Origin of the sequence: Alienimonas chondri, assembly GCF_013036045.1 — a bacterium.
In the GTDB taxonomy this organism is placed as follows: Bacteria; Planctomycetota; Planctomycetia; order Planctomycetales; family Planctomycetaceae; genus Alienimonas; species Alienimonas chondri.
The window spans coordinates 1-57,671 of record NZ_WTPX01000010.1 but is presented as its reverse complement, the minus strand read 5'-3'; the positions used below and the strand labels follow the sequence as shown (position 1 = coordinate 57,671).

Here is a 57,671-nt window from a genome sequence, read left to right as displayed (position 1 = left end):
GGGTCGGTCGGTTCCTTCTCGCCCAGCGGATCGGTCCCGCCGATCACCCGGCCGGAGGCCAGTCCGCCGCCGCCGACCATACACGAAAACCCCTTGGGCCAGTGATCGCGACCGTCGAGAGGGTTGATCCGCGGCGTGCGGCCGAACTCCGTCATCACGAGCACGACGGTGCTCTCCAACAGATCGCGGTCGGCGAGATCGCCCAACAGCGCCGCGAGGGCCGGGTCGAGCGTTTCCGCTTGCGTCGCCATCCCGCCGAAGTTGTCGGCGTGGGTGTCGAAGCCGTTCAGCGTGACCTCCACCGCCCGCACGCCGGTCTCGATCAGCCGGCGGGCGACGAGGCAGCCGCGGCCGAAACGGGTGTCGCCGTAGGCCGCTTTGAGGACGTCCGGTTCGTCTTCAATCTCAAACGCTTTGACCTGCGGCGAGTCCATCATCGTGACCGCTTCATCAGTCGCCTCCGCGTGTCGCGTTCGCCGCAACTGACCGGGACGACCGGCCGAGAAGGACTGCGAGAGCACGTCCAGCCCCGCGAGTCGACGAGCGCGGCGACCGGGCTGGGCGACGTCCCGCAGATTCGCCGGGGGACCGCCGGGGTTGTGCACCTGAAAGGCGTCCAGCCCCGGACCGAGATAGCCGCCGCGCGGCGGCCACTGGCCCGGGTTCAACGCGACGTGGGCGGGAATCGCCAACCCCTCCGCCGGCTTCGCCGAGGCCGCGACCGCTCCGGCGGCCGGGTGCCGCACGGTCGGGTCGGGTCGATACCCGGTTTTGAGGAAATAGGTGGCCCGCTCGTGATCGCCCTCCGCGCTGGTCATCGACCGGATGAGGTTCAGCTTGTGCGCATGCTCGGCGGTGCGTTCGAACAGGTCGGCGAACTGCGTCCCCTTCAGCGAGGTGGCGATCGCCTTCGTCGGCCCGCCGATCGGCGAACCGGGGTGCGGATCGAACGACTCCAACTGACTCATCCCGCCCTGCATCCACAGGACGAGCAGGCTCTTCTCGCGTTCCTCGCCGCGCCGATCGGCCGCGCGGGCGGGAAGCGGCGGGAGTGCGAACGACAGTCCCAGCGACGCCGCGGCCGCGAGGACGGAGCGACGACCGAGGCGAGCGTCGGTCGAATGGGTGGGCGGAGCGATCAATGATTCCATGAGAACTCCGGCGCGTTGAACAGGGTCCAGTAAACGTCTTCGATCGGATAGCCGGCCTCGCCGGGCGTCGGTTCGTAATAACGGACGAGCGCCGCGGTCTCCGCGGGCGCCGGGCGGCGGGAGAGCACGCAGAGGAAGGCCGCTTCGACCTGCCGCGGCGGCGGGCCGGCGAACCACGTCAGCCGCGACGGTGCCCCGAAGGGCTGGGCCTTCGACAGTTCCCGCGGGAGGTTGCCGTTCATTCGCAGCAGCGCCTGGGGCACCGTGCCGGGTTCGCGGGTCAGTTCCTCCTCGCCCGGGTCCCCGTAGTCTCGAACGAAATCGACGGACCGCGTGAATCGAATCGCCCGCACGAACAACGGGCTGTCCGCGTCCAACGTCCGCACGCTGCCGGCCTGCGTCATCGCCCCGATCATCTGTTCCGGCCGCAGCCGGGTGAGCGGGAACAGCGCGTTGGCTCGGGCCATCGCTTCGTACTCGTCCTCGTTCGCCTCCGGAGCGGCGGACGACAGCCGGAAAGCCCGCGACCGCGTGATGACGCGAATCAAATGCTTCAAGCGATACTCCCCGGGACCGGTGAACGTCGCGGAGAGCCGGTCCAGCAGATCGCCGTCCTCGCCGGGCGCGAGCGGCTCCGGGTCGGGCAGATCGTCGACCGGTTCGCTCCACGCGCGACCGAACAGCAGCCCCCACACCCGATTGGCCGTCGCCCGGCCGAACCGGCGATTGTCCGCATGCGTGACCCACTCGGCGAGGGCCGCCCGACGACGTTCGGAGTCGGCGGCGAAGGTCTCCGGTAAGCGATCCGGGGCGAAGGGGACGGCCGGCATCACGACGCGATCCTCCAGCGTCTCCCGGTCCTGCACGGTGAACTCCAGCGGTTCGCCGTCCTTCTTCACGTGATCCCGGACGCCCGTCAGGCCGTACTGCGTGCGACCGTAGAACGCCGCGAGTCCCTCGAAGTCGTCCTGCGACCACTCCGCGAAGGGATGATCGTGGCACTGGGCACAGTCGATCCGCTGCCCCAGAAACGCCCGCACCGTGCGGCCGGCGAGGGCTTCACGGTCCAAGACGTCGTTCTCGATCTCCGCCGTGACGAAGTTCACCTCCGGCTTCGCGGTCCACATCCCGTCTCCGCCGATCATGCGGCGGACGGTCTCGTCCCAGGGGGCGTCCTGGTGCAGTCGATTCGCGAGCCACGCTTTGAACCGGTCGCGTCGAAAGAGGATCAAATTCCCCTCGTGCACGCCGACCAGCGCCCGGGCCAAGCGTTCCGCCCAATAATCGGCAAATCGCCGCTCGCTGAGCATCCGATCCGTCCAGCGATCGAGTCGATCCGGGCCGGCGTCCGCTTCGAACGCGCGGATCTCCTCCAAGGACGGGATCGTGCCGTGCAGCGCCAGCGACAGCCGTCGCAGCACGATCAAGTCGTCCGCCTCGGGGGCCGGCGTGACGTCTTCCTCTTCCCATCGGGTTTCGAAGAACGCATCGATCGCCGCCGCATCGACAGGATGTCGCACTCTCGGCGTGCCCGGCGATCGGTCGAGCCGCGCGGAGGCGAACGTCACCGCCGACACCACCCCCACGGCGACGAGGCCGAACCAACGACGCGAGGGGCGGAAGAACGACACGGAGACGTCCGAATTAAGAACGGAGCGACGGCTGCCCCATCGTACCCCTTGGGGGCCGTCGAGGTTTCGGCAACGCGATTTCCATGGGATTCGCTGCAACGCCGGCAATCTTGGACGGGTATCGTCCGAGGTACGTCCGAACTTTCGATCGGTGTCCCATGACGGCCCTGCTCGCTCCGCCGATCGACTCAACTCCGGCGCAGGTCGTACCGCCGTCGGAGCGGGTGGGCTGGGGTCGCCGCATTTGGAGCGCGACGACGGCGGCGGTCCGGGCGACGGTGGGCGTGCTCAGCTTCGGAGGATTGTTGGCCGCGGTCGCGGCCGTCCCGGGCGGGCCGTTGTTGGCGCTGGGGTGGATGTTGGAGGCGGAAGGCCGGGCGGCGAACGGCGTGCGAGTCGATCCTGAGGGACGAGCCCGCGCGGACATGCGGCCCCCGCTCGGCCGCTTGCTGCGGGCCGCGGCGATTCTGGCGGGCGTCGCGGCGATCGTGTGGATCGCCGCGCAGCCAATTCGCATTCTCGCCGGCGTGGCGTCGGACGCGGCGGTCATCGCCCCCGGTTCCGCCGCGGCGGGCGGATGGCAGATTGCGACGGGAGTCGTCGCCGTCGCCGTCGCGGTGCACCTCATCTTGTGGATGTACGCGGGGGGACGAACCGGGTGGTTCCGGCCGCTCCGCAATCTTTTACGGACGCTGCGTTCGCCGGGGGAAGCAGCGGATCGGCTCGGCGCCAAGTGCGGCTGGCTCTGGTCGGAGCTCGCGCCGTTGCGCTCGGTTTGGCTGGGCGTGCGAGGATTTCTCGTCGCCGGCGGGTGGCTGTTGCTGCCGACGGTCTTGCTGGCCGTCCAAGGGGACGGCGGCGGGCGGGCGCTGGTCCGCATCCTGGGGGCGTTCTGGCTGGCGGCTGTGCTCCCGTTGGTGCCGGCGGCTCAGGCGAATCTCGTCGTCGCCCGACACGCGGGGGCGTGGCGGAGCCTATGGGCCGGTCTCAACCCGCGTGCGGCCTGGCGAACGTGGCGTCGCCGACCGGCGCGGTGGACCGGCGTGCTGGCGGCCGTGGTCGTCGGTTCGCTGCCGCTGTATTCGCTGGCGGTGGTCGAACTGCCCTCCGACGCCGGCTGGCTGCTGACGCCGGCCTGCATCGCCGGGATTCTGCCGAGCCGGCTGCTCGCGGGATGGACGCGGCGGGGAATCGACCCGACCGGTCCCCGGCCCCGGTGGTGGTGGACGTATCCGTGGCTGGCCCTGGGCTGGGCGATCTCGCTGGCTTACGCGGGCATGCTCTTCCTGACGCAGTTCACCAGCGCCGACGGCCCGATCGCCACGCTGCGACAGCCGGGATTTTTCACGCCCAAGCCGTTCTGACACGGCAGCGGACTCGGAGGGCTGACGCCCCCCGCTCGCCAAAAGAGGTCCGCTATCGCCGGTTGAGGCGGCGGAGTTGTCCGACCAATTCGCCGTAACCGAGCGGCGCGGGCGGCAGCCGGACCGGGTCCGCGGTGGCTCGCAGTTGGCGGCCGACCTCGTCCTCCAGTCCCTCCAGCCACTCCGGCGGCTCGGGGCCGCTCGGTCGGCTGCGTTCACGGAGCCGATCCACCTCGCCGCGCAGCTCCGCGAACCAGGCACGGGCGGGACGGCCGTGGCCCCCCTTCAGGCTGGGCTTCACCAGTGCGTACAGCCGCTCTCGGATCAGAGGGCCGACGAGGCGTTCCTCAAGCTTGTCGCGGACGCCCGGGAGGCGCACGCCGTAGTGCTCCTCGCGTTCGGCCAATCGGGCGAGATGCATTTCGCCCCGCCGGCGGTTGTCCCGACGCATCATCCGCAGCCAGCGGTCCGCGAGATCCAGTTCCCCGGTGCGCGCCAACGCTCGAAACATCACCGCCCGCGGGACGCGGTGCCATTCGTCGCGGTCGTAGTCGACTTCGACCCGCAGGAAGTCCAGCAGGCAGTAGAACCGTTCGCCGTAATCGCTGCGCGTGGTGAGGGAGTTGTATTCGATCCAGCGATCGACCTTCTCCACCACGATCTGCAGGATGAGCGTGAGCAGCTTCTCCGCCTTGGGACGTTCGATACGGGCGTCGAGCAGGTCGTTCACCAGCTCGCTCGGCTTCAGCGGATCCGGGTTCCGCACGAGCGTATCGAGATACGGCCCGACGCCGGTGTGCAGCACCATGCGGACATGCCCCAGCGTCAAATTGCGGGCATGCAGCAGTTCGCCGCCGTATTTCGTGATGAAGTCCTTGAGATCCCGACGCAGCCCCGGGTTGCGGAGGTTCTCCGCGACGCTGAGCCGCAGCGTTTTGCTGTGGCCGATCCACAAGGCGCGGAACGGTCGCAGCAATCGCGCGAGCGTGCGGATACGGGATTCCAAAGGACTTTCGTAGAGGCTCCGGCGGCCGACCTCGCGCGGGTCGAGCGGCATGCGGCCGAAGTTCGGCGGGGTCGGCCGGTCGGGCGGCGCCGTCGAACGGACGGCCGCGGCCGTGGCCGCGCTGAGCGCCCGACGGAACAGGCGATCGAACTCCGTCACCACCGGGCCGCCGACCCGACTGCCGCGCTCGGCGTGCAGCACCGCGGCGAGCAGCCGGTGGGTTTGCGAGATCAGTCCCAATCGCGGCAGCTCGACCGCGAGGTGATCCAGCAGCCGCCAATCCGCACGACTCTGGGCCGCGGCGACCGGGTCGCCCCCTCGATCCGGCGGCACGTACAGCAGCCGACGCCGACGCAGCTTGGCGGCGAAGGCGGCGAAGGTGCGGCGGGCGCCGACCCGGTCACGACGCTGCACGGCGACGAGCAGGCGATGGGCCGCGGTATCGAACTCCGTGGGATCCTCCTCCGGCTCGCCGATTCGCGCGCGGGCCAGCCGGGTCGTCAGCGAAAGTTCCGCCGCCGCTCCGATCAGGCGATGTACCAGGCGATGCCGGATCTGCAGGCGTTCGTCCCGCAGCATGTTTTCGATTTCGTCGCCGGTGGCCTCGCCCACGGGTCGTTCGTGGATCAGCGCGGCGGCGGAGGTCAGTTCGTCACGCAGCCGGGTGAGTTCTCCGGTCCAGTGCTTCAGAACCTCCGTGTACGGATCCGCTTCGTCGTCCTCAGGCGGCTCTTCCCCTTCGAACAACGCCGGGGCGGGCACGGCGGCGATCGCATCGCGCCAGAGGGCCGCGACCGCTTCCCGATAGCGGATCGGCACGTCCCAGCCGCGGACCAACTCCGGCAGCAGTTCGTCCAGGTCGGCCGGCGGGCCGCCGCCGTCCAACAGGTCGCCCTCGACGCCATCGTCGGAGCTGTCCTCAAAGGTGACGCCCTCGTAGGCGGCGGCGAACTCGTCGCCGTCCTCTTCGTCCTCTCCCTCCTCCGGCCCGCCGCCCAGCAGCTCCCGACCGCCCTTGCGGGGGGCGGCGAGGTCGGCGTCCGGCAGTTCGAGGGCGAGGTGATCGGTGTTCGGTTCCAGCCGTTCGAAGAACTTCGCCGCGGGATCGGCCGCGTTTCCGTCCCCCGCTGCGGCAAGCTGCCCAAGCAGGCTGCGGCGGAGGAGGTGGAACACCGTGTTCCCCTCCGGCCCGGCGCCGAACTGCTCCGTCTCGCCGACCCAGTAATAAAGAAGACCGGCGGCCGCGGCGGGTTGATCGGTGCGCAGCAGCAGATCCGCGGCGCGGGCCAACGAGGCGCCGCGATCGAGTTCGTCCAGCCGCTGCGCCCAGAAGCCGAGACCGGCGTCGGCCCCGCCGGCGGCGTGCCATTCGCCGAGGACGCCCGCCACCCGGGCGGCGCTTTCGACCGCCGCCGCTCCCTGCACCGCGGGCAGGCCGTCGACGGTGGTCGTGGCGAAACGATCCCACCAGTCGGCGAAGCGCTCCAGACGGGAGGCGAACCCCACGCCGGCCCCCGCCTCGCCGCGTTGTCCCGCTTCCGGGGCGGGATCGTCCGCGGAGACGCCCCGGGCGGCGGATTCAATCCGCACCTCCCCGCCCAGTCGCAGGGTCTCCCCGACCAGTTCGATCAGCGTCTCGAGCCGCGGATCCGGCAGGCTGTCTTCCCGCGCCCGGAACAACGGGTACTGCCCCTGATAGCCGATCACGGTCCACGGATCGGGCAACAAGCCGCAGTCGACGCCCCGGCGGATCAGACCCGCGGCGGCGTCCCAACGGTCCGCCGCGTCCCGCAGGCGACCGGCGGTGTCCTTGGCCGCGGCGAACCCTTCGGCGAGCGCACATTCGATCCCCGCTTCGAGACGACCGGCGGCGCTCGGGTTGGCGGCGGCTTCTTCCCGAGCCGCATCCGGCTGATCGAGTCGCGCGTACTGCGTGGCGACGGCGCGGCCCTGCGCCTGCCGCGCGGTGAGGTCCGACAGGCTGAGGTTCAGATATTGGCGGACATGGCCAAACGGCTGGCGGGTGCGTCTCGTGACCTCCGCGAGTCGCTCCGCCCGTTCGCCGGACTGGGAATCAATCAGCCAGTCGTAGAACCGATCCCGCAGCGCGGCGATCCGGGGAAGCAGCGTCATCAGCGAGGAAGCCGAATCGTGCGCATGCGGGTCTCGGCCGGAGACCGCCGCCGCCATCAACACGGTGCCGGCGAGCGCCGCGGAGCCGTCGAAGAGCCGCTCGGCCGGCGTGCCGTCGCCGTCCTGCTCGACCCACTGCAAGATCGCCGTCAGCACGGGTCGACGCAGGACGAACCGGGTGTAGTCGCCGGCGGAAGAGTCGTCCTCGCCGTCATCGTCGCTGAGCCGGGACAGCCCCGCGGACCGGTGGCTCTCGGGGTCCCATTCGCCGAACAGGTAGTTCGTGCGTTTGAAGACGGGGTGACGGTCGTCGTACGTCCTCAGATCGAGGGCCAGCTCGACCATGCGATCCGGGTGGTACTCCGCCTCGTCCAGCATGTCGGCCGGCGTCTTGCGGAGCAGCGCCAGCGTGGCGTCCAGCACCTCCGCGGCCGGCCCCGGAGCGCTGCCGACCTCCGGCCGCCAGAGCGGGACGGGGCGGTGCCGCTCGTGCGGATGCACTTCGCTGCGGATGCCCCCTTCCAGCACGGGAATCGGGCGATGGCCGACGTAGTCGTTCAGTCGCAGAACCGCGGCCCGGACGGCGCCGGGGCCGTCGGCCGACTCGCCGCCCGCTTCGCCCACCTGCAGCAACGCATCCGCCGCCGCGGCGAGGAACAGCGGGGCGGACAGATCCGACTCCGTAAGGTCCGGCAGCAGATCGCGGTGGTAGCGCCGATAGTCGCCCGGCAGGTTCGCCAGCCCCTTCAGCACCGCCCGGGCCTGGGTGGCGTCGGCGAACGCGGAGCGTTCCGCGGCGAGGCTCTCCAACCGCTCCGACAGCGTCGACAGCACGCGGGGATACAGGGGAACCGCTCCGGAGCCGGCGCTCAGCGCCGTCGCGAGTTCGCAGAATCCCGTCGCCAGCGGGCCGTCGTTCCCGCCGGAGGAGAAGTTCAACGTCCCCAGAATGCGGTCGCAGGCTTCGGTCGCGGTCGGCGCCGTGGAAGGCGGAGCCGCGAGGGGGTCGGCATTCGGGGTCGGGTTCGTCACCCTGGCATTAGCGCAGGCGGAGCGGGCTTTTCAACCCGGCCCCGGTCACTCCCATCGACGCGCTCCGTAGATGTCGATGACGGCGGCGGTCGTGCCGGTGAGGTTGCGTCGGTGGAAACGGGTCGCAGCGGCAAGGTTTGATGCGGCTTGGCGAGGCTGTAATGGACGGCCGGGGGCCGTAGACTCCCGCGCCGATGCCCGTCCCTTCCCCGTCCCCGCCGCCGGTCGATTCGAGCAGCGCCGGGCCGGCGGTCCGCACGCTCGGCGTGGTCGGCGTCGGCCTGATCGGCGGATCGATCGCCGCCGCCGCGTTGAAACGGGGCGCCGCGAAGCAGGTCATTGGATTCGGCCGGGATCGGGCCCGGCTCGAAGCGGCCCGCGAGGCGGGGCTGCTCACCCGCACCGCGGTCGATCCGGCGGAGGCGTCGTCGGTCGATCTGCTGGTCGTGTGCACGCCCGTCGGCCGCATCGCGGCGGACATCGCCCGGTACGCTCCGCATCTCAGGTCGGAAGCCTGCATCACCGACGCGGGCAGCGTGAAACAGAGCATCGTGGACGACCTGCCGGACGAACCGCGGTTCGTGCCCGCCCATCCGCTCGCCGGCTCGGAGAAATCCGGCTGGGAGCATGCCGACGCCGACCTCTTCGAGGGTCGCGTGACGGTGGTTTGCCGCACCCCCAGCCGCGAGCGAACCGCGACCGTCGCCGGTTTTTGGCAGGCATTGGGGAGCCGCGTCGAAGTCTTGGACGCCTGCGACCACGACGCCCGGCTCGCCCGCACCTCGCATCTGCCGCACGCGATGGCCGCGGCGCTCTGCCTCGCCGTGGACGCGGACTCGCGCGAGAACCACGGCGACGGCCGACTGACCAGCACCGGCTTCGCCGATACCACCCGCGTCGCCGCCGGCGATCCGGGGCTGTGGGCGGACATCTTTCACGCAAATGCGTTTCCCGTCCGCGACGCGATCGACCGTCTGACCGATCGGTTGGGCGAACTTCGGTCCGCCCTTACCGCTCGGGATCGTGACGCCATCGAAACTTGGCTCGCCGACGCCGCAAATCGGCGGGCGGAGCTGATCGGGGCCAGTTTGACCCATCCCGGCAGAACGTCCGCCGGCCAGCCGTTTGCCGGCGACCTGAAAGGAACGAATTGATGTTGTGGGAAGTCGAAATTCGCCCGGCCGCCGGTCGCCGCGATGCGGAGGCCGAACGGGCCGCGGAGCTGGCGCGGGGCCTCGGATTGTCCGTCGAACCGACGGCGTCCGCCCGCTCGTTCCTCATCGAGGGCGACCTGACCCGGGAGCAGATCGAACGGGACGCCGTGCCGTTGCTGTGCGATTCCGTCATCGAGACCGCAGAAGTCACAGCGTGTAACGCCGAGGCCCCGCGGAGCGCCCCCGCGATCGGAGACGGCGAACTTCTCAACGTCCTGTTCCTGCCGGGCGTGACGGACAACGTCGCCCGCAGCGCCAAGGGGGCGCTGCAACGGCTGAACGTGCCGGCGACGAACGTGGCCAGCGTCCGCAAGTACTGGGTGGCGCCGGGCGCCGACCCGGCGGCGCTCGACCGCCTGTGCCGACGGGTGTTGGCGAACGACAGCATCGAGCATGTCGTCCGCGGTCAGCTGACGCTCGACACCCTCGCCCTCGGCAAGCCGTATCGCTTCGAAAAAATCGTCGTCCCGCTGCGGGGGATGGACGACGAGGCGATGTTGCGGCTCTCGAAGGAGGGGCAGCTCAGCCTGTCTCTGGCCGAGATGCAGACGGTCCGCGACCACTTCGCCGAAGTCGGCCGCGACCCGACGGACTGCGAACTCGAAAGCGTCGCCCAGACATGGAGCGAGCACTGCTCCCACAAAACGCTCGCCGGTCCGATCCGCTACGAGGGGCCGGACGGGACGGTCGAATTCGGCAACATGCTGAAGGAGACGATCTTCGCCGCGACGGTCGCGATCCGGGCGAATCTCGGCGACGACGACTGGTGCCGCAGCGTGTTCTCGGACAACGCCGGCGTCGTGCACTTCGAGGGCGAGGGCGACGACGAGCAGTGCGTCTGCATCAAGGTCGAAACGCACAACCACCCCAGCGCCATCGAACCCTACGGCGGGGCGAACACCGGCATCGGCGGCGTGATCCGCGACCCGCTCGGCACCGGTCTCGGCGCGAAACCACTGTGCAGCACGGACGTGTTCTGCTTCGCCTCGCCAACGACCCCGGCCGATTCGCTGCCCCCGGGCGTGCTGCATCCGGCGACGGTGATGTCGGGCGTCGTCGCCGGCGTGCGGGACTACGGCAACCGCATGGGCATTCCCACCGTCAACGGCGCGGTCTGCTTCGACGATCGCTACCTCGGCAATCCGCTGGTGTTCTGCGGGAACGTCGCCCTGATTCCCGCGGACAAAGTGGCGAAGAAGGTTTCGCCCGGCGATCGCATCGTCGCCCTCGGCGGAGCGACCGGACGGGACGGCATCCACGGGGCGACCTTCTCCTCCGTCGATCTGCATGAGGAAAGCGAATCCGTCAGCGGCGGCGCCGTGCAGATCGGCGACGCCGTCACCGAGAAGATGGTCGCCGACGTGCTGCTGCAAGCCCGCGACCGCGGGTTGTACTCCGCCGTCACGGACTGCGGCGCCGGCGGTTTCTCGTCGGCGGTCGGGGAGATGGGCGAGGAAACGGGGGCGGAGGTGCATCTCGATCGCGCCCCGCTGAAGTACCCGGGTCTGTCGCCGATGGAGATCTGGATCAGCGAGGCCCAGGAACGCATGGTGTTCGCCGTGCCGCCGGAGAACGTCGCGGCGTTCGTCGCGCTCGCCGAATCCGAGGGCGTGGGCGTGGCCGAACTGGGCGAGTTCACGGGCACGGGACGGCTCGTGCTGAAGTACGAGGGACACACCGTCGCCGATATGGCGATGGCCTTCCTGCACGACGGCCGCCCCCACATCGTCCGCGCCGCGACGTACGCCCCGGCGACCGTCGAACCGCTGGCTCTGCCGGACAAGTCGGATTGGACCGACGAACTGCTGGCGATCCTCGCGGCGCCGAACGTCGCGAGCAAGGAGTTCATCATTCGGCAGTACGACCAAGAGGTGCAGGCGCACAGCGTGGTCAAACCGCTGGTCGGCGAGGCGGAAGACGGCCCCGGCGACGCCGCGGTGATTCGGCCGCTGCACGCGTCGAACCGCGGGCTGGCAGTGGGTTGCGGGATCAACCCGCGGCTGGGCGATCTCGACACCGCCCGCATGGCGGAGTCCGCGTTGGACGAAGCGGTTCGCAACGTCGTCGCCGTCGGCGCCGATCCGAGCCGGATCGCCGTCCTCGACAACTTCTGCTGGGGCAACACGGAGCGTCCGGAGACCCTCGGGTCGCTCGTTCGCAGCGCCGTCGCGCTGCAGGACTACGCCGTCGCCCTCGGCACGCCGTTCGTCAGCGGAAAGGATTCGCTCTACAACGAATTCGCCTACAGCGACGAGAGCGGCGAACGGCAGACCGTCGCCATTCCGCCGACGCTGCTCGTCACCGCCATGGGGCAGGTGCCCGACAGCGGCCGGGCCGTGACGATGGATCTGAAACAGGCCGGCAATGCGTTGTACCTCGTCGGCGAAACGCGAGACGAGTTGGGCGGTTCGCACCTCGGACTCGTCCTCTTCCAGACCGGCGGCACGCCGCCGACCGTCGATGCCGAAGCCGCCCCCGCCGTCTTCGCCGCCGTGCATCGGGCGATCGCCGAAGGCTGCGTGAGAGCCTGCCACGACCTCAGCGAAGGCGGGCTCGCGGTCGCCGCGGCCGAGATGGCCTTCGCCGGAGCCTTGGGGGCGGAACTTTCCGTCGAGCACGTCCCGGACGGCGGCGACCGGCTCTCCGACGCCGCGGCCCTGTTCAGCGAATCGAACACGCGGTTCCTTCTCGAAGCGCCCGCCGAACTCACCGCGACGCTGGAGCGGCACCTGACCGGCGTCCCGTACGTGAAGATCGGCTCCGTGACGGACGGCGATCGACTCGTCATCCGCGGCTCCGACGGCTCGCCCCTGATCGACGCTTCCCTGGCCGACCTGAAGGCCGCTTGGCAATCCACTTTCGCCGGATACTGAATCGATGTCCGACAAACCCCGCGTATTCGTCACCCGCACGATCCCCAAAGCCGGTCTCGACCGTCTGCGGGAGGTTTGCGAGGTGGAAGTCTGGCCGAAGCCGAAGCCGCCCCGTCGCGACACCCTGCTGGACAAGGCGCGTGGGTGCGCCGGTCTGGTGACGATGCTGTCCGACAAGGTGGACGAAACGGTGCTGACCGCGGCGGGCGACGATCTGAAAGTCGTCGCGAACTACGCTGTCGGCTACAACAACATCGACGTCGCCGCCTGTCGGGAGCATGGCGTCGCGGTGGGCAACACCCCGGACGTGCTGACGGACGCCACCGCGGACGTCGCCGTACTGCTGATGCTCGCGGCGGCCCGCAGCTTCACCCCCGCCGCCGCCAGCGTGCGGGACGGCGGTTGGAAGACCTGGGCGCCAATGGATCACCTCGGCATGGAACTCGCCGGCAAGACCGTGGGCGTGATCGGCCTCGGCCGGATCGGCCGCGCGTTCGCGGACCGCTGTCACGGCGGATGGGGCATGAAGGTGCTCTACACGGCGAATTCGCCCAAGCCGGACGCCGATCGCGACCTCGGCGCCAAGCATGTCGAGTTGCCGGAACTGCTGGCGAACAGTGATTTCATCTCCCTGCACTGCCCGCTGACGGAGGCGACCGCGGGGCTGATCGACGCGAATGCGTTACACCAGATGAAGACGACCGCCGTGCTGGTCAATACGGCTCGCGGTGAGGTCATCGATCAGGACGCTCTGCACACGGCGCTGTCCGGGGGGAAGATTTTCGCCGCGGGGCTGGACGTCACGACGCCCGAGCCGCTGCCGACGGACTCGCCGCTGCTGGAACTGCCGAACTGCGTCGTCCTTCCCCACATCGGCAGCGCCACGGTGCACGCCCGCAGCGGCATGGCCCTGATGGCAGCAGACAACGTGCTCGCCGGTCTCCGCGGCGATCCTCTGCCCCACGGCGTGTGACGTCCGCGACGAAGACCGTTCGCCCGCACCGCCCCACCCCCAGACCGGTCCGCACCGCGGACCCGACGTGATGTCCGACCTCGATCGAATCGCCCACACCGCCGCGGCCGCGGCTCGCTCGGCGGGCGCGGTGCTGCAATCGTTTCGCGGTCGATTCGAGATCGAAGAGAAGGGTCCGCAGGATCTCGTCACCGACGCCGATCTTGCCGCGCAGGATGCGGTGGTGAAGGCGATCGCGGACGCCTTCCCCGGACACGATCTGTTCGGCGAGGAGGGACTGCGGGAGGAACGGGGCGGCGACTATCGCTGGACGATCGATCCGCTCGACGGCACGGGGAACTATGTCCACGGCTTTCCGTTCTACGCCGTCTCGATCGGCGTGGAGCGACTGACCGATGACGGCCCGGTTCCCGCGGTCGGGGCGGTCTTCGATCCCAGCCGCGACGAACTATTCCTCGCCACGGCAGGCGGCGAGGCGATGCTGAACGACCGCCCGATGAAGGCCTCCGCCTGCACGACGCTGCCGCGGGCCTTCCTGATGAGCAGCATCCCCCGCGACAGTCCCCCCGACGACCCCGCCGTCCGCCGATTCACCCACATGCTGAATCGCTGCGAAACCGTTCAGCGGAGCGGATCGGCGGCGTTGAATCTCGCCTACGTCGCCTGCGGTCGGCTGGACGGCTACTGGAGCACGAGCTTGAAACCTTGGGACCAAGCCGGCGGCGCCGTGCTGGTCGAGGCGGCGGGCGGCGTAATGCGGGCGATCGACGGCGGCCCCTTCCGCATCGCCGAGCCGAACTTGCTGGCCTGCTCGTCCGCCGCACTGGCCGACGCCACGGCCGCGGAGTTGGCGAACGCCTAAAGCGCCTGCCAAACGAGCGTCGCCGTGCCGACCGCCGCACAATACGCGGCGAACCAGTGGAGCCGGTCGTTCGACACCGCCTTCTTCAAGAGCGAGATCGCACCGACCCCGACCGCAAAAGAGACGGCCGCGCCGACCAGCAGCGGACCCACCGGCAGTTCGGACACGCTGACGCCCGTCTCGAAGACCGATTTGGCCTCTAAGAGGCCGGCTCCGGCGATCGCGGGAATCCCGATCATCAGGCTGAACCGCAGCGCGTCCGCGCGGGCGACGCCGCTCATCAGCCCGCCGGCGATCGTGCTGCCGCTCCGCGAAATCCCTGGAAGCAGGGCGAGCGATTGAAAGAGGCCGATCGCCACGGCCGCCGGCAGACTGACGCCTCCGTCCGATGGGTTGGAAGGGTCCTCCGTCGTCGACAGATCGTTTGGCCGGTTCGCCAATGCCTGGCCCGCGAGGAGTAAAGCCGCCGTCACCAGCAGGCAGATGCCCGCGAAGTCCGGCCGATCAAACGCTTCCTGCAGTAAGTCTTTGATCGGCGAGAACGCCACCGCGACGAGGGGCAACGTCGCGATGACGACCGCGGCGACGTATCGCGGACTCGTCGCGACGGACCAGAGATCCCTTCGATAGGCCCAGAGGATGGAGCCCAGCGTCCCCAGGTGCAGCACGACGACCAACAGGCGATTCGCCTCCGGATCGATCTCCCGCCCCGTCGCTGCGTCCATCACGGCGCTCAGGATGACGAGGTGGCCGCTGGAGGAGATCGGCAGAAACTCGGCCACCCCCTGCACCGTTCCCAGAACGATCGCTTCGAGATAGTGCGACGGCGACGACACGGCGGGGCTTCAGAGGAAAGGGTCGACGCAGCCTACGCCCCGCGGGATCGGACCGGACGTCAGTTTCGCGTGAGACTCTCGTTCAGATGCGATCAAGCACCGTCACCCACCGCACGATCGCGTCGATCGCCTCGTCCGACAGATCAGCGTCGCTCTCCTCGCCCTCGGTCTTCACCTCGATATAGGCGAACGGATAGCCGGCCTCGCGCATCGCCTCGCGGGATTCTTCCGGCGGTTCGCCGATCAACAGCGGCACAATCGCCTGATCCGGCTCGTTCGGGGCGAGCTGCGCGGGCGCCACGTCTGTCACCAAACCTCGATAGTCGCTCTTCGCCGTGAGAACGATGCGCCAAGCGGTCTGTCCCTGCCCCCCGGTGCCGTACAGAGCCGTGCGGACCGGTTCGACGGCATACCGTTCTCGCATCTGCTCCAGCGCCGCGGCGAAGAACGGCAGGTCGCCGGGCTGGAACCCATCCGGATTCTCGGGATTCGGGGCCAACAGGATCACCCCCTCGCGCTCCGCGGCGGGGCCGAAACGATCAAAGAGGTCGTCGGCGGTGAGCGATCCCTTCGGCGGCAAGCACACCAGCAGTCCCAAGCCCCCGCGGCCCGCTCGCTTCGGCACCAGCAGTGCCCCCGATCGGCCCTCGAAGCCCGCCACCTCCAGGGGCAGCCGACCGCTCTGATCCGCCGGCAGCGGATCCGACTTGGGATCGATCGTCGACGGCGCCGTGTCTGGCACGGTCGACGGCGGCTCGCCGAGCGTCGCAGTCGCGGTGTCCCCATTCACCAACTTGAGTAGGAGTTCCGTGCCCGGGGGCCGGCGGGAAACGATCCGACGAAGATCGTCCCCCGTCTCCACCGATTCCCCCGCGGCTTCCACGACGACGTCGCCCACCTCCAAGACCCCGTCGGCGGCTGTCTCCGAAAAGACGTGTGCGATCGCGACCCCGGCAACGGCGTCGGCCTCCTCACCTTCGGCCTCTGCCTCATCGGCGTCCCTCGGATCGGCGGGCAGCACGCCGAGGTCGCTCGGCCGCCAGGGGGGCAACTCGGCGACGAGGGTCGCGGAGAGCCGCTCTTCTTTGCCGTCCCGCTCCACCACCAGCGTGACTTCGTCCCCGGCGTAGTGCGGACCCAACGCCAGTTTCGCTTCGTCGGGCCGCGAGACGGGCCGGCCAGCGACGGTCACCAGGCGATCGCCCGGTTGGACCCCGGCCGCCTCCGCCGGTGAGAGCGGGCGGACGGTATCGACGATCGGTTCGGCATCGAGACTCGCGCTCTTGAACGTGACCCCCAACCGGCCCGCCTGGAGCGTCTCGCCGGCCGCCAAACGGTCGAGCACCGGTTCGAGATCCGCCAGCGGCACCGCGAATCCGATCCCGCTGTCGTACCACTCCACGCCGCCGGATCCGCCGTCCGCGGTGAGGGGCGCCAGAATCCCGATCGTGCGTCCCGTCAGATCGACCAGCGGCCCGCCGTAGTTCGCCGGACTGATCTTCGCATCCGTCTGCACGGCCCGGCCGAGAATACGCCCCTTGGCGCTGACGACGCCCACGGAGACGTTCACGTTCTCCGCGGAGAACGTCCGTCCGACGGCGATCGCCCAATCGCCGACTCGTACTTCGTCGATCGCAGCGGGAGACGCGGGAGAGACGCCGCCCCCGTCCTCGGGCAGGTTCGCCCGCAGGAGCGTCAATTGGCGCGGCTCGTCCTCGCCGAGCCGCTCGGCCGTCACGCGGCGGCCATCCGGCAGGCGAATCAGGATCGACGTAGGATCGCCGGCGAGGTTCTCGCTGCTCGTGAGAATCAACCCGTCCGCCCGGACCACCGTGCCGGTCGAGGGTCCGGACGCGAGCAGACGTCCGTCCGCGGTATCGACGCCGCCGAGCGTTTCGATCCGCACGACGGAGGGCGCCACCGCGGCGGCCACGGCCTTGAACGCGGCCTCCTCTTGCGCCGCCACGTCGGCCGGCTCGGACTGAACCAGGCACAGCAGGGCCGCGGACAGCGGAGCGGCGAACAACAGAGACGAAGTCATCAGCGGCGGTCGCGGGGAAGTTCGGCGGGCGGATCGCGGAGGTCTTCGACCTCCGGCACGGCGACGGTCAGCGGCACCAGTTCGCCGTCGCGGCGAACGACGAGGTCCACCGGTTCGCCCGGCTCCACGGCGGCCAAACGGGACCGCAGCAGGCGGATCGAGGGCACGAGTTCGCCGTCGATCAACACGATGAGGTCTCCGGCTCGCAGACCGGCGGCCGCCGCGGGGGAGTCGGGTTGAACGAGTTCGACGTAAGCCGGCGTGCGGCGGACGACGTCCGGGACGAGCAACGCGCCGAGATCCGCCGGCTGCGGACCGCCAGATAGCGCGATCGACGCCGAGGACGTCGCGACGAAATCGTCTTCCATCATCGCCGTCAGCGTCTCGCCGATCTTCTCGGCCGGCAAGGCGTAGTTGACGAACACGTTGGTCGCGTCGTTCTTGAGTTCGCGGCCGATGATCCCGACCAACGAACCGCGACGATCGACAATCGGGCCGCCCGCGGAGCCGGGGTTGTTCGTGGGGGCGTCGAGGATCAGCACCGGCCCGGCGATGCCCGCGGCGTTCCTTCCCCGGCGGGCGTCCAGTTCCGCAACGGCGCTGATCACCGCCCGCTGCACCGCGACCGGTTCATCGCCGCCGGCCACTTTGTAGGAGTTCGAGAACGCCAGCACGCGGGCGCCAGCTTCGGCGGGGGCGAAGGTCGCGGGATCGAAGTGGGGCAGGTCGAGGTCGTCACGCTCCGGCTCCAGTACTGCGAGGCCACGTGACGGATCGGCGGCCAGCAACTTGCAGGTCAGCCGGCGCCCGTCGTCCAGCACGACGAGGATGTTCGGATCGGCGTCGAGCACGTGGTTCCACGCCGTCGCGACATGCCCACGCGGCGAGATGAGGAACCCGGTCCCGTAGGCGGGCAGTCCGCGCAGGCCCCCGGCGCCGAAGATCTTGACCACCTTCGGCAGCGTCTCCGCGGTCACGGCCCGGGCGGAGGTCGCGACGCCCGCGTCCTCGATCGCCGGGTCCTCCGCGAACAGCCCGCAGGCGAGAAGGGTCGCGGCGACGATCATTCGCTCTCTCCCGACGCAACGGTCGCGGTGGTGAACTTGAAAGTGCGGTAAGGCGCACCGCCGGCCGCGACGCGCATCTGCGACGGGACCGGCAACGAGCCGTCGAGCCGGTCGCCGTCAAAGCGCACCTCCGTGGCGGCGCCGCGGTTCTCCTGCCAGGAATCGAAGCCGCGCAGCATGCCGGTCCCGTCTTGGCCGACTTCGATATAGAAGTGGGTCACGACGCCCCGGTTCTCCGCTTCGAGCACGTCGACGGTCGGGCCGTCCCAGTCGAGCGGCTCGGTCCCGACGTAGTGCAGATCGGCGAAGTCGGTCGTGCGGCCGCTTCGCAGCAGTTGCCATTGCCGCAGGGCGAATAGCAGCCCGCCGCTCCCGGGCGGCTCGTTCAGCACCTCGGCGTCGTCCTCCAGCGATTGCAGGAAGCGGTTGGCCCCCAGCTTCAAACCGACGCCGCGGTCGCTGAGGGTGAACTCCGCCTCCACCCCGTCGGCGTCGGCGCCGGCGATTCGCCAGCCGGCGGCGGGAAGCGCCGAACCCAGGGAGGCGAGCACGCGATCCCTCTCCACCTCGTTGAAGTGGGCGTTCACGTAGCCCGGGCGCTTCTCCAACAGCGGTTTGACCACGTCGTTCGGCGGCGGCCCCGGTTTGGGGGCGACGGTTTTGAGGAGATCCGTCCGGCGGTTCAGGCCGCGGGTGCGCACGATCAGGTCGATCGTTTCCGTGCCTCGCCGCACGGTCAACGGCAGCGGCCAGCCGGCCGGATAGACGCCTAAAACGTTCTTGAATTGGTTCACGCTGCGAATCGGCCGCCCCGCGAAGGCGACCAGCTCGTCGCCCTCCTTCACCCCGCGAATCTGTGCCGCAGAGCCGTCGAGGATGCGATCGAACAGCACGTCGCCGTCGAAGTTCGTGCGGACGGTCGCATTCAACGTCCCATGATCCAGCGCTCGCCCGCTGCGGAGATGGCCCAGGAAGTACTTCACCTGATTGGAACTGATCGCATAGGCGGCGCCGCTGTTCACCCGGCCCCGCTTGATGCTGATCCGGCCGTTGATGCCGATCAGCTTGCCGGCGTCGGCGCCGTCCGCGGCGAACAACGGCCCGCCGGAGTTGCCGGGGTTCACGCTGGCGTCGATCTGCAGGCAATCGGTGTATTCGAGAAAGGTGCCGGCCGGCTCCTGATAGCGATGCGTGCCGCTGACCAGGCCGTAGGTGACGGTCGGGGCGAAGTCCGATTTCGCCAACAGGAACGGGTTGCCCATCGCCAGGCACCAGTCGCCGGGGCGGACAGCGTCACTGTCGCCGAATTCGGCGACCGGGAAGTCGTCCCGACCCAGCAGTTTGATCAGAGCCACGTCGCCGACCGGGTCGGTGCCCACGATGACGGCGTCGTAGACCTTGCCGTCGTTCAGCCCGCACTTCATCGCGTCGCCGCAGCCGTCGGTCACGTGGAAGTTCGTGACGGCGTATCCGTCCGCGGAGATCAGCACGCCCGACCCGCCCCCGCCGCCGTCCGGACCGAAGATCGCGACGACCGTCGGGGCGATGCGTTCGATCACCGCCGCCCGGGCGGCCTGAGCCTCCAGGACGGAGGGGGCCACTTCGAGCGGAACGTCCGCCGCGCGAAGGTTTGCGGAGGCGCCGCACGCGAGAATCGCGACGGCGAGCGAAGCTCGAACGTTCATGTCAATCTGCCTCATCGGGTGAATCGAGCGTTGCCGAGCGCGAGGTGATCGCCCACGGGGTCGCCCGCGACGCCGATTGCAATCGTCAGGGTGCGGACCCCGGTGAGGTCCACGTTCAGTTCCAAGGGTGCATCCGTATGCGTCACCCGCTGCGCGAACAACTCCCGACCGTCGCCGGAAATCGTCAAATCGACCGCGCCCACACCCAGCGTGCGGCGGGCGTCTTCGATCCCGACGGTCGCCCGCAGCCGGCCGGTGTCCTTGGGCAGGCGCCACTCGTAGGACGTCGGGGCATGGAGCACGAGCCCGCGATCGAAGGTGCGGCCGGCGATGCCGATCGGCTCGCTTTGGAGATTGAGATTGCGGCCGACGATCCACTGATCGTCCGCCCAGACGGAGTCCGGGTCGGGCCCGCCCCGCAGCGGCAGATCCGCCAGCGGGGTGACCGACCCCGCGGCGAAATCGATCGACGCCACGCCGGACAGCGGGACGGTGACGCTCGGCCCGTCGACCAGCTTCATCTCGGCCATCCCCTCCGCGGTGATGTTGAGGGACGCCGCCCTCAAGGCTCCGCCGACGTGCGGATGCAGGATCGCCACCGGCTTCGCATCGAGGTCGGTGCCGCCGAACACGATGCCGATGAAGTTCGACCGCCCGCGCGGCAGCGGCACCTCGGAGCCGTTCAACAGGAACGGCACGGTCTCCTCGCCGACCCCGCCGACGCTGCCGACCAGCTTGTCCAATCGTTCGCCGCGACGGACGACGACCAAGTCCCCGTCCGGGCCGGAGGTCGCCAATTCGTCCCAGCGTTCGAGATCCGCTCCGGTGAGCGGGCGAAAGCGAATCGCTCGTACCGCCGCTCCCGGCAGGCTGACGGTCCCGAGACCCGGCGAGGAGGCCTGGAGGACGCCGTCGACCAGCGTGACGGCGGACACCGGCAGGACGCTGCCCCCGGCCAGCAACACGGCGGACTCCGCGACGGCGGGGGGAGCCTCCGGGAGCGGCAGACGCAATTCCGCGAGATCATCGAACGGCAACAGGCGTTCGCCGTCTTCCGTGAGCAGCCGCACCCGCTCGTTCTCCGCTCCCACCAGCGATCCCGACGCGGCGGCCCCGTTGAGCGGCAGAGCTTCGACCTGAACGTCCGCCGACGCCGCCACCCCGACGGCGCAGAACAAGGGAACGACGAGGCACCACGGGGCGAGGGGCATCGACGACGACTTCATATTCAATCTTCCTCCGCGGACTTACGAAAATACTCTTCCACGACGCGGCGATAGTGACCGGGATAGTCGCGGTCGAGCAGCGAGCGAGCCCGGGCCTGCTCACGAGGCGGCAGGTCGCCCCATCCCCCGGCGCCGTCCGCCGGCTTGTCGTCCGCGATGCCGTCCGAAGGTCCGCCCTTCAGGGCGGAGTCGGAGCCGGGATTGGCGGACTGATTCGATTGCGACGGACTGTTGCCCCCGCCCTCCCCGCCGCCGCCGCCGGCCTGGGCCTGCAGCTTCTCAATGATCGCATCGAGGCGAGCGATGATCTCCTCTTCCTGTTTGCGAACCTTCGGGCCGCTGCGGCCGAGGTCGAGGCGGCGTTCCACGTCCCGCATCATCCCGGCCACTTCACGGAGCGACTCGGGTTCGGTTTCGTTCAATTCCGCCTGCATGAGGCCGGCCAACGCGGTGACCGACTCCGGCACGCGGGCCGTTCGGTCCAGCAGCGTCGCGAGGGTTTGCAACGCCTCGCCCCGCATCAGCAGTTGATGCTCGCACACCGCGCGGCAATACAGCGCGGTCGCCGGATCGATGAGTTCCGCCGGGGCCAGCCCTTCCAGTTCGCCGAGGGCTTCGTCGTACATCCCCAGCCGCACCAGCGTGCGGCCGACGATCAGCCGGAGATGATCCCGCGCGAAGGGATCGGAGGAGTCCACGGCAAAGTCGACGTCCGGTCGTTCCTCAGGCGGGCGGCCAAGCGGGTCGAGCGCGGCGAGCAGGTCCTCAATCGCCGGATCGGCGGCCCGCAGGGTGACGGCGAGCAGGTCGAGCCGTTCCGCCGGCGGCGTTTCCTCGGTCATCCCGTCCCAGGAGGCGAGCAGATCCTCGCGGTTCGGCAACGGCTCCTGCCGAACCTCGGCGCGGCGGTCGAGATACGCGGAGACCGCTTCCCGCACCTCGCCGATCGACGGCGGGGTGAAGGTCTCGAAGGGCGCCTCGCTCACGTCGGGCGGGGCAGCCTGTGCGGCGACGACGACCAGCAACAGTTCGGCGAAAGGCACGGCGGTTCCGGGGCTGGAGGGGACGGGGGCGGGCGTCAGTTCGTTTTGCCGACCGCCAGATCATACGTCGCCGACTCGATCCGCGACTGACGGCCGGACAACGCGCGCAGTCGAGACGTCACGTCGACGTCCGCCGCATCGCCCGGCGCGGGGACTTCCAATCCCAGCAGTCGAGTCCGCCGATTGATGCCTTTCTGAAGGGTCCGCAGCATCTTCAGCTCGGAAATTTTGTCGATCAGAGCCTCTTCGCCCGGCTGTCCCTGTTGCTGCTGTTGCTGGCTCTCGGACTTCTGCTGTTGGAGCTTTTCGAGTTCGGCCTGCAACGCATCGATCAACTCTTCGAGCGACTCGATGACGTCCCGCTCGACCTGCTGGGTGAGGTCGTCGACACGGGCCTTGAGGAGCAACTCGGAGGCGAACTCGACGTCCGCGGCGATCTGTTGCAGCGCTTCGGGGAAGGCGACGCTCGAACCGTCTTCGCGCAGTAACTGCAACGCTTTCTCCCCTTCCAGTCCGATCGCGCGTTCACGACGGGCCAGATCGCGGGCTTTGGTTCGCTCGCGATCGGTAATCTCTTCGACCCGAGCGACGGCGAGCGTATCGGTCAGCACGGCTTGCTGCATCGAAAGCATTTTTTGGAACCGAACTTCCAACGCCCGCAGCACGAGTTCGGCTTCCTCTTCGCGGAGCTGGCGGAGGATCTCTTCGAGGCGCTCCTTCGCTTCGGCGAGTTTCTTGATCGCTTCTTCCTGGGCCTCCTGAGCGCCCTCGCGCTCCGCCTGCTCCAGCTCCTTGAGGGCATCTTCCATCGCCTTCTTGGCGGCCTCCAACTCCTCCTTGCCGGGCGTGGAGTCCGGCGGCGGTTCGTCGGACGGCGGTTGTTCGCCGCTCTCTCCCGGCTCGCCGGGTTCGCCAGGCTGCCCCGGCTGGCCGGGCTGCCCCGGCTGGCCGGGCTGCCCCGGTTCGCCCGGGGGGCTGTCGGAGGGTTCCGGCTCGCCGGGGTCCGACGGATCGCCCGCTTCGCCTTCGCTCGGCTCTCCTTCCCCCGGCTCCTTCGGTTCCCCTTCCCCCGGCTCCTTCGGTTCCCCTTCGCCAGGTTCCTTGGGTTCGCCCTCACCCGGTTCTTTGGGTTCGCCTGCGCCCGGTTTCTTCGGTTCGCCATCGCCCGGCTCCCCTTCAGAGGACTCGCCCGCTTCGCCTTCGTTCGGCTCGCCCTCGCCGGGGTCGCCCTGCATGTCGGGGGAAGCGTCGGAGGGATCGCCCGGCTCGCCTTCGGCGGATTCTTCGCCCGCGGCTTTTCCGGCGTCGTCCTGTTTGATGTCGTCCAGCAGTTCGCCGGTGCGTTCGGCGGTGTCGCGCTGCTTGCCGGCAACTCGGGAGGCGGCTTCGCCGCGTCGATTTGCGGCGCTGTTAGCTTTTTGAGCGCTGGAGAGGCGATTCACATCCTTCAGAATCGCCGCGAGGCGTTCCTGCTCGGAATCGATCTCCTTCCTGCGGTCCTCGCTGCGGAGCAACCCGAGCACGCTCCGCATCCCGTCGACGAGCTGGGCCTGCTGATCGATGGCGTCCCCGAAGTTCGGCGACAACCCGGCGGCGGCGTCGCTGCGCAGCAGATCCGCGACGGATTTCATCCGCACCTCGATCCGCTCCTCACGGGCCTTCTGCAACGCCCGCACGAGCAAATCAGAGCGCTCCGGCTCCGTTTTGCGGAGGTAACGGGCCATCTTCAGCAGCGTGTCCTCCAAGCGGCCGAACTGCGCGGCGAGCGCCCGTTCTTCCTCTTCGAGACTCGGCCGAGGCGGTTCGTCCTCCGCCGCTGCCGTGCCGGCGGGCAGCCATGCTGCGCCGAGGACCAAGGCGAACAGCAGGCCGCACCGAGGCGCCCGGGAGGCGATCGTGACGAGGAACGTCATTCAAAGAGTCCGTCGATGAGGTCGGTCTTCTGTTCACGCTTGGTGCGTTCGAGCAGTTCCTCCTGCGCCTGCACCAGCAACTGCAAGTCTCGCACCGCTTCATGGTATTCCGCGAGGTCTTCCATCTCCTGCAAGACCTTCGCCATCGCGGAGGCGAGACGCTCGGTGGCCTGGGCGGCGGCGGCGGCGGCGGCGGCTCGTTCCGGCCCCGAAGCGCCGGTTTCCGCGGCCGCCCCCAGGGCGCCCGCGGCGCGATCCGCTTCGGGGAACAGGTCGTCGGTGATCACGGTCAACGGCTCGAGGATCAGCTCCTCCAATCGAGACACCGCCGACGAGTTCTGCACCGCGTTGTTGACCAGTTCGGCGAGAATCTCCCGGAATCCGCTGCGAACGGCCTCCGCCTGGCCGGCGTTCTGCCCCAGTTCGCTCGAGGCGAGACCCGCGGTGCGGCGGACGTCGGCCGCGGAGGTCTCCGCAGTGATCAGTGAGAGGTCGTCGCCGGAGGCGGTGACCTCCTCCAAGCTGCGCTCGAAGATCCGCCGCAGGTTGACTTCGCGGTCGAACAACCGCGCGAGCAGTTCCTCCGGGGTGACGATGCGGAAGGAGCGTTCGGGGCCGCGGCCCTCGCCGGGACCGGTCAGATCGTTGGCGTCCGACGCGGCGACCACCACGGTCAGCGTCTGGCCGACTTTCAGGTCGAGCCCGGCGATCTCGAATCGCTCCGCGTCGCGGTCGGCGGTGAGGGCCGGGTCGGGATCGCCGACGTCGAATTGTTCCGGCAGGCCGCGGGGACGAACGCGGAAGCGCCGTTCCCGCCACTCCGAGGCCGATTCCGGGGGATCGTCCGCGTCCTCGCCGTCCGCCTCGGCCACGCCGTCCGTCGCCTCGTTCGCTTCCTCAACCAACTTGTAGAGAAAGCGGGCGGTGGCGACGCCGTAGTCGTCCGCAATCGTGCCGACGAACGGCACCGACGCGGTGCGGGTGAGGGCGTCGGAGACGCCGGTGGGTTCCGCGCGGACGGCGGGCGGATCGTCGACCACACCGGCCAACACCAGCCGGACCGGCGACTGACTGCGGATGCCGTCGGCGTCTTCCAATTCCACCGCAACCCGGGCGCCGGGTCGGACGCCGACGGTCCCCTCGGCGGCGCTAAACGGATCTTCCGGCGCGTCCGGGGCGTCGGACTTCGGGGGCAGCATCGTCAGCGGGATCCGAACGGCCGTCTCTCCGTCCTCAGAATCCATCACCGTCGGCACGGCCTCGCCGTCGATCGTCACCCGGGCGGCGGCGAGAGGCTTGTTGGCGTCGAGAACCAGTTCGAACTCCGTCCCCACCGGCACGGTCGCTTTGGCGCCGCGAACCGGGCGAACCTCGGGGAGCAAATTGCCGTCGGCGTCCTCGCTGTTCAGCCCGGTGTATCGCGGAAACTTCGCGGAGACGGCCACGCGACTCGGGCGGGGCGGATCGACGGCGTCGATGACGTACGGCGTTCGGGTGACGAAATCGCCGCCGGAGAGCCAGACGGTCATGCCGTCGCGGACTTCATCGAGGGCGAAGCGGAATCGGCCCGGGCCGTCCGGGAGCGCGAAGCTGCGGCCGGTGGCGCCGCCGGCGGTCTCGCGGGTGACGGTGACCTGCTCCGGCGCACGCCACGGGCCGCCGCCGGGGCGCTCGCCGGAGGGCGTGTCGATCAACAGGACGAGGTCCGCCCCGCGGGGATGCCGGTGCGCTTCGCCGGGCGTCAACGGCTTCGTTTCTTCGCCCGGCGGAAGCACCGCGGCGACGGTCAGCGACGTCTCGCGAACCCGGTAGATGTCCGCCAATTGAACGTAGGCGTCGGACAACCGCCGCACAGCGTCCGTCTGCCAGAGACCGAACGCGACGGTGCCGACCGTCAGCACGACCGCCAGAGCCAGGGAGCGACGCAGCGGGACAGGGTCGAACAACTCGCCCGGCGGAAGCGACCGCACGCGTTCGGCGGCGTCCGCCGCGGCGCGATCGGCGAGGGCCGCGGTGAAATGCGATTCCTGCTGCGCCAATCCGGGGTTCTGGGCGCGCTCGACGGCCAGCACGAGCCGGCCGCGGAGATCCGGGAACCGTCGTTCCGCGGCGAGGGCGAGGTCGCGGGGGCCGGCGGAGATGACCAAGCGCCCGATCAACCAGACCGCCGCCACCCCCAGCAGCAGCAGGATCGCGGCGCCGTCGAACCCGATTCGCAGCCAGTTCGGTAGTTCGAGCCGGGTGAGGAAGAACCAGAAGTCGTCGAGCCACAGCGCCGCCCAGAACACGCCGACGGCGGTGAGCGCCAGGATCGCCAGCCCGCGGAGGAGGACGTAGCGACGCAGGCGACCGCGGACCGCGGAGAGCAATCCGTGGAGTTCCGGCCGCAACGCGGCGGACGGCCGGCCGGCGATCTCCGCGGTGGCGGGCGGCGGGGGCATGGGCGCTTCGATCAGGGGCGGCGGCCGACGGCCTTCACGGACCGTTCACAAGGCGGACGCATCGTAGCGGCGGAAGGTTCCGACGAAAGGCGTTGCGTCATTCCGGCGGCCGTCCCTCAGGCAAATCCCAGCCCGGAACCGTCCAACTCGGCGGTGTTCACCGTGCCGTCCGAGATGTCGAACAATCCCGGGTATCGCGGCGCCCACGCCGCATTCGGACCGGGACAATACTGCCGGCCGTTCCCCTCGATCGCCGCGACCGTCGGGATGCGGGCGGCGAGACTGGCGCTGTGCAGGAACGACGCTCCCGGGCAGGTCAGATCCTGCACGCAGAGGAACAGCCCCAGTTTCTGAGCCGCGGCGCCCATCAGCAGGCTCTCCGTCTGCCCCTTGCACGCCTTGAGGGCCACGCCGCTGTACCCCAGTTCGACGGCCTCTAACAGCGCCCCGTAGCCGGTCAGCGATTCGTCGATCACGACCGGCTTGATCTTCGCCGCCTCGTGGACCGGGATCGGGTGAGCCTCCAGATCGCGGTGCGTGGGCTGTTCGAGGTACTGGATCCGCTCGAACGCTGCGGGGCTGCCGCCCATCACCCGATCGAGAAACGCGACCACGTAGGCCGCGTCGCGGCACTTCTCGTTGAAGTCGCAGGAGTAGAACCACTCGTTCACGCCCCGTTTTGACTGAGCCTCCGCGACGATCCGCTCAATGCTCAGCACGCGGTCCACGTCCCAATCGAGGTCGTCGCCGGCCAGTTTGATTTTGAAATGCGTGATCCCGTCCGCGGCGATCCACTCCGGCAGCGTCTCCGGCAGGCCGTCGCCGATCGGCTCGTTGACGTCCGCATCCGTCAGCGGATCGAGGGCGCCGACGAGGTGATACAGCGGCATCGTCGGCTTCGGTGCCCGCAGCGTGTACTGGTCGAGGTATTCGCCGGCGAAGCGGTCGTCGAGGTAGGTCGAGAGATCTTGATTACAGAAGTCCGGCCCCAGCACGTCGAAGCTGCTGCGATCGTGCACGCGACCGACGGCGTCGTGCAGGGCGGCATCAACCGAGGACAGCGCCACCAGCCGAGCGAGGGGCGGGATGAAGTCGACCGGGGTCGTCGAGGTCGCCGCGAACAATTCTTCGCCTTCGCCGGCCTCCATCAACACAGAACCAAGTTCCACCACATCGCAAAAGGTCGGCGGGAAGGCGGAATCGCTATCGGTGAGATCGACGCATCCCTCGCTAGCCAACTCAGCCAACAGCTTCATTGCTGCTTCCGCCTGATCGGCGGACACCTCCTCGCTTGGCCAGGCCCAGATGTTCCCCACCGGCATCGAGCCGTGCCCGGTCGCGGTTTTGCCGTCGCGGCGTTCGACGGTCACTGCGGCGTTGATGAGGTCCGTGCGGTCCACGACCCGCCCGCCGAACTTCAGCGGGGCGCGAAAGGGAACCGGCTCGAACGTCACCTCGCAGGCGACGACGCGGACGTCGTGGGGGTTGCTCATACCGGCAATTGTAGCCCCCACCGCTCGAGTCCGCTGTGTTCCGCTTTGAGCATCGAACGCACCTCTTTTTCCCGCTCGTCCAGTTCGGTGTGGAGGCGTTCCGTTCCGTTCAGCCTCTCCCATGGTGCGATCGAAGAAACGGGCGAGCAGGGCGTGCTGGCGAAGACGGTGCACACCGGCTCGTCTTCGTGCACGATCGAACCGGGAGCCGGTACGTCCGCGATCCAAAATGCGTCGGTCGGACCGTAAACCGGCAAACGTCCGACGCGGACGGTTCGCCGTGCGTAGACGACACGCTTCGCATGAACCGATCCTTCGTCAGGGCCAGAAGCGGACGAATTCAAGCCTTTCCCGCTCCACGTCTCGAAAGGCAGTAACCGAGCCGGCAAGAGTTCCATGGACGCGGTCCACCGCGGGTTGACCTCGAGCACGCCCAGCGTCGGCTTCGTCCCCAACCTTCCCTTAAACGGCCCCGTCTTGGGTCTGTGCGGCCTGGAAAAGGAGAGGAAGTCGACGCCGAACAGGCCGTCAAGCGAAAAGGCCTCGCCGATCGTCTGAAAAACGGTGCGTTCGGGCGGCAACGCTAAGCGTGACGCGGCCGGCCCGACGCACTGACCGAAGCGGATCGCCGAAAGTGGACCGTCGTGATGGGGCGGCGATGGAAATTCGCTGAACCGCAAACCGCTTGTGAACTTCCGGCACGGCTCTTCCCAACCGTCGCTCACCTGGCCGACAAGGCTTTCGGTCGCCCTGGCGCTGTCCGGGACAAGCTGCTGGAAATAGTGCGGTTCTTGGCGCGCGGGATAGTTCATCGTCGCGGCTCGCCACACGACGACGTCGCGCCCTCCGCAACTCGCTCGCGGTTTGAGCAACCAAGTGTCGTCCATGGGGGGCGGGTCGTGCTCCTCCCGCACCTCCAACGTCGGCAGGCCGGCGTCGGCAAGGGCCTGTTGCAGCCGCACGGGATCGCGGACCGCGCGGAGCGTCTCGCCCCCGTTGCCCCGCAGCGGAGCCAGCTTCGCGCAGCGGTCAATCAGGTCCGGCCGGTTCTCCAACGGACCGACGTACATCCACGGCACGCCCAGTTCGCCGACGACCCGTTCCACCTGTCCGTCGCTGCCGTCCCAGAGGAAGCACGGGTCGGCGACGGCGAGCAGATCGAGATCGTTGTAGCGGTCCAGCGCCGCGACCTGCAGGCCGGCTCGCACCGCGCACCACGCCGCGGCCCGGGCGCTGCCGCCGACGATCAGCAGGTCGGGGGACGCCATCGGAGAGCGGCGGGGCTTTGCCGGGTCGGGTGAAACGCTCGGGGGAAGATCGTACCCTCTCGCGGCGTCCCCGAAATCTCTACGAGAACGAATCTATGTCCCTGCACGTCGGCGAAGCCCTGGTGGGCGAAGGCAACGAAGTCGCCCACATCGATCTGATGATCGGCGAGAAAACCGGCCCCGTCGGGATCGCGTTCGCCAACGCCCTGTCCCGGCAGTCGCAGGGCCACAGCAACCTGCTGGCTGTGTTGGAGCCGAACCTCGCGGTGAAGCCCGACACCGTCATGATCACCAAGGTGACCATCAAGGGCGCGAAGCAAGCGGTCCAGATGTTCGGCCCGGCCCAGTACGCGGTCGCCAAGGCGGTCGCGGACTGCGTCGCCGACGGCACGATTCCGCAGGATCAGGCCGAAACGCTGTGCATCGTCTGCGGCGTGTTCATCCACTGGGAAGCGGACGACGACGCCAAGATCTACGAATACAACTACGAAGCGACGAAGCTGAGCATCCAACGGGCGATGAAGCAGGAGCCGAAGGTCGCCGAAGTGGTCTCCAAAAAGGACACCGCCAAGCACCCCTTCGCCGACGTTTAAGCTCGCTGACGTTGAAGTTCCGCCGACGCTCCAACGACAGGGTGCTCGTCCGATGAAACGCATCCTCCTGCACCTCGACGCGGACGCTCACCCGTCCGCGTTCGACCGCATCGTCGCCTTGGATGCGGGGGCGGATGAGGTTCTGTCGTACGGCGGCGTCACCCCGGAGAACGCCGTCGCCTTGGTGCACGGCACCATCTTCACCCGCGGTCCTCAGGATCTGAAGCACACGGCTATTTTCGTCGGCGGCTCGGACGCCTGGGAGGCGGAGGAGGTCGCGGACGCCGTGTCGCACGCCTTCTTCGGTCCGCTGCGGGTCAGCCTGCTGTGCGATCCGAACGGGTCCAGCACGACCGCGGCGGCGGCGGTGTTGGCCGCGAAGTTCGAGGGCGAAGCCGCGGTGCTGGGACTAGGACCGGTGGGCAGCCGCGTCGCGGCCCTGCTGGCCGAGGAAGGCGTCACGGTTCGCACCTACGATCCCACGCCGGAGCGCGGGCCAAACGCCGATTCGGTCCAAGAAGCCTTGGACGGGGCGACCGCGGCGTTCGTCTGCGGTCCCGCGGGCGTGGAGATCGCGACGTTAGACGCCCTGCGTTCCGCCGGCGTGACCACGGCGGTCGACCTGAACGCGGTTCCCCCCACGGGGATCGCGGGCGTCGAGTCGCAGGACGACGGTGAAGACCGCGACGGCGTCCGCTGTTACGGCGCCTTGGCGATCGGCGGATTGAAGATGAAGATTCACAAAGCCGCGATCCGGGCGCTGTTCGAGTCGAACGAGCGCGTGCTCGGGGCATCCGAGGCGCTGGCGTTGGGTGAAGGTCTGTCGCGCGCGAAGTAACGCCGCGCGAGGTTCCGGGTTGGAGCGGACGGCGGGGGGCTGCTATGCCCCCGCATTCCGGCCGCCCCCTGGCATTTTCAGGGGGATCGCGCCCGGTCCTGATCCGTCGGCTCGACTGATCGGGTTGATTCGCCGCCATTGGACGCCGCCCATGTCGCCACCGCTCCGCCGACGCGTCCCGGCCCTGCTATTGCTCTGCCTCGCGGCAGGCGCCTTGATCGCGCTGCCGGCCGGAGTTCTGAGCGCACAGACCGCGCCGGACAAGCCGATCGTCGGGGTCCGCGTCGAGGGAAACGAAACGATCCCCTCCGCGGTGATCCTGCAACGCATTTCGATCAAAAGCGGCCGGGTCGTCACCGACCACGAGATGCTGGACGACGTCCGCAGCCTGTATGAAACGAAGTGGTTCAGCCGGGTGAAGCGCGAGGTGCGCGACACGCCCGAGGGGCCGGTCGTGGTGTTCCTGGTCAAGGAATTGCCGCAGGTCGCCTCCATTCAGTATCGCGGCAACGACAAGGTCTCGGACGAGCAGCTCTCCCGCGTCACCGGGTTGGAGCCGGGCAGCCCCTACCGGGTGATGTTCAACCGCGACGCCGCCGAGCAGATCAAACGCTACTACGTCGAAAAAGGCTATCGCCACGCGAAGGTCGAACTGACTCGCGGCGATCAGGAGCAGCACAGGGACGTGGTGTTCCAGATCGTCGAAGGACCGAAGGTGCGGGTCGCGAAGGTCGCCTTTGCGGGAAACGAAGCGTTCTCCGCCGCGGTTTTGAAGCGTGATCTCGAGACCAAGGCGAAGCCGCTGGGGGTGGTGGATCTGTTCAACTTCGGCCTGTTCGATCCGACCACCGTCCCGCGGGACGAAGCGGCCCTGACCGACTACTACCGCGACCTTGGCTACTTCGACGTGAAGGTGTCGGCGGAGGTCTCGGAGAGCGAGGACCGCTCCGACATTTACGTGACGTTCCTGGTGGCTGAGGGTCCGCGGTATCGCATTCGGAACATCAATCTAGAGGGGAACGAGAAGCTGCCGGACGCGGTGCTGCTGCCCGACTCCTCAAAAAACGTTCTGGCGTCCGCCTTCGGTTTCGGTCCGGATGGGCCAGCGCTCGCCCCCGGCGACTACTACAACGCCCGATTCCTCCATCAGGACCGTGCGAAAATGGAGAAGCTGTACGGCGCCGAAGGCCGGCTGTTCACGAAGATTCAGCCTGCCCCGTCGTTCCTGGATACCCCCGGCATGATCGACCTGACGTACCAGATCGAAGAGGACAAGGTCCGCTATATCCGGCACATCAACGCCAGCGTGATCGGCGACAACCCGCACACTCAGCGGGCGTTGATCCACAACCAGATGCTGGTCAGCCCCGGGGACAAAGCGGACCCGCTGATGCTGAACAAGAGCAAAGCCCGCATCGGCGGCTCGTCGGTGTTCAATTCCCAGGTCGAGTTCACCATCGTCCCCGTCGACGAGGAACCGATTCTCCCCGCCGGCGCCTACCGCGGGCAAAGCCCGGACCCGGTCGTCTCGCCCCGGAGCTACGTCGCCCCGCCGGCGCCGCAGTCCACTCCTCCTTCGGCGCCCGAGTCGCAGGATCGCCGGACCGGCTATCTGCGGCCGCGGCCGGCCCCGCTGAACGAGTTGACGGTCCGCACGGCGTCCCTCCGGCCGATCCCGCCCGCCGCTCGACGCGAGGCTGCCCGACGCGACGCCGAACAGGAGCAGGTGCAGCGCCTGCCTTCGCCGCTGGAACCGCCGACGCCGGAGAACGACCCCGCCGGTTGGGTCGCCCAGCAGGATCTGTTCGATCTGTCGCGTGAACCCCGAACCGCTCACACGTTGCCGACCCTGCTGGAACCGGCGTGGGAGCCGAGTCTGCCGACGTTCGACGGCTTCGCGGAGACCCCGATCGCGCAGGTCACCCCTAAGATCCCGACGCGGGAAGAGAACGGCTTCATCAAGCCCGTCTATCGCGCCCAGAGCCCCGCCCCGCAATCGTCGCCTGGCGGCCAGTGGGAGCCGGCGCCGGTCGTTACCAGCGTCGCGCCCAGTCCCGTCGTCACCGCCGACGGCGCCTACGATCCGTTTCAGACCGTCCAGCAGACCGGCGGCGATATGGGGCCGGGGGTCTCGAACCCGCTGCTGCCCCAAAGCCCCAACGGCGGACCGTTTCAGGGACCGTTCCAAGAGCCGCCCGGCTACGTGGACATCGACGTCCGCGCCCGTGAAGAACGCACCGGTCGGTTCATGGTCGGCGCCGCGGTGAATAGTTCGAGCGGCCTCGTCGGTCAGGTGACCCTGCAAGAAGACAACTTCGACATCTGGCGATTCCCCCGCAGCTTCCAGGAAGTCCGCAACGGCAGCGCCTTCCGCGGTCGCGGGCAGCGCCTGCGGATCGAAGCGGTGCCCGGCGCCGAGGTCAGCCGTTACCTCGTCAGCCTGACGGACCCGTACTTCCTCGACAGTCTTTACAGCGTCGGCGTGAGCGGCTTCTACTACAGCCGGTACTACGACGAATTCAACGAGCAGCGGCTCGGCGGGCGACTGACGGTCGGTCGGCAGCTCACGCCGTTCTGGAGCATCGTCGGCAGCAGCCGTTTGGAAGACGTGAAGATCTTCGATCCGACCGTCCCCACCCCGCCGAAGCTGGCGGAAGCGGTCGGCAACAACACGCTGTTCACCGTCGGGGCGAGCCTCAAATACGACAGCCGCGACCGGGCGATCCTGCCCAGCGAAGGCTCCTTCGCGGAGTTCGGCTACACCCAGGGCCTGGGCGACTTCGTCTATCCTCGCTTCGACGCGGAAGCGGCCCAGTACTGGACGTTGATGGAACGCCCGGACGGCACCGGCCAACACGTCCTGAGCCTCAACGGCAGCGTCGGCATCGCCGGCGACGAGTTGCCGATCTTCGAAAGCTACTACCTCGGCGGCTACCAGACGCTTCGCGGGTACGACTTCCGCGGCGTCAGCCCGTTGCAGAACGGGGTGCGGGTCGGCGGACGGTTCAGCACCTTCGGCAGCCTCCAGTACCGCTTCCCGATTCTGGTGAACGATGCCTTGCAGGGCGTCGTCTTCAGCGACTTCGGTACGGTGAACGAAAGCGTCAGCCTCGACGACTTTCGGGCGTCGGTCGGCGCCGGTCTGCGGATCAGCTTGCCGCAGGCGTTCGGCCCGGCCCCGCTGGCGTTCGACTTTGCCGTCCCGGTCGCCGGTCCGGATTACGACGACGAGCAGCTCTTCAGCTTCAACATCGGCGTGACCCGCTGAGCCGCGGCCGGAACGTCGGGCCGACGGATGCGGCGGCCCGATCTCGGTTGGCAACGGATCGATTCAAGGGCACGCTTCCCGCGTGATTCTCGAAGGACTGGCGACGACGACCGACGCCGCGGGGCGGGTGAACCTCGCCCCGCTGGGGACCGTCTGGCCGGAGGCCGCAGACGAGCCGAGCGGCGACCGGCACGCCGATCGCTTCGTCATCCGTCCGTTCGCCGGTTCGACGACCTGCGCGAACCTGCTGGCGACCCGGCGGGGCGTGTGGCATGTCACGGACGACGCGGCGCTGATCGCCCGCGCGGTGATCGGCGAAACGAACGCGGAAGTCCAAGCCCTCCCCGACCGCGAGGACGTGCGGCTGGTCGATTGCTGTCGGTGGCTCGCCTTCGACGTGACGGAGGCGGTCGGCCCGGACGACCGCGGGCTCTATCGTTTGACGGCGGAGGTGCGCCGCCGGGGGCGAGTGCGGGACGGCGTCGGATTGAACCGAGCCGCGTTCGCGCTCGTTGAGGGGGCGATTCTCGCGACGCGGACCTTCCTCATGCCGCGGGCGGAACTCGACCGACGCCTCACGGACCTGGCACCCCTCGTGCAAAAAACCGGCACGGCCCGCGACGCCGCGGTGTGGGCGGACCTCGTCGCCGAGATCGCCCGCCGCCCCGCCGCGGACGAGCCCAGCGCCGCGAAAGGATCCGCCGCCACAGAACACCCCCCTGTCGCTCGCTCATGACGCTGCCCCTCCGCGAATCGGTGACGGTCACCGCGGGGGCGCGGCTGCACTTCGGCTTGTGCGCGCTCGCCCCGGAGTGGAGCGGCGCCGGCGTGACGATTGAGGCGCCGGTCACGCGGGTGACGGTCTCTCGCACCGACGGCAAGGCGGAGTTCCTCGCGGTGGAGAGCGAAGTCGATCGCCTCCGGGCCGCCGCGGTCGAGATCGCTGGGGACCGACCGCTGCGGGCGGAATTGCTCACCTCGCCGCCGGCCCACTCGGGTCTGGGGTCCGGCACGCAGATCGCGCTGGCGGCGGCGACCGCGACGGCCCGATTGTTCGGGGAGCCGGACCCGATCGCCGGACCGCTGTTTGAATCGCTGGGCCGGGCGAACCGCAGCCGCTTGGGCGCGGCGGGATTTCAGTCCGGCGGCATGCTGCTCGATCCGCAGGGCGCGGTCGCGGCCGCCCACGGAACGGGGGTTCGCAGCGTCGCCCTGCCCGCCGAATGGCGTTGGGTCGTGGTCATCCCGAAGCAGGGCGGCGGCATGACCGGCTCCGAAGAAGCGGCGGCCCTGCGACGGATGCCGGAGATGACCCGGCCGTTCAGCGGCGGGCTGCGTCGCATGGTGCTGCAAAGTTTGCCGATCGCCGCCGGATTGGGCGAGACTCCGCCCGACCCGGTCCTGTTCGCCCGCGTCCTCGCCGATTACGGCATGCGCGTCGGGAAGCACTTTGCACCCCTGCAGGGCGGCGTGTTCGCCTCGCCGGCGATTCGGGAGTGGGCTGCGGATCGCAAGGACCGCAACCTGCCCCCGCCCGCTCAATCGAGTTGGGGGCCGACGGCCTGCGCCGTGTTCGGCCACTCGGATGTCGCGGAGGCCGAGGCTCGGCGGGTGCGTCAGTTGCTCGGCGACGAAGTGAAGGTGCTGGTCACCGCGACCCGCAACCGCGGGGCGACCTTCAAGGAACGGTGACCGCGGAGCGAGCCGTCAGGCGGCCCGCCGCTGCTCCCCGGGTTCGTCGCGAGCCAGGATGACGGCGATCTGCCGGTCGTCGTAGCCGGCCTGGCGGAGGTGCAACCGCACCCGTTCGTCCCCCTCCGGCAGGGCGACCGGCAGCACGTCCGGCTCGTCGGACACCACCCGGAGACGCAACGCGGCGCTTTCCGCCCGTTCGGCGAGGGCGTCGAGTTCCGCCGCCTTGGTGTGCAGCGACGCCTCCGCGGCCCGACCTGCGTCGTGCAGACGCAGTTCCCACGCCCCGGCCGATTCGCGAACCGCATCCCTCACCGCAGTCGTGGGATCGGTGCGAACCTTCGCTGACTTCTGCTTCGGCGAGGAACGCACCCGGTAGCGACGCAGCAGCGTGAAGGTCAGCACCGCAATGCCCAGCGGCGCCAGCCAGCTGGCGGGGTCGACGGCCAGCGGGGGGAACGTCGGCGGAACGAGCATGAGCCGGGTCATCCGTGAGAGTGGTCGTGCCCGCCGTCGTGGTCATGACCGTGCGAGTGGTCGTGGTCATGACCGTGGGAATGGTCGTGATCGAGGCCGTGCGAGTGATCATTCCCCGCGCCGGCGGGCGGCGCAGCGGACGCGGGCGGCGCCGACAGGAACGCCGCCTCCGCCGCCCGGTACACGTCCCGCAGGGGGACGCGGCGGTCGGCGGCGATCTTCGCACAGGCGTCGAACTCCGGCGAGAACAGTTCCCCCCCGCCCGGTTTCGCCCCGACCTTGCCCAGCACCGGACCGAAGGCGGTCTCCACCGTCGCCTCCCGTCGCGGTCGCGTCGTGCGATCCAGCAGCCGGCGACGCACGCCAAACGTCGCCGTCTCCGCAAACAGCACGCCCTCGCAGGCCTCCCGTTTCGCAACCGGACACAGCACGCTCAGCACGACGCCGCTGCGGCCCTTTTTCATCGTCGCCGGCAGGGCGAACACATCCACGGCGCCGGCGTCGAACAGCTTGGCCGAGGCATGGGCGACGGTTTCCGGCGTCTCGTCGTCGAGGTTCGTTTCGAGCAGGAACACCCGATCCTGGCCAAAACCCCGCGGCACGTCCTCCGCGGTCCCGACGAACAGTCGGAGCAGGTTTGCCCGATCCGGCAGGTCGAGGTCGCCGGCGCCCAGGCCCACCTCGCTGACGGTCATCGCCGGCAGATCGCCGAAGCCGTCGGCGATCACCGAGACGATCGCCGCCCCGGTCGGCGTGGTCAGTTCGGCGTCGACCGACACCGCATCCAGCGGCACGCCCTTCAACAGTTCTGCAGTCGCCGGCGCCGGAACCGGGCAGATGCCATGGGCGATCTTCACCCGCCCCCGCCCTGTCGGCACGGGCGAGCAGGTCACGCGGTCCGCCCCCAGCAGGTCGAACCCCACCGCACAGCCGACGATGTCCACGATCGAATCGATCGCCCCGACCTCATGGAAGTGAATCGCATCCGGCGTGCTGCCGTGCACCCGAGCCTCGGCGACGGCGACGGCGTAAAACAGACGGTCGGCGAGGTCACGGGCGGTCGGCGTGAGGGCGCCCCGGTCGAGGATCTCGCGGATGTCCGACAGATGCCGATGGGCGTGCTGCGGGGGATGAACGACGTGCACCGTCTTGGCGCGAAAGCCGAACTTCACGACGTCTTCGCACCGCAGTTCGACGCCTTCAAGCCCCAGCGAGTCGATCGCCGACCGGACCGCGGCCTCGTCGACGCCGGCGTCCAGCAGCGCCGCGAGCGTCATATCGCCGGCGATGCCGGTGGGGGTGTCGAGGTGGGCGAGCTTCATATCGATCGGTCGTGCCGGGGGACGGAAGGTGAAGGGTGATCGCATCCGGCGAAACCGCAAGCGGGGGGCGCCGCCGTGACCTAGGTTCACGAATCTCCTTCACAGAAACGCCCATGACCGCCGCCGTCGCCGAGCCGCCCGCCGCCCCCGCCGAGTCGTCGCACGAGGAGCCGGCGGCGTTCTTTCCCCACCGCCCCGCCACCCTCGAAGCGGCCGGTTTGCCGATCGCGGAGGTCGAGACGCTCGTTCTGAAAATCCTGCTGAACCGCGGTCCGACCAGCGGTCGGGACGTCGCTCGTCAGATCCGACTACCGGGCGGGCTGATCGCCGATTTCCTCCGGGAATTGAAGCGCGAGAACGTCGTCACCTACCGGCGAGACGCCGGCCCGAACGACTATTTCCACGAGCTGACCGACGTCGGCGCCGTTCGCGCCGCCCGCGCCCACGATCGTTGCCGGTACGACGGCTGCGCCCCGGTGACGCTCGGTCAATACGTTGAAAGCGTCGCCGCTCAGACGCTTCGCAGTCAGACGATCACCCCGGCGGCGCTCCGCGATGCGCTGCGCGGCCTGCAGGTCTCCCCGGAGACGTTCAGTCAGTTGGGAACCGCCTTGGGCAGCGTCGGGGCGATGTTCCTTTACGGCGATCCGGGCAACGGCAAAACGACGATCGCGGAGCGGCTCACCCGGGCCTACGGCGAGGAGCTGTGGATCCCGCGGGCGCTGCAGATCGGCGGAGAGACGGTCCGGCTGTTCGACGCCGCCGTGCATGAGGAGCTGGCCGCGGTGGACGAGCGCCCCGCCTGCGACGAACGCTGGGTCCGCATTCGCCGCCCGACCGTCGTCGTCGGCGGCGAGTTGACGCTGGAGCACCTCGAACTGATCATGAATCCCGTCAGCGGGGTGATGGAGGCGCCGGTCCAACTGAAGGCGAACGGCGGCACGCTGGTGATCGACGACTTCGGCCGTCAGCAGATGAACCCGGACAGCCTGCTGAACCGCTGGATCGTGCCGCTCGAACGCGGCTACGACTTCCTCAATACGCCCGGCGGGAAGAAAGTGAAGGTGCCGTTCGATCTGCTGACGGTGTTCGCCACGAACCTCCGCCCGACCGATCTGGTGGATGAGGCGTTCCTGCGTCGCATCCCGTTCAAAATCCGTGCGGGCGATCCGTCGCCGGCGGAGTTCAAAGCGATCTTCGAGGCTCTCGCCCCGCAGATGGGCCTGACGATCGAACCCGGCGCCGTTGAGGCGCTGGCGACGGATCACTTCGTGAGCGTCGACCGCCCGATGCGGTTCTGCCATCCGCGCGATCTGCTGTTGCAGGTGCAGCGCCGGGCGAGCTTCGAGGGCCTCCCCCCCATCGCGACGACGGAGGCGCTGACGATCGCGGTCAAGAACTACTTCAGCGACCTGTAACGCCATAGCTGAGGCGTCAATCTTTCGCGGCGCCCTGCTGACGGGCCAGTTCCAGCACGGACAGTTTCTTGCCGCCCTCGGCCTTCGCCTCGGCGGGCGTCGCCGGCCGCATCTTGGTCGGCGGTTTGGCGAGGGCTCCTGGCTCCGGTTCGCCCCGCGGCTCTTCGCCCACCGCGGCCCGCACCGGGGGAGGCGTCTCCGGGGTCGGTTCGACCTCCTTCAGCGCCGCAGGATCGAGATCGAACCACGTTTCGTCCGCGCCGTCGAACTGCACGAGCGCGCGGCCGTTCATGTTGACGGCCCGCACCCGGCCCGTCAGGCCGGCGAACCGGGCCAAAGTGCCGACCGGCGACCGCACCGCGACGGTGCGGCCGGTCCATTCGGCTTTGAGGCGCTCGGGGCGGTCGTTCCACATGGCGGAAGTGTGCGGTCCTCCGGCGGAACCGCAACGCTGGCGACGAACGAATCAGGTTTGCATGATTCGTGGTCCATTTCCCCCGGAGTCGCCCGATGCTGTCGTCCGCGTTGTTACTTGTCGCCTTCGCCGCCCCGACGGGGGTAGAGGAAGCCCCCGTTCAGGCGGGATACGAAGCGGACGTCGTGATCTACGGCGGCACCAGCGGCGGCATCGCCGCCGCGATCCAGGTGCGTCGGATGGGCAAGAGCGTGCTGCTGATCGAACCGTCCTCCCACCTCGGCGGGCTGACGACGGGCGGCCTGGGGGCGACCGACATCGGCAACAAAGCGGCGATCGGCGGGATCTCCCGCGAGTTCTACACCCGCGTCGGCAAGCACTACGCCGACTCGGCCAGCTGGGTTCAGGAAGCGCCGAACGACTATCGCAATAAACGCGGCGCCGCCCCGGCCCTCGACCCCGACAACCCGGAGCCGTTCTGGACCTTCGAGCCGCACGTCGCCATGAACATCTACCGAGAGATGTTGGCGGAAGTCGACGTCGAACCGATGATGGAGGCGCCCCTCGATCGCAGCGAGGGCGGGGTGACGATGGAAGACGGCCGCATCGTGTCGTTCCGCCTCAAGAACGGCGCCGACGTCCGAGGCGAGGTCTTCATCGACGCGACCTACGAGGGCGATCTGATGGCCGCCGCGGGCGTGAGCTACCACGTCGGCCGCGAGGGCGAATCCGTTTACGGCGAGACCTACAACGGCGTGCGGCCGGCACTGAACTACAAAAATCACCGCTTCGTCGTGCCGGTCGATCCGTACGTCGTCGCGGGCGATCCGAACGCCGGCATCCTGCCGCAGGTGCGGACCGAACCGCTGCCGCCCTCCGGCGCCGGCGACGACGGCGTGCAGGCCTACTGCTTCCGCCTGTGCGCGACCGACGTCGCCGCCAACCGCAAAGCGTGGCCGAAGCCGGAGGGGTACGACGAGAGCCTGTACGAATTGCTGTTCCGCAACTTCGAGGCCGGCGACCTCCGTAAGCCGTGGAACCCGGTGATGATGCCGAATCGCAAGACGGACTCGAACAACAATCACGCCGTCTCCACCGACTGGATCGGCCAGAACCACGACTATCCCGAGGCCACCGACGAAGAACGGGCCGCCATCATCGCCGCCCATGAGCGCTATCAGAAAGGCTTGATGTGGTCCCTCGCCAATCACCCCCGCGTGCCGGAGTCCGTCCGCAACTACTACAGCAACTGGGGATTGGCCGCGGATGAATTCGAAGCGACCGGCGGCTGGCCGCCGCAGCTGTATATCCGAGAGGCTCGGCGGATGGTCGGCCAGCGGGTGATGACCCAGGCGGACTGCGTCGGCGACGTCGTCGCGGACGACCCCGTCGGCCTGGCCGCCTACACGATGGATTCGCACAACGTCTGGCGGTACGTGGACGAAAACGGCCACGTGCAGAACGAGGGCGACGTGCAACAGGGCGGCTTCCCCCCCTACCCGATCGGCTACGGCTCGATCGTGCCGAAACAGGAAGAAGCGACGAACCTGCTGGTGCCCGTCGCGATGGCCGCGTCCCACATCGCTTATGGCTCCATTCGCATGGAACCGGTGTTCATGGTTCTCGGCCAGAGCGCCGCGACCGCCGCGGTGATGGCGGTGGACGGCGACAAGCCCGTGCAACAGGTGGACTACGAGGTCCTCCGGGAGCGCCTGCTGGCCGACGAACAGGTGCTGGAATGGACCGGCGGCGTGAAGCGGATTCGGTCCGCCTCCCTGAAGGGCGTCGTCGTGGACGATGAATCGGCCAAGTTCACCGGCGCTTGGGTGAACAGCGGCGCCGTCGGCCCCTACATCGACGGCGGCTATCGGGCGGTCACGTGGGACGGCGAAGGCGATCCCCCGACCGCCGTCTTCACGCTGAAGGTTCCCGAGGAAGGCCGCTACGAGTTGCGGGTCGCTTCCGTGCCCCACCCGAACCGCACGCGGTCCGCCTTTCTGACCGTCGACGACGGCGTCCGCCGCGAGACGGCCGGCACCGCGATCGACCAGACCGCCGCCGGCGGCGAAGGGCCGTGGCGGACGCTGGAGGGCATCTCCGTGCGGCCCGGCTCGACCGTGACGGTCACGCTCGAAGCGGGCCGCGAGGGCTACACGATCGCCGATGCGGTCCAACTGGCTCCGGTCGGCGACTGACCGCGGCGCCGCGGCCCGGGCGCGGCATGCGAGCGCGGGGCGGGGGCGCGGGGACTGGCGGACCAACGTCCCCCCGCGGATGCTGTGCCCTCCCCGCGACCCGCCCCCGACACCCCGAGCCGCCGACATGACCGCCCCGGACATCAAGTTGGAAGAGAACCCCGACGTCGCCATCGAACGCGTCGGCGCCGCGTACCGGGACATCAAGGCTCAGGTCGGCCGGATCATCGTCGGGCAGGACGAGGTAATCGACCAGCTGCTGATCGCCCTATTCAGCCGGGGGCATTGCCTGCTGGAAGGCGTGCCGGGGCTGGCGAAGACGCTGATGATCTCCACGCTGGCGCGGACGCTCTCCATGAGCTTCGCCCGCATTCAGTTCACGCCCGACCTGATGCCGGCGGACATCACCGGCACGGACGTGCTCCAGCAGAACCGGGACACCGGCGATCGCGAGTTCCGCTTCCTCAACGGTCCGCTGTTCCACAACGTGGTGCTGGCGGACGAGATCAACCGGACCCCGCCCAAAACCCAGGCGGCGCTGCTGGAAGCGATGCAGGAACGGCAGGTCTCCGTCGGCCAACAACGGCACGCCCTGCCGGACCCGTTCTTCGTGCTGGCGACGCAGAACCCGATCGAGCAGGAAGGCACCTACCTGCTGCCCGAGGCCCAGCAGGACCGCTTCATGTTCAAGGTCTACGTCGGCTATCCGAGCTTTGAGGAAGAGAAGCAGATCGCTCGCGCCACCACCGGCGTGAGCGCCGACGAGATCGACCCGGTCCTCTCCGGCCCGGAGATCGTGGAGCTCCAAAAATTGGTCCGTCAGGTGCCGGCCAGCGACCACGTGATCGAATACGCCCTCGCGTTGGTCCGTCAGACGCGGATCAACGAACCGGGCGCCCCGGAGTTCATGAAGGAATCGCTCAGCTGGGGCGCCGGCCCGCGGGCCGTGCAGATGCTGTTGCTGGGCGCCAAGGCGAAAGCCCTGCTCGCCGGCCGCACGCACGTGAGCACGGAGGACATCGCCGCCCTCGCCGCCCCGGTGCTGCGTCACCGCATCGTCTGCAACTTCGCCGCCGAGTCCGACGGCGTCACCACGGACAAAGTCGTCGAACGCCTCGTCAATGAGACCCCGCAAGCCGAAGGCAAGCTGACCAGCGACCCGCGTTTCGCGGGGGTTTTCCAGAAAGCGGCGTGACTAGCCGATTAGGGGGAGCTCGTTTGAAGCACAAGCTGGTCTGTAAGGCTCCTATCAAAAAGGACCCCGACTGCCCGAACACGCCCCGGTTGTCTCGCCATGAGAGCACGCTACATCGCCTCAGCCGTTCTTCTCTTCATCGCGGGCTGCGGGCGGGACGGTGGAGACGAGCAAATGGATCTCGCGGACACACGCGTTTCTCGGCCGACGCCGGCCGTCGCAACGCCGCAGGATGGATCGGCGCCCTCCGCATTCAAAGAGGCGAAGAAGGTGCCGCCCGAGGCTTGGCCGCAACAATTGACGATCCTGATCGATGATCTGCGACAGCGGGGACACGCACCGGTACCCGATATCCGGGATTCCGACGCGGGCGAGACGACCAGTCAGAACGATCTGAGCCGGAATACAGCGTTCGCACGACATTGGCGGATGCCGGCGGATCAGGCGATGGTTGATGCGCACGTCCGGGCTTTCGACCTAGAGCCGGCGGAGGCCGGCGATCATGCCGTCTCGAAGATGTTCCTCAACTTCCCCAAGGACTGGCCTAAACCGGCTGCCAGACATATGGAATGGCATGCATGGCATTACAATAGAGACGATAGCTCCAGGCTGATGTTGTGGTTCATCCTGGCGTACGACCGCGAGGGCGGCATGCTGTACTTCTACCACCAGAACTATGACGTGACGGCCTGATCCGGGCGTGCAGACGGGCCGAGTAGATGCGAATTCGAGGACGGTACACCCGGGCGATCGTCCCATGCCAACGCCCGGCAATCGCTTCTGACCGAGTCGCTCCCGGTGCGGTTCAATGCTTGGTGTATGGCCGGCGCTCGCCGGTCGATCCCTGCACTCGCATATGAAGCGCTCACCGATGGCTGCCGCCACCTATCACACCGACGACGATCTCTCCGCCTGGGAACGCGTCAAGAAAGCGTTCGCCAACGACTGGGAACAGACGAAGGCCGACTTCGGTTCGGACTCCGCCCGCGATATGGACCAAGACGTCGACGACACGGTCAAACAGGCGGTCGGCTCCGACGACGCCTTCGAGAACCGCGAACAGGCCTTCCGCTTCGGGCACACGGCCAAGCGTCGCTACGGCACGGACCATCCGAGCTGGTCCGACAAGCTCGACGCCACGCTGCGGTCCGACTACGACGGCGACTACGACCGCGATCGGCCGTACATCCGCCACTCCTATGAGTACAAATACGACGCCTGACGCGTTAGGTATTGATCGACTTCGCCCGCGGCCCAACCTCCGCGGGCGATTTCGTTTCCTGACCGTCTATTATTGCCGCAAGCCCGGACCTGCCGTCGTGCCGCGCGCCGCAGCCTAATGAGCGATTTCTCCAGCCTCACCGCACTCTACTTCAACACGTCGCTCAAGCGCGATTCGGAGCAAAGCCACACGCGGCTGCTGCTCGGCGCCTGCGCGAACGTGATGGAGAAGCAGGGCGTCGGCGTGGAGCATGTGCATTTGGTCGGCCGGAACGTGCCGCCGGGGATCTACCCGGACATGACCGACCACGGCTGGGAACAGGACGACTGGCCGGAGATCTGGGAACAGGTGCGCGCGGCGGACATCGTCGTCGTCGGCACGCCGCTGTGGCTGGGGGAGGAAAGCTCCGTCTGCCGCGTGCTGATCGAACGGCTGTACGCGATGTCCGGCGACCTGAACGAGAAGGGGCAGTCGATCTTCTACGGCAAGGTCGGCGGCTGCGTGGTCACCGGGAACGAGGACGGAATCAAGCATGTCGCGATGACGGTCTGCTACGCCCTGAGCCACTTGGGCTTCACGATCCCTCCGCAGGCCGATTGCGGCTGGATCGGCGAGGCGGGACCGGGCGCCTCCTACGGCGACGAGAAGGAGGACGGCACGCGGGTGGGCTTCGACAACGACTTCACCCAGCGCAATGCGACGATCATGTCGTGGAACCTGATGCACCTTGCCCGCCTGCTGAAAGACGCCGGCGGCCTGCCGAACGAGGGCAACGACCGCAGCGCCTGGAAAGCCGGCGAACGCTTCGGCTTTGAGAATCCTCGCTGAGTCGTCGCCCTCCCCCGGTGTGACGCGAGGTTCGATCGCATAGGATGTCGGCCCGCAGGAGAACAGCGCCTTGGCCGACACGTCCCCCGCCGCCCGCCGCACCGGTCCCCCGGGGGGGCGGGATCACCTCACGCCTGAGGCGTTGGCCCGCATTGGGAAGTTGGAGGTCCGGGCTCGGCAAGTCGTGGAGGGCGTGCTCGACGGCCTGCACCGCAGTCCGTATTTCGGGCAGAGCGTCGAGTTCAGCCAGCACCGGGAATACGTCCCCGGCGACGAGGCCCGTCACATCGACTGGAAGGTCTGGAGCAAGACCGACAAGTACTACGTCAAGCTGTTCGAGGAGGACACGAACCTCCGCACCACGCTGCTGGTGGACGGTTCGGAGAGCATGGGCTACGGCAACGGCCCGATGAACAAGGCGGATTACGCCGCCACGCTGGCCGCAGCGATCGCCTATCTGCTGCTCAAACAGCAGGACTCCGTCGGGATGACAGTCTTCGGGGAAGGCGTGCGAGCCGCGGTGCCGCATCGGGGGAAGAAGACGCACCTCAACACCCTGCTGGGCACGCTCGGTTCGACCGCCCCCGCGGAGAAGACCGACCTCGGCGGGATCCTCGCCCGCACCGCGGAGGAGCAACGCCGCCCCGGAATGGTCGTGCTGTTCAGCGATCTGTTCTCCGACCGCGACGCCACCTACCGCGGCCTGCGGATGCTTCGCAGTCGGGGACACGACGTGCTGGTGTTCCATGTGCTGGACGACGAGGAACTCGACTTCGATTTTCAGGGCACCACCCGGTTTGTGGGCATGGAGGAGACCGGCGAGGTCACCTGCGATCCCCGCAGTCTGAAGGCCGGATACCTCGCGGCGATGGAAGCCTTCTGCGAGGAGACGCGGAAGCGGTGCGCCGCGAACATGATCGACTATCAGATCGTGCGAACCAGCGAGCCGTTCGACGCCAGCCTCAGCCGCTTCCTCAACTCCCGCCTCGGTTTCCGCAAAAGCGCACGGGGTTGAAGGGTTCTCCCCGCGACGACTCGCCGGATCGGCCGCAGAGCATGCGGGGACGAACGACTTTCCTTCCGCTAGGCTGATCGCGTGATTGAAACCCTCGCCCCGTTCTTCCTGCACCCCGGCATCGCCGCGGCCGGGGCGGCGTGCGCGGCGGCCCCGATCATCATTCACCTCATTAATCGCTTGCGGTTCCGCAAGGTGCGGTTCGCGGCGATGGAGTTCCTGCTCCAGTCCGAACAACGGAACCGGCGGCGGGTGCTGATCGAGCAACTGCTGTTGCTGCTGCTGCGGATCCTGCTGGTGCTGGCCGCCGCCGCGTTGATCGCAAGGCTCGTGCTGGATCCGGGCACGCTGTCCGTCCTGCGGGACGGCAACGTCGCCCATCATGTCGTGATTCTGGACGACAGCGGCTCGATGCGGGCCGCCGGCGAGGAAGGCGACGTTTTCGAGTCCGCGAAACGCACGCTGCGAGACTTCGCCGCCGAGGCGGCCCGCACGCCCGGTTCGCTGCGGCTGTCCGTGCTGCTGCTGAGCCGCTCCGAAGCGGACGGCGCCCTGTTCGCCCGCGAGGACGTGAACAGCGCGTTCCTCGCGGATCTGGCGGAGAAACTCGACGCGCTCGAACCGACGCGTTCCCGATTGCGGCCCGCCGCCGGCCTCGCCGCGGCGGAGCGGCGATTGGCCGCCGAGCAGGACGCCGGAGAGCGCGTGGTGCATCTGCTGTCTGACTTCCGCGTCGCCGACTGGGGCGGCCAGATCGCCCCGAACGCCGAACCAGCGCCCGCCTCGGACACGGGAACCGCGGCCGGCGACACGGCCGCCGCGGTCGCCCGGTTGGACGCCGCCGGCGTGCAGGTGAATCTCGTTCGCCTGGCCGAGAACGCTCCGGCGAATCGCCGCGTCGCCGACGTGTCCTTCGGCGCCGCGACCGCCGCGGTCGGCGTGCCGCTCCGCGTGCAGGTGACGGTCACGAACGACGCGGACGTCGCCAGCGAACGGCTCGACCTCACCGCCTCGCTGGACGGACAGCCCTTGCCGCTCGGCGAATCGATCCCGGTGCTGGAGCCGGGCGATTCGGTCAAACGCGAGTTCGACGTTCAGTTCGACGACCCGGGCCGGCACCAGGTCACCGTCTCCCTGCCGGGCGACACGCTCGTCGAGGACGACTCCTTCACCCGCCCCGTATTGGCGCTGCCCCGGGTGCCGGTGTTGGTGGTGGACGGCGCCTCGGACCTCGCCGCGGCGACGTTGATCAGCCGTCTGTTCGATCCCGATCTCACCGGCCGCGAGGTGCGCGTCGGCGGCACCGACTTGCTGCGAAAAGAGGATCTGTCGGAGTTCTGGACGATTTACGTCGTGAACGTCCCCCGGCTCCCCGCGGACGCCGTCGGGCCGCTCACCCGCTACGTCGAGAACGGCGGCGGCCTGATCTGGTTCGGGGGGGAAGTGGACGTCGACCACTACACGAACACGCTGTACCCCGCGGGCCTGTTCCCCGTGCCGCTGTCCGGTTCGTCCGTCGAGTTGCCGGCCGACGCCGGCTCCGGACCGGACGTACGCTTTGCCGAGCACCCGGTCACCAAGGCGTTGACGGTCGGGGAGAACCTGTTCGCCGATCTGCTGACGGTCTCCCGCTATCTGCCGGTCCCCGCGGATTGGGAACGGGACGACCTCGCCCGGAACGACGGCGTCAATACGATCGCCACGCTCAAGGACGGTTCGCCGCTGGCGCTCGTCTCCACGCTGGGCGAAGGCCGAATCGTGACCGTCCTCACCACGGCCGCCACGAGCGTGGCCGACGAGGAGCCGGAGTGGACGAACTGGCCGCGGCAGCCGCCCTTCATCCTGTTCCATCTGCCCGCCCAGGAGTGGGCCGCCCGAATCGACACCGGCGACGCTGTCGGGATCACGGGCGAACCGCTGGAGTTCGCCCTCGACGCCGCCCGGTTCCGGCCGGACATCTTGATCGAACAGCCGGACGACATCTCCGCGACGCTCACGGCGACGCCGGCGCGGCCGGAGAACGTCCCCGGCGAAGACGCCCCGCCGGACACGGGCATGGGGGACGAATTGCTCCTCACGGCGCGCTACAACGAGACTGACCTGCCGGGCGTCTACAAGTCCCGTTTGACCACCGCGGAAGGGGAGCCGGTCGATCGCTGGACCGCTTTGAACTTCCCCCCGGATGAGAGCCGTCTGGCCTTGATCGCCCCCGCGGCGCTCACGAGCGCGCTCTCCGGGACGAAGAACGTCACGATCCAAGAGGCGGGCGATTCCGCGTGGACCGGCGGCGGGGAGCAATCCCGCGAGATCCGCTGGTGGCTGCTCGGCCTGATGGCCGCGCTCATGGCGGCGGAATCGGCGTTGGCCTATCGCTGCGGCTATCACGGGGCGGGAGCCTGACGATGAACAGCTTCGCCCATCTCTCGTTGCTCGCCCAATCCGGTTCGGCGCCGTCCGGTCCGGGGCTGGAATCGCTGACCGCGACCGAGTGGAACCCGCCCCGCACGCCGCTGGGCTGGAGCCTGTTGCTCGGCGTCGCCGCGGCGTTGCTGGCGTGGACGGTTTGGCTGTACGTCCGCGACACCCGTTCCCTTCCCCGCCCGCTGCGGGCGGGGCTGCTGGCGCTGCGGATTGGGGTGATCGTGTGCCTCGGCGTGATCGCGTTCGATCCCCGCGAGCGGACCCAGACGACGGCCGTCCGTCCGAGTCGGGTTGCGCTGCTGGTCGATACAAGCCAGTCCATGCAACTGCCCGCCGACCCCACCGGCGGAGCGTCCGGCGACGTGAGCGAGACCCGCGCCGAAGCCGTCGCCAGGGAACTCGCCGACTCGGATTTGATCGAAGAACTGCGTCGGACGCACAAGGTGCAGATCTTCGGCTTCGACGCCGGCGCCGAATTGATCGCGGAACTGCCCCGCGACGGCGATCTGCCGGAGGAGACGTCCACCGGCGGGACCGCTGCGGTCGAGGACTCGCCCGCCGACGGAGCCGCCGCGGCGCTCGCCCGATTGGAGCCGGACGGCGGGGAGACACGGCTGGGCGAAGCGATCTCTGATGCGCTGCGGCAGGTCCGCGGGCCGACGCTCGCCGGGGCGATCGTGATCAGCGACGGCGGGCAGAACGCCGGCGCCGGGGCGGACGCCGCGGTCGGCCGGGCGGCCCGAGACGGCGTCCCGCTGTACCCTGTCGGCGTGGGAAGCACGGAGCGCCCGGCCGACGTGCGGGTCACCGATCTGTCCGCCCCGACCGACGTCCGTTTCGCTCCGGAGAGGGAACGGCAGGACCCCTTCGAGATCCGTGCCTTTCTCGCAGCTGAGGGGCTGGCGGGGCAGACGGCGACGGTCGTCCTCACCCGCTCCCCGGCCGGCTCGGACCCCGCCGAGACTCCGGGCGAAACGTTGGAGACCCGCACGTTGGCCCTCCCCGCCGATGGCGAATCCGCGGAGGTGACCTTCGAGCGGGAACCGGCCGAGACCGGCCGCTTTCGCTACACCGTGACCCTTTCGCCGCCGCCCGGGGCGCGGGAGGCCCGCACCGACGACAACGCCCGCTCAGCGGTCGTCAACGCCCGCAGCCGGCCGACCGGCGTGCTGCTGATCGCCGGCGGACCAAACCGCGACTACCGGTTCCTGCAGACCGCCCTCGCCCGGCAGGCGACTGCGGAGGTGGATGTGCTGCTGCAATCGGTCGATCCGGCGGAGCTGCCCGGCGTGACGCAGGACGGCGATGCGCTGCTGGCGGAGTTCCCGGAGTCCTTCCCCCTGCGGCCGCCCGGCGACGCCCGGCCGGAATCCAGCCCGGATCGCTACGACGTGGTGCTGGCCCTCGACGCGGACTGGTCCCGCATCTCACCGGAAAGCGTCGAAGCGCTGTCGCGATGGGTCGATCGGCAGCGCGGCGGGCTGATCTTCGCCGCCGGCGACGTCTACTCCCCGCAACTCACTGACGATGCGGCGTTCGCCGGCGTCCGCAATCTGCTCCCCGTGCGGCTGGCGCCGCGGAGCCTGGTCGAGGCCTCGGACGAGAGCACCCGCCCCTGGCAGCCGGAACTAACCGACGCCGCGGCGGAGGACGGCGTGCTGGACCTCGATCCGGAGCAGCCCGGGGATCTCAGCGCCTGGTCACAGTTCGAAGGGTTTTATCGGGCCTATCCGACGCGAGGCGTGAAGGATCTGGCCACGGTCCTGATGCTGCACGGCGACCCACGCAACACGGGCGACGGCACGACGGTGCTGATAGCGGATCAACGATTCGGCGGAGGACGAGTCTTCTACCTCGGTACGACTGAGTTCTGGCGACTGCGGGCGAATGGGCCGGAGTTATTCGAGCGCTTCTGGACCAACCTGATCCGCTCCGCGGCGGAAGGCCGGGCCACGGAAGGGGACGAACCGGCGCTGTTTCTGATCGACCGCTCCGAGGTTCCCGTCGGCGAGCCGGTGCGGATCGCGGTCGGCCTCCGGGACGCCCGTGGTGAGCCGATCGAAGCTGGGACGGTGCGGGTGACGGTCGACGGGCCGGACGGGTTCCCGGTGCCGGGCAGCCCGCTGACGCTCTCGCCGGTCCCGGGCCGTCCGGGACGGTTTGAATCGCCCTTCACCCCGCCGCGGGCCGGTCGATTCACGTTGACGCTCGACGGCGATGACGTGGGGTCGCCGGAGGACGTCGTGGCTTCGATCACCGCCACGCTGCCGGAGTTGGAACTGTCCACGGTGCGGCAAGAGGTCCCCACGCTGACCGCCCTCGCCGAGGGCACCGAGGGCCGCTACGTCTTGCTCGCCGACGCCGCGGCGACGCTGCCGGGGCTGATTGAATCCCGGGACCGCACCGTCACGGTCGAGGAGTCGGTCCGGGCGCTGTGGGACGTTCGCTGGATGCTGTTCCTGATCGTCGGCCTGTTCAGCCTCGAATGGCTGATCCGCAAGCTCTCGCGGCTGGCGTGACAGTTCGCCCGGCCGGCCGTCGGATCGCTCAGGACGACCGCATCATTTGGTAGTTCTGCACGGCTAAGAACCCGAACAGGACGGTCATGTAGGTCTGTCGCATGACCAGGAACAGCGCCGCGAAGCCGATCGCCAGCAGCAGGCCCAGCCGACCGGCCCATACGTCGCCGCGGCGTCCCATGAACCGGCCCAGCGTGTATTGCAGCACATGCCCGCCGTCCAGCGGGACGATCGGCAGCAGGTTGAACAGCGGCCAGACGATGTTCACCAGCAACAGCGATTGGAACAGCGTCACCGCCAGCGGGCTGCCGCCGACGGGGCCGCCGTTGGCGACGCTCGCGGCCAGCATCCCGCCGAACAGGATCGCCGCGAACAAAAACTGCACGAACGGCCCCGCCAGGGCGATCAGAACCAGTTGCCACCACTTTGTTCCGGGCCGCAGCGGGCCGTAGGCCAATCCGCCGAGCATCGTCATCAGGATCGCACGGTTCATCCCGAACCAATGGGCGGCCATTGCATGGCCCATCTCGTGCAGGAGGATCGACAGGAACACGCACAGCATCCCCATCGCCAGATGCGTGGCGAGCGTCACCCCGCCGAGGTTCCCCGGACCGAACGCTTCGGCGAGTTGCCAGCCGAAGTAGCCTGCCCCCAGCCAGTGCCACGCGGAGACCCACACCGGCACCCCGAAGAGCGAAAATCGGAGATCCAACGGCGTCGGGTTGGGCAGTCCGAGCATGCGGGCGGCGCTTGAGGCGGAGGGGCGACGGAACGTGACGATACGGGGGCCGGCACGATAGAACCCGCCCGCCCCGGCACAACCGGCGGGCGATGTTCGAGACTCGACGGAACGATCCTGCCGGCGATCGGGATCATTTCGTGATCCGATCAACGCGGTTCAGCGTTGTTCCCGGTGGGCGAGCCGGTCACGATCCGAAGTCGCCCGGGGCGTCGCTCCGCACGTTCCCGTTCCGACCCTTCACCCCACGCAGCGAGGGACGACGCCGATGTGGTCGGTCATCCCCACGGCGCTGCGGCTGTTGCTGAACTCCGAGTTCCTGCGGCCGCTGGTCGGTCGCACCTTGAAGCCGGGGGCGCGGTTCGCCGTCGGTCTGGTGGCGGTGCCGCTGTTTCGATGGACGCTCAAGTCCGTCAAGTTGCAGCACTTCGACCGGGAGCTGGAGAAGGATCTCGAGGAGTGGTTCGCCGCCAGCGCCCTGTTGCTGCTGTGCACGGCGAATATGGAGCAGCTTCTCTTCCAGCAGCTCGGTTTCGAACCGCGCGACTGGATCTCGCTGGGCTTTCGACTGCTGTTGGCGATCGGCGTGGTCGAAGCGATGCCGGACGTCGCCCTGTTCCCCGTTCTGCACCCCAAACCGAAGATCCCCGGCAAGTCGGACTTCGGCTGGCGGAAGCGCTGGTTCGGGCTGCGGAAAATCGCTCCGGCCTACCTCAAGGGATTTCTCTGCCAGCATTTGGCGCGATCGAGTCCGGTGCTGGCGATCCTCGCCTGCGTGGTCGGCGGGGTCGTCGACGAGAACGGCGCCATCCCTCCGGGCCGCGAGGACGAGTGGATCGCTGGCTGGTGCTGCTACGGGGCGGCGATCACGCAGTATCTCATCATGGGTCTGATGGCGAGCAAGGAGGAAGCCGCGAGCGTGCTGGCGGCGTTCGATGCCAAAATTGCCGCGGACCGGGCCAAGCTGGTGACGGAACTGCGGGCCGAACTCGTTCAAGGGGCGGCCTGCCCGCTTCCCGCGCCGCAGACGGCTTCGAACGCCTCGAGCGACGACCAGCCCGATTCTCCCGCGGAACCGGCGCGGACGGCGGTCGCGGACGACCTCCAAGCGGCCTCGACGCCCGTTCGGCACGGGGGCGGCGAGTAGAATCCCGTTCGCCTCTCGCCCCGATTCTCCCGTCCCTTCGGCTGCCTCTTGCCCCGTATTCAACCGCTCGCCCCGGAGGTGGTGAACCAGATCGCCGCCGGCGAGGTGATCGAACGCCCGGCGTCCGTCGCGAAGGAACTGCTCGAGAACAGTCTCGACGCCCTCGCGACCCGGATCGAAGTCGACGTGGCGGCCGGCGGCACCGAGCTGATCCGCATCGCCGACGACGGCGAGGGGGTGCCGGAGGAGGATCTGCCGCTGGCCCTCACCCAGCATGCGACCAGCAAGCTGCGGACCCCCGCGGACCTGTTCACCGTCGCGACCATGGGCTTCCGGGGGGAAGCGTTGGCGAGCATCGCCAGCGTCAGCCGGTTCAAATTTCGCAGTCGCCCCGAGGGACAGGAACTCGCCGCGGAGATCGCCGCGGAGGGCGGTTCGATCACCCCGGTCACCCCCCGCGGCGGGCCGCTGGGGACGACGGTGGAGGTCCGCGATCTGTTCTTCAACGTGCCCGCCCGCCGCAAGTTCCTCAAGACGAACGCCACGGAGTTCGGCCACCTCGCGGAACAGTTCACCCGCGTCGCGCTGGCGAACCCCCGATTGCACGCCACGCTGCGGCACAACGGCAAGGTCGTCTACGACCTGCCCCCCGCCGTCGATCTGCGGGACCGACTGGCGACCTTCTTCGGTTCCAAGATCGCGGAGCGCCTGATCCCGGTTTCCAGCGAGTCGGACATCGCCCGCCTGTGGGGGTTCGCCGGCCACCCGGGCGACTCGAAGGGCAGCCGGAAGGGGAACTACCTCTTCCTCAACGGCCGTTGGATCACCGATCGCAGCCTCCAGCACGCCCTCAGCGAGGCGTACCGCGGGCTGGTGATGATCGGCCGGCACCCGATCTCGTTTCTGTTCCTCGAAACGGCCCCGGACGCGGCGGACGTCAACGTCCATCCGACGAAGTGCGAGGTGCGGTTCCGCGATAGCTCCAGCCTGTATCGCCAACTGCTCGGCACGCTGCGCACGGAGTTCTTGAAGCGAGACTTCGAACAACGCTTTCACCTCCCCGGCGACCCGGCGAAGGCGAAAGAGCAACCGGCGTCTCTTCCAGAGAAACAAGCTGAACTCGCCGACGGCTTCGCTGACTGGGCGCGGGCGGCGCTGATGAAAGCGGAGAGCGAACCCGTCCCGGAGGTCGAATCGCCCCCCCTCCCCGATCTGCCGGTCGCTTCTACGGAGAGTCCCCCTCATAACGCGGAGGCTCCGCAGAGCCTCCGCGTTACGGAGCCGAATCAGAAGCCGAAGCCCCAAGATGTGACGATCACCCGCGCCATGCAGGTGCTCGACACATACCTCGTACTTGAAACGGACGCCGGCCTACAAGTCATCGACCAGCACGCCCTGCACGAGCGGGTGATGTACGAAACGCTCCGCCGGCGGGTGCTGGGCGAGGGGGTCGAAATTCAACGCCTGTTAGTGCCGGAGTCCGTCGAATTGGACGCCAAGCGTCACGCCGCGGTGCTGGAGCATGCGGACACGTTGGGCGAACTGGGCTTCGAGGTGGAGGACTTCGGCGGCACGACGGTGCTGTTGAACGGGTTCCCCGTACTGCTGAAGCGGGCCGATCCGACGGCGGTGCTGTCGGACGCCGCCGACGCGCTCGCCGACAGTCCAAAGACGCCGGACCGCCGCGACCTGCTCGATTCCCTGCTGCACATGATGAGCTGCAAGGCGGCCGTGAAGGCGGGGCAACGCCTCAGCCCGGAGGAGATCGACGCCCTGCTGACCGCCCGGCACCTCGTCGACGACGCACATCACTGTCCGCACGGACGACCGACGGCGCTGACGCTCTCCCGGGACGATCTCGACCGCCAATTCGGCCGGATGGGTTAGCGCGTCTCCCCTTGCACCCCTCGCAGCGAACCCGGATTCTCCCCCCATGCCCCTGTGCGTCTCGATCGCCCGCAGTCACCCGGCCCGCATGCGGGCGGAACACGCCGCCCTGGCGGAGGCCGGCGCGAAGCTGGTCGAATATCGACTGGATTGGCTCAAGGGGCCGGTCGACGTCGCGGCGCTGATCGCCGACCGTCCGACCCCGGTCGTGCTGACCTGTCGCCGCCGTGAGGACGGCGGCAAGTGGAAGGGCACGGAGGAGCAACGCCTCGGCCTGCTGCGGCAGGCGATTCTCGCGGAACCGGAGTTCGTCGATCTCGAGGGCGACGTCGCCCCGAAGGTGCCCCGGTTTGGCAAGGCCAAGCGGGTCGTGAGCCATCACGACATGAAGGGGACGCCCTCGGTCAAGGAGTTGGCGAAGCTCCACAAGAGCCTCGCCGCCGCGAACGCGGATGTGGTGAAGCTGGTCACGACGGCGACCTGCATGGCGGACAACGCCCGCGTGCTGGCCGTGGGCGCCGCGGCGAAGATGCCCACGATCGCCTTCTGCATGGGCGAGTCCGGCCTCGCCAGCCGCGTTATGTGCTGTGCGAAAGGAGCGCCCTGGACCTACGCGGGGTTCACCTCGGAGCGAACGCTCGCCCCGGGACTGCCTGACTTCGCCACGATGCGGACCGCGTACCGCGCCCACCGGGTCAAGAAGGGGACGCGCTTCTTCGGCGTGCTGGGCGATCCGGTCGCCCACAGCCTCTCGCCGCAGTTGCACAACACCGCGTTCCGCGAAGCCGGTTTCAACGGCTGCTACCTCCCGCTGCGGGTGACGAGCGAAGAGTGGGACGACGCGATCCCGGCGCTCGCCGCGATGGGCTTCGAGGGGTTCAGCGTCACCATCCCGCATAAAGCCGCCGCGTTGGAACTGGCGACCGGCGGGAAGAACATGGCGACGGACGCCGCCCGCCGCATCGGCGCCGCCAACACGCTGGTGGTGACGGATCGGGACGAGGGGAACCCCGTCTGGCACGCCGCGAACACCGATCACGACGCCGCCCTCGGCTCGCTGCTGGAGGCGTTGGGGGAGAAGGACGGGGCGAGGCTCGACGGTCAGCGGGCGTTGATCCTCGGCAACGGCGGGGTCGCCCGGGCGATCGTCGCGGCGCTGGCCGGCGTCGGCTGCGCCGTCACGGTCGCCGGGCGGAGCGAGAAGAAGGTTCGCCCGCTGGTCGATGACTTCGGCGGCATCGCCCAGACCTGGCCGAACCGCGGCACGGGCACCTTTCAAATCGTCGTCAACTGCACGCCGGTCGGCATGTGGCCCAACATGGACGAATCTCCCCTGCCCGAGAACCGCTTTCCCCCGAACGCGGTTGTGTTCGACACGATTTACAACCCGAACCGCACGCTGTTCCTGAAGGAAGCGGAGGCCCGCGGCTGCCGCACGATCGGCGGCGCCGACATGTTCGTTCGTCAGGCGGAAGCCCAATACGAGATGTTCACCGGCGCCCCGGCCCCGAAGGGCGTGATGCGGGCCGCGCTGGCTGACGCAATGTCGGTGGCGAAATGACGGATTCCAACGGGGACCGCCCCTCCGTCGTCTCCCTGGTGGGGGCGCGCGGCAGCGGCAAATCGACGATCGGCCGGATGGTCGCGGAGGAACTCGGTCGGAACTTCGCGGACGCCGACGAAGAAATCGTCCGCGTCTCCGGGCGGTCGATCCCGGAGTTCTTCGAGACCCACTGCGAAGTCGCGTTTCGCCTGTTGGAGGCCGAGGTCATTAAGGCGCTGCTGGAACGGGACGACCTCGTCCTCGCCACCGGCGGCGGAGCCGTACTGATGGAGGAGACGCGGCAGCGCCTCGCCGCCGCCGGGCCGGTGATCTATCTCCAAGCGGACGCCGCCACGCTGCACGCCCGCGTCGGCAGCGACCCCAATCGCCCGCCGCTGACCGATCTACCGGCTGCGGAGGAGATGGCCGCGGTCCTCAATGCCCGCGAAGCGTTCTATCGGGACGCGTCCACCGTCGTGGTCGATGCGACGCTGCCGCCCGCTGAGGTCGTACGGATCGTTCGATCGGCGCTCTCGTGAGCGACATCGGTTGGATCGCATTGACCGTCGGCGTTTTCCTGCTCGGCTGCGTCGCGGGTCGGTTTGTGAACGTCGCCGCGGTCCGGTTCGGACCGCGCGAACGACTGCGCGATCAACTGCGCAGCCTCTGGTTCCCCGCCCCGCACGAAGCGGCCCTGACTCGCGGTCGGGGGCTGTCGAAGCTGCCGGTGGTCGGCTGGTTCCTGCGGTCGCATCCGCTCGCCGCGGCGCCGCTGGGGGACCGCATTCGCCCGGCGATCGTCGAACTGGCGGCGGGCGGGCTGCTCGCTGGGCTGTTCTGGCAGGAAGTCGTGAACTGGCGAACGTGGGCGCCGCCGGGCGGTTTGTTCCTGCCGGACGTGGCTCGGGCGTTCGAGTGCCCGTGGGACGCGACGTTCACCTTCGCCCTGCACGCGGCGATGCTGCTGAGCCTGCTGACGGCTTCGGTGATCGACCTGAAACGCTTGCTGATCCCCGACGGCACCACGATCCCCGCCCTGCTGCTGGCGGTCGCCGCGAGCGTTTCCGGGCGGATCTGGCTGGTGCCGGTTTGGTTTGAAGAGGGCCGCATCTCCCGCTTTGCCCCGGTCGGCGCCCGGCCGGACGTGGAGCCGGTCCCGCCGTGGATCTACGACCACCCGCACCTGCACGGGCTGGCGGCAAGCGTGGCCGGCATCGTCGCGGGGGCGGGCGTGTGTTGGGTCGTCCGGTGGATCGGGGCGCTCACGCTGGGCCGGGAGGCGATGGGGTTGGGCGACGTGATTTTCATGGCGATGGTCGGGGCGTTCCTCGGCTGGCAGCCGGTGCTGACCGTGTTCTTCCTCGCCCCGGTCGCCGCGCTGGTCGTGGTCGTACCGGCGAAGCTGTACGACGCCGCGACCGGCCGAGCCAACGGCGGAGAGTTCCCCTACGGCCCCTGGCTGGCGCTCGCCGCAGCGTTCGTGGTGCTATTCTGGCAGGACGTGTGGCCGGCGGTCGGGTCGTTTTTCGCGCTCGGGCTGTACGTGCTGCTGGCCGGGCTGGTGATCGCCGTGCTGCTGGCCGTGCTGCTGGCGCTGATCGCGGCAGTGAAGCGGGCCTTGGGCCTGGCGCCGCTGGATTGGCCGGCGGGCTACGCGGGTTGGTCGTCGGCGGATACCCTGACGT

Annotated in this window: 41 protein-coding genes (1 of these 41 running past the window's edge); 24 read left to right on the top strand and 17 right to left on the bottom strand. The window is 68.9% G+C overall.

The genetic code is table 11. The features are described from left to right. Both LzC2_RS03000 and LzC2_RS02995 read right to left on the bottom strand, forming a co-directional pair. Window positions 1-1,151: the 5' portion of a DUF1501 domain-containing protein gene (locus LzC2_RS03000; RefSeq protein WP_171183602.1), read on the bottom strand. It extends 133 nt beyond the left edge of the window; 1,151 of the gene's 1,284 nt are visible here — the first part of the coding sequence; its start codon is at window positions 1,149-1,151; the stop codon falls past the left edge of the window. Then, the gene (locus tag LzC2_RS02995) at window positions 1,139-2,782 is read right to left on the bottom strand and encodes a DUF1549 domain-containing protein (protein ID WP_171183600.1); all 1,644 of its coding nucleotides are present in this window, start codon (window positions 2,780-2,782) and stop codon (window positions 1,139-1,141) included. The genes LzC2_RS03000 and LzC2_RS02995 overlap by 13 nt, the downstream gene beginning before the upstream one ends. Before the next feature lie 158 nt (window positions 2,783-2,940). Here LzC2_RS02995 and LzC2_RS02990 point away from each other — a divergent pair, with 158 nt between their 5' ends. After that, the gene (locus LzC2_RS02990; RefSeq protein WP_171183598.1) at window positions 2,941-4,146 is read left to right on the top strand and encodes a hypothetical protein; all 1,206 of its coding nucleotides are present in this window, start codon (window positions 2,941-2,943) and stop codon (window positions 4,144-4,146) included. A 52-nt stretch (window positions 4,147-4,198) separates the two neighbouring features. On the opposite strand, the gene LzC2_RS02985 is transcribed toward LzC2_RS02990, so the two are convergent. Beyond that, a complete protein-coding gene (locus LzC2_RS02985; protein ID WP_171183596.1) occupies window positions 4,199-8,317 on the bottom strand; it encodes a hypothetical protein in 4,119 nt (1,372 codons plus the stop codon). Between the two features lie 194 nt (window positions 8,318-8,511). Between LzC2_RS02985 and LzC2_RS02980 the strand changes: the two genes are divergently transcribed. The 4 genes from LzC2_RS02980 (at window position 8,512) to LzC2_RS02965 (ending at window position 14,239) form a co-directional block, all read left to right on the top strand. After that, window positions 8,512-9,471, top strand: a complete 960-nt coding sequence (locus tag LzC2_RS02980) for a prephenate dehydrogenase (RefSeq protein WP_171183594.1) — start codon at window positions 8,512-8,514, stop codon at window positions 9,469-9,471. Beyond that, window positions 9,468-12,404, top strand: a complete 2,937-nt coding sequence (gene purL, locus LzC2_RS02975) for a phosphoribosylformylglycinamidine synthase subunit PurL (RefSeq protein WP_171183592.1) — start codon at window positions 9,468-9,470, stop codon at window positions 12,402-12,404. The genes LzC2_RS02980 and purL overlap by 4 nt, the downstream gene beginning before the upstream one ends. Window positions 12,405-12,408: 4 nt before the next feature. Next, entirely contained in the window at window positions 12,409-13,377 is a 969-nt protein-coding gene (locus LzC2_RS02970; RefSeq protein ID WP_171183590.1) for a 2-hydroxyacid dehydrogenase, read from the top strand. A 70-nt stretch (window positions 13,378-13,447) separates the two neighbouring features. Continuing rightward, complete coding sequence (locus LzC2_RS02965; protein WP_171183588.1) at window positions 13,448-14,239, top strand: inositol monophosphatase family protein; 792 nt, start codon at window positions 13,448-13,450, stop codon at window positions 14,237-14,239. Here LzC2_RS02965 and LzC2_RS02960 read toward each other — a convergent pair. The 10 genes from LzC2_RS02960 to LzC2_RS02915 all read right to left on the bottom strand — a co-directional run bounded on the left by LzC2_RS02960 (window position 14,236) and on the right by LzC2_RS02915 (window position 29,252). Further along, window positions 14,236-15,075, bottom strand: coding sequence for an undecaprenyl-diphosphate phosphatase (locus LzC2_RS02960; RefSeq protein WP_171183586.1), 840 nt, complete (start codon window positions 15,073-15,075; stop codon window positions 14,236-14,238). The genes LzC2_RS02965 and LzC2_RS02960 overlap by 4 nt on opposite strands. A gap of 82 nt (window positions 15,076-15,157) precedes the next feature. After that, the gene (locus LzC2_RS02955; protein ID WP_171183585.1) at window positions 15,158-17,116 is read right to left on the bottom strand and encodes a PDZ domain-containing protein; all 1,959 of its coding nucleotides are present in this window, start codon (window positions 17,114-17,116) and stop codon (window positions 15,158-15,160) included. After that, window positions 17,116-18,183, bottom strand: a complete 1,068-nt coding sequence (locus LzC2_RS02950; protein WP_171183583.1) for a S1C family serine protease — start codon at window positions 18,181-18,183, stop codon at window positions 17,116-17,118. Before LzC2_RS02950 ends, LzC2_RS02955 begins: the two co-directional genes overlap by 1 nt. Continuing rightward, window positions 18,180-19,868, bottom strand: coding sequence for a S1C family serine protease (locus tag LzC2_RS02945; RefSeq protein ID WP_171183581.1), 1,689 nt, complete (start codon window positions 19,866-19,868; stop codon window positions 18,180-18,182). The genes LzC2_RS02950 and LzC2_RS02945 overlap by 4 nt, the downstream gene beginning before the upstream one ends. Window positions 19,869-19,879: 11 nt before the next feature. Continuing rightward, entirely contained in the window at window positions 19,880-21,079 is a 1,200-nt protein-coding gene (locus tag LzC2_RS02940; RefSeq protein ID WP_171183579.1) for an NPCBM/NEW2 domain-containing protein, read from the bottom strand. Between the two features lie 17 nt (window positions 21,080-21,096). Then, window positions 21,097-22,137 carry a hypothetical protein gene (locus LzC2_RS02935; protein WP_171183576.1) on the bottom strand — a complete coding sequence of 347 codons (1,041 nt, stop codon included), beginning with the start codon at window positions 22,135-22,137 and terminating at the stop codon, window positions 21,097-21,099. Window positions 22,138-22,172: 35 nt separating this feature from the next. Further along, window positions 22,173-24,050 (bottom strand): hypothetical protein, encoded by a 1,878-nt coding sequence (locus LzC2_RS02930; RefSeq protein WP_171183574.1) that lies wholly within the window; start codon window positions 24,048-24,050, stop codon window positions 22,173-22,175. Further along, entirely contained in the window at window positions 24,047-26,491 is a 2,445-nt protein-coding gene (locus LzC2_RS02925) for a hypothetical protein (RefSeq protein ID WP_171183572.1), read from the bottom strand. The genes LzC2_RS02930 and LzC2_RS02925 overlap by 4 nt, the downstream gene beginning before the upstream one ends. A gap of 116 nt (window positions 26,492-26,607) precedes the next feature. After that, complete coding sequence (locus LzC2_RS02920; protein ID WP_171183570.1) at window positions 26,608-27,984, bottom strand: mandelate racemase/muconate lactonizing enzyme family protein; 1,377 nt, start codon at window positions 27,982-27,984, stop codon at window positions 26,608-26,610. Beyond that, window positions 27,981-29,252: a hypothetical protein gene (locus tag LzC2_RS02915; RefSeq protein ID WP_171183568.1), complete on the bottom strand. Its 1,272-nt coding sequence runs from the start codon at window positions 29,250-29,252 to the stop codon at window positions 27,981-27,983. The genes LzC2_RS02920 and LzC2_RS02915 overlap by 4 nt, the downstream gene beginning before the upstream one ends. 95 nt (window positions 29,253-29,347) lie before the next feature. On the opposite strand from LzC2_RS02915, the gene fae reads away from it, so the two are divergent. From fae to LzC2_RS02890, 5 genes are all read left to right on the top strand, one after another. Next, complete coding sequence (fae, locus tag LzC2_RS02910) at window positions 29,348-29,845, top strand: formaldehyde-activating enzyme (protein WP_171183566.1); 498 nt, start codon at window positions 29,348-29,350, stop codon at window positions 29,843-29,845. Window positions 29,846-29,897: 52 nt separating this feature from the next. Then, a complete protein-coding gene (locus tag LzC2_RS02905) occupies window positions 29,898-30,683 on the top strand; it encodes an NAD(P)-dependent methylenetetrahydromethanopterin dehydrogenase (RefSeq protein WP_171183564.1) in 786 nt (261 codons plus the stop codon). Window positions 30,684-30,834: 151 nt separating this feature from the next. Beyond that, the gene (locus tag LzC2_RS02900) at window positions 30,835-33,951 is read left to right on the top strand and encodes a BamA/TamA family outer membrane protein (protein WP_171183562.1); all 3,117 of its coding nucleotides are present in this window, start codon (window positions 30,835-30,837) and stop codon (window positions 33,949-33,951) included. A gap of 82 nt (window positions 33,952-34,033) precedes the next feature. Further along, complete coding sequence (locus LzC2_RS02895) at window positions 34,034-34,687, top strand: DUF447 domain-containing protein (RefSeq protein WP_171183560.1); 654 nt, start codon at window positions 34,034-34,036, stop codon at window positions 34,685-34,687. Next, a complete protein-coding gene (locus LzC2_RS02890; RefSeq protein ID WP_171183558.1) occupies window positions 34,684-35,643 on the top strand; it encodes a GHMP family kinase ATP-binding protein in 960 nt (319 codons plus the stop codon). Before LzC2_RS02895 ends, LzC2_RS02890 begins: the two co-directional genes overlap by 4 nt. A gap of 15 nt (window positions 35,644-35,658) precedes the next feature. On the opposite strand, the gene LzC2_RS02885 is transcribed toward LzC2_RS02890, so the two are convergent. Then, window positions 35,659-36,120, bottom strand: a complete 462-nt coding sequence (locus LzC2_RS02885) for a hypothetical protein (protein WP_171183556.1) — start codon at window positions 36,118-36,120, stop codon at window positions 35,659-35,661. A gap of 8 nt (window positions 36,121-36,128) precedes the next feature. Beyond that, complete coding sequence (gene larC / locus LzC2_RS02880; protein WP_171183554.1) at window positions 36,129-37,442, bottom strand: nickel pincer cofactor biosynthesis protein LarC; 1,314 nt, start codon at window positions 37,440-37,442, stop codon at window positions 36,129-36,131. Window positions 37,443-37,555: 113 nt separating this feature from the next. On the opposite strand from larC, the gene LzC2_RS02875 reads away from it, so the two are divergent. Beyond that, on the top strand, window positions 37,556-38,860 hold the full coding sequence (locus tag LzC2_RS02875) for an AAA family ATPase (RefSeq protein ID WP_171183552.1): 1,305 nt from the start codon (window positions 37,556-37,558) through the stop codon (window positions 38,858-38,860). 16 nt (window positions 38,861-38,876) lie between these two features. On the opposite strand, the gene LzC2_RS02870 is transcribed toward LzC2_RS02875, so the two are convergent. Further along, window positions 38,877-39,275, bottom strand: a complete 399-nt coding sequence (locus LzC2_RS02870) for a hypothetical protein (protein WP_171183550.1) — start codon at window positions 39,273-39,275, stop codon at window positions 38,877-38,879. Window positions 39,276-39,370: 95 nt separating this feature from the next. Between LzC2_RS02870 and LzC2_RS02865 the strand changes: the two genes are divergently transcribed. The 8 genes from LzC2_RS02865 to LzC2_RS02830 all read left to right on the top strand — a co-directional run bounded on the left by LzC2_RS02865 (window position 39,371) and on the right by LzC2_RS02830 (window position 50,670). Then, window positions 39,371-41,470, top strand: a complete 2,100-nt coding sequence (locus tag LzC2_RS02865; RefSeq protein WP_171183548.1) for an FAD-dependent oxidoreductase — start codon at window positions 39,371-39,373, stop codon at window positions 41,468-41,470. A gap of 127 nt (window positions 41,471-41,597) precedes the next feature. After that, a complete protein-coding gene (locus tag LzC2_RS02860; RefSeq protein WP_171183546.1) occupies window positions 41,598-42,665 on the top strand; it encodes an AAA family ATPase in 1,068 nt (355 codons plus the stop codon). 99 nt (window positions 42,666-42,764) lie between these two features. Continuing rightward, window positions 42,765-43,358: a hypothetical protein gene (locus tag LzC2_RS02855; RefSeq protein WP_171183544.1), complete on the top strand. Its 594-nt coding sequence runs from the start codon at window positions 42,765-42,767 to the stop codon at window positions 43,356-43,358. 178 nt (window positions 43,359-43,536) lie between these two features. Further along, window positions 43,537-43,887 (top strand): hypothetical protein, encoded by a 351-nt coding sequence (locus LzC2_RS02850; protein ID WP_171183541.1) that lies wholly within the window; start codon window positions 43,537-43,539, stop codon window positions 43,885-43,887. Window positions 43,888-44,004: 117 nt separating this feature from the next. Next, on the top strand, window positions 44,005-44,715 hold the full coding sequence (locus LzC2_RS02845) for a flavodoxin family protein (protein WP_171183539.1): 711 nt from the start codon (window positions 44,005-44,007) through the stop codon (window positions 44,713-44,715). Between the two features lie 70 nt (window positions 44,716-44,785). Continuing rightward, window positions 44,786-45,730 carry a DUF58 domain-containing protein gene (locus LzC2_RS02840; RefSeq protein WP_206678536.1) on the top strand — a complete coding sequence of 315 codons (945 nt, stop codon included), beginning with the start codon at window positions 44,786-44,788 and terminating at the stop codon, window positions 45,728-45,730. Window positions 45,731-45,811: 81 nt separating this feature from the next. After that, window positions 45,812-48,130, top strand: coding sequence for a BatA domain-containing protein (locus LzC2_RS02835; RefSeq protein WP_171183537.1), 2,319 nt, complete (start codon window positions 45,812-45,814; stop codon window positions 48,128-48,130). A 2-nt stretch (window positions 48,131-48,132) separates the two neighbouring features. Beyond that, entirely contained in the window at window positions 48,133-50,670 is a 2,538-nt protein-coding gene (locus LzC2_RS02830; protein ID WP_171183535.1) for a VWA domain-containing protein, read from the top strand. A gap of 28 nt (window positions 50,671-50,698) precedes the next feature. Here LzC2_RS02830 and LzC2_RS02825 read toward each other — a convergent pair whose 3' ends face one another. After that, complete coding sequence (locus tag LzC2_RS02825; protein WP_171183533.1) at window positions 50,699-51,409, bottom strand: site-2 protease family protein; 711 nt, start codon at window positions 51,407-51,409, stop codon at window positions 50,699-50,701. A gap of 268 nt (window positions 51,410-51,677) precedes the next feature. Between LzC2_RS02825 and LzC2_RS02820 the strand changes: the two genes are divergently transcribed. The 5 genes from LzC2_RS02820 to LzC2_RS22735 all read left to right on the top strand — a co-directional run. Then, on the top strand, window positions 51,678-52,556 hold the full coding sequence (locus LzC2_RS02820) for a DNA topoisomerase I (RefSeq protein ID WP_171183531.1): 879 nt from the start codon (window positions 51,678-51,680) through the stop codon (window positions 52,554-52,556). A gap of 48 nt (window positions 52,557-52,604) precedes the next feature. After that, complete coding sequence (mutL, locus tag LzC2_RS02815) at window positions 52,605-54,443, top strand: DNA mismatch repair endonuclease MutL (protein ID WP_171183529.1); 1,839 nt, start codon at window positions 52,605-52,607, stop codon at window positions 54,441-54,443. Between the two features lie 46 nt (window positions 54,444-54,489). Further along, entirely contained in the window at window positions 54,490-56,004 is a 1,515-nt protein-coding gene (locus LzC2_RS02810; RefSeq protein WP_171183527.1) for a type I 3-dehydroquinate dehydratase, read from the top strand. Then, on the top strand, window positions 56,001-56,525 hold the full coding sequence (locus LzC2_RS02805) for a shikimate kinase (RefSeq protein ID WP_171183525.1): 525 nt from the start codon (window positions 56,001-56,003) through the stop codon (window positions 56,523-56,525). Before LzC2_RS02810 ends, LzC2_RS02805 begins: the two co-directional genes overlap by 4 nt. Next, window positions 56,522-57,671: prepilin peptidase (locus LzC2_RS22735; protein WP_171183523.1), on the top strand; the 1,150-nt coding region annotated here is incomplete at its 3' end. The genes LzC2_RS02805 and LzC2_RS22735, both read left to right, overlap by 4 nt.

Excerpts from the sequence above, each read along its gene's own strand:
- LzC2_RS02945 (WP_171183581.1), bottom strand. The coding sequence starts at position 19,868 with ATGAACGTTCGAGCTTCGCTCGCCGTCGCGATTCTCGCGTGCGGCGCC.
- LzC2_RS02905 (WP_171183564.1), top strand. The coding sequence starts at position 29,898 with ATGAAACGCATCCTCCTGCACCTCGACGCGGACGCTCACCCGTCCGCG.
- LzC2_RS02825 (WP_171183533.1), bottom strand. The coding sequence starts at position 51,409 with ATGCTCGGACTGCCCAACCCGACGCCGTTGGATCTCCGATTTTCGCTC.
- LzC2_RS02860 (WP_171183546.1), top strand. The coding sequence starts at position 41,598 with ATGACCGCCCCGGACATCAAGTTGGAAGAGAACCCCGACGTCGCCATC.
- LzC2_RS02855 (WP_171183544.1), top strand. The coding sequence starts at position 42,765 with ATGAGAGCACGCTACATCGCCTCAGCCGTTCTTCTCTTCATCGCGGGC.
- LzC2_RS02845 (WP_171183539.1), top strand. The coding sequence starts at position 44,005 with ATGAGCGATTTCTCCAGCCTCACCGCACTCTACTTCAACACGTCGCTC.
- LzC2_RS02865 (WP_171183548.1), top strand. The coding sequence starts at position 39,371 with ATGCTGTCGTCCGCGTTGTTACTTGTCGCCTTCGCCGCCCCGACGGGG.
- LzC2_RS02990 (WP_171183598.1), top strand. The coding sequence starts at position 2,941 with ATGACGGCCCTGCTCGCTCCGCCGATCGACTCAACTCCGGCGCAGGTC.
- LzC2_RS02915 (WP_171183568.1), bottom strand. The coding sequence starts at position 29,252 with ATGGCGTCCCCCGACCTGCTGATCGTCGGCGGCAGCGCCCGGGCCGCG.
- LzC2_RS02965 (WP_171183588.1), top strand. The coding sequence starts at position 13,448 with ATGTCCGACCTCGATCGAATCGCCCACACCGCCGCGGCCGCGGCTCGC.
- LzC2_RS02925 (WP_171183572.1), bottom strand. The coding sequence starts at position 26,491 with ATGCCCCCGCCGCCCGCCACCGCGGAGATCGCCGGCCGGCCGTCCGCC.
- LzC2_RS02810 (WP_171183527.1), top strand. The coding sequence starts at position 54,490 with ATGCCCCTGTGCGTCTCGATCGCCCGCAGTCACCCGGCCCGCATGCGG.
- larC (WP_171183554.1), bottom strand. The coding sequence starts at position 37,442 with ATGAAGCTCGCCCACCTCGACACCCCCACCGGCATCGCCGGCGATATG.
- LzC2_RS02930 (WP_171183574.1), bottom strand. The coding sequence starts at position 24,050 with ATGACGTTCCTCGTCACGATCGCCTCCCGGGCGCCTCGGTGCGGCCTG.
- LzC2_RS02885 (WP_171183556.1), bottom strand. The coding sequence starts at position 36,120 with ATGCTCGTTCCGCCGACGTTCCCCCCGCTGGCCGTCGACCCCGCCAGC.
- LzC2_RS02850 (WP_171183541.1), top strand. The coding sequence starts at position 43,537 with ATGGCTGCCGCCACCTATCACACCGACGACGATCTCTCCGCCTGGGAA.
- LzC2_RS02955 (WP_171183585.1), bottom strand. The coding sequence starts at position 17,116 with ATGACTTCGTCTCTGTTGTTCGCCGCTCCGCTGTCCGCGGCCCTGCTG.
- LzC2_RS02820 (WP_171183531.1), top strand. The coding sequence starts at position 51,678 with ATGTGGTCGGTCATCCCCACGGCGCTGCGGCTGTTGCTGAACTCCGAG.
- LzC2_RS02805 (WP_171183525.1), top strand. The coding sequence starts at position 56,001 with ATGACGGATTCCAACGGGGACCGCCCCTCCGTCGTCTCCCTGGTGGGG.
- LzC2_RS02940 (WP_171183579.1), bottom strand. The coding sequence starts at position 21,079 with ATGCCCCTCGCCCCGTGGTGCCTCGTCGTTCCCTTGTTCTGCGCCGTC.
- LzC2_RS02830 (WP_171183535.1), top strand. The coding sequence starts at position 48,133 with ATGAACAGCTTCGCCCATCTCTCGTTGCTCGCCCAATCCGGTTCGGCG.
- LzC2_RS02890 (WP_171183558.1), top strand. The coding sequence starts at position 34,684 with ATGACGCTGCCCCTCCGCGAATCGGTGACGGTCACCGCGGGGGCGCGG.
- LzC2_RS02980 (WP_171183594.1), top strand. The coding sequence starts at position 8,512 with ATGCCCGTCCCTTCCCCGTCCCCGCCGCCGGTCGATTCGAGCAGCGCC.
- LzC2_RS02950 (WP_171183583.1), bottom strand. The coding sequence starts at position 18,183 with ATGATCGTCGCCGCGACCCTTCTCGCCTGCGGGCTGTTCGCGGAGGAC.
- LzC2_RS02970 (WP_171183590.1), top strand. The coding sequence starts at position 12,409 with ATGTCCGACAAACCCCGCGTATTCGTCACCCGCACGATCCCCAAAGCC.
- LzC2_RS02920 (WP_171183570.1), bottom strand. The coding sequence starts at position 27,984 with ATGAGCAACCCCCACGACGTCCGCGTCGTCGCCTGCGAGGTGACGTTC.
- LzC2_RS02875 (WP_171183552.1), top strand. The coding sequence starts at position 37,556 with ATGACCGCCGCCGTCGCCGAGCCGCCCGCCGCCCCCGCCGAGTCGTCG.
- LzC2_RS02870 (WP_171183550.1), bottom strand. The coding sequence starts at position 39,275 with ATGTGGAACGACCGCCCCGAGCGCCTCAAAGCCGAATGGACCGGCCGC.
- fae (WP_171183566.1), top strand. The coding sequence starts at position 29,348 with ATGTCCCTGCACGTCGGCGAAGCCCTGGTGGGCGAAGGCAACGAAGTC.
- LzC2_RS02900 (WP_171183562.1), top strand. The coding sequence starts at position 30,835 with ATGTCGCCACCGCTCCGCCGACGCGTCCCGGCCCTGCTATTGCTCTGC.